Source organism: Thioclava sediminum, assembly GCF_002020355.1.
Classification (GTDB): Bacteria; Pseudomonadota; Alphaproteobacteria; order Rhodobacterales; family Rhodobacteraceae; genus Thioclava; species Thioclava sediminum.
On record NZ_MPZV01000002.1, the window covers coordinates 561,592 to 614,332 of the forward strand.

The following is a 52,741-nucleotide window of genomic DNA, read 5'->3' on the forward strand; positions in this document are numbered from 1 at the left end:
CGCGCCGTCGCAGACCAGCTCCTCCATCCGCACTTTGTCGTTGATCGAGATTTTCAGCTTCGCCGCCTGCGGGCCCGCGCGCAACAGCGAGACCTCGTTGATGGCAAGCGCCTCATGCAGCATCCCGTCCTGGGTCTCGGCCTTCATCGACAGCGGATTGATCACCGCCTGCTCCGCCGCTTCGAGCCGCGCGGGCAAATCGTCAGCGACATAGTCGTTCATCAGGAAGCCGACCGAGCCGCGGTTCATCCCGTAAACCGGCAGCCCCGTGCCCTCGTGCAGGCATTGCAGCATGAACCCGTCCCCGCCAAGCGCCACGATCACATCGGCCGCATAGCGCGGCACCTGCCCGTAGCGCGCGACCAGATCGGCCTGCGCCGCCTGCGCCGTCTCGGCGTGGGAGGCCGCGAAATGGATATGGGTATACTGGTTCGCCACCGCGCGGTCCTCCTGCTTGTCCAAGGTGTTGCAAGGGCTTGGACGAAAGACAAGCGTCAATCCGGCGCGGAAATGACCGATTTGGTCGTTTGTCTGCTTTCAGCCCTGTGAAATCTGCGCTAAACGGTCGGCGACCGGATCTTTGCGAGGAATGGCCATGAAAGACCAACGCGATGCGGGCTTCTTCACCGAAAGCCTCTCCAGCCGTGACCCCGAACTCTTCAAGTCGATCACCGATGAACTCGGTCGCCAGCGCGACGAGATCGAACTGATCGCCTCGGAAAACATCGTCTCGAAGGCGGTGATGGAGGCGCAGGGTTCGGTGATGACGAACAAATACGCCGAAGGGTACCCGGGCAAGCGCTACTATGGCGGCTGCCAATATGTCGACGTCGCGGAGAACCTCGCGATCGATCGCGCCAAGGAGCTGTTCGGCTGCGAATTCGCCAACGTCCAACCGAACTCGGGCTCGCAGGCGAACCAGGGCGTGTTCACCGCGCTGCTGAAGCCGGGCGACACCATCCTCGGCATGAGCCTCGATGCGGGCGGCCACCTGACCCACGGCGCCAAGCCGAACCAGTCGGGCAAGTGGTTCAACGCGATCCAATACGGCGTGCGCAAGCAAGACAGCCTGCTGGACTACGAGCAGGTCCGCGAACTGGCGCTCGAGCACAAGCCGAAGCTGATCATCGCCGGTGGCTCGGCCATCCCGCGCCAGATCGACTTCGCCAAGTTCCGCGAGATCGCGGATGAGGTCGGCGCTTGGCTGATGGTCGACATGGCCCACTTCGCCGGTCTCGTGGCCGGTGGTCAGCACCCCTCGCCCTTCCCCTATGCGGATGTCGCGACCACCACGACGCACAAGACGCTGCGCGGTCCGCGTGGCGGCATGATCCTCACCAACAACGAGGAGATTGCGAAGAAGGTGAACTCGGCGATCTTCCCGGGCATTCAGGGCGGTCCGCTGATGCATGTCATCGCTGGCAAGGCCGTGGCCTTCGGCGAGGCGCTGCGCCCCGAGTTCAAGGGCTATGCCAAGCAGGTCGTGAAGAATGCTCAGGCGCTGGCCGACGAGCTGATGAAAGGTGGCCTCGACATCGTCACCGGTGGCACCGACACCCACGTGATGCTGGTCGACCTGCGCCCGAAAGGCGTGAAGGGCAACGCGACCGAGAAGGCTCTGGGCCGCGCGCATATCACCTGCAACAAGAACGGCATCCCGTTCGACCCGGAAAAGCCGATGGTCACCTCGGGCATCCGTCTGGGCACCCCGGCGGGCACCACCCGCGGCTTCGGCGAGGAAGAGTTCCGCGAGATCGCGCGCCTGATCGTCGAAGTGGTCGACGGGCTCGCCGCGAATGGCGAAGAGGGCAATGGCGAGGTCGAAGAGGCCGTGAAAGCCAAGGTCGCGACGCTGCTCAGCGGCTTCCCGATCTACCCCGAGCTGTGATCCGGTTCCGAGATTGAGTTGAAGGCCCCCGCGATCCGGGGGCCTTTTTCATGTCTGGGGGCGTGGCCCGATCAGATCGCTCCGGTCCAGACCATCGCGGCCAGCAAGGCGCCGCCCACAATCACCACAATCACGGCGATCGAACTGGCAAGGCCAAGCGCCGCGGCGCGCAGCCGCTCCGCCGCGCCCAGCGGTTCGAGGTAATCGCGACAGGTCGCGAAGGCGCCCTCCACCCTGCGGGCATCCAATTGCCGGGCGATTTTGGGCGCATGCGCTTTGCGCTCGGCATCTACCAGCACCAGCGCCGCCTTGCGCACCTTGCGCGGCAGCGCCCGGGCCCGCGAGGCGACCCGCGCCTCGAGTGTCGGCCCCTTCGCCCCCAGCCGCTGCGCCAGAAGCCTCGAGACCTGCCCCACCATCTGATTGATCTTCTCCGGCCCCATCCGGCCCTCTCCCTTACGCAGCGTTCAGCAATTCCGCACCGGACGCTACCCGCCGCGCGAGATCAGCGCAACTGCGCGCATGGACGCAGATTTTTTCGCATCCGCTCTGGAAGCGCCCCGGGAGGCGATCTAGCTTAGGCGCCATGTTGAACACGACCTCCTACCCCGCTGACAGCAATCCCGGCGCGCGACCACTGATCATCGCCCCCGGTCTTTTCGGATCGGCCCGGAACTGGAACGCGATCGCCAAGCGGCTGAGCGCGGACCGCCCCGTCATCGCACTCGATATGCGCAATCACGGCGACAGCTTCTGGGACGACGATCACAGCTATCAGGCGATGGCAGGCGATATCGCCGAGGTGATCGAGGCGAATGGCGGGGTCGCGGATGTGCTGGGCCATTCGATGGGCGGCAAGGCGGCGATGACCCTCGCCCTGACGCAGCCGCAACTCGTGGCGCATCTCATCGTCGCGGATATCGCGCCTGAGAACTACGATCATGGCGACAACCACAGCGCGCTGATCGAGGCGATGCAGGGGATGGATATCGCCGACCTCACCTCGCGCTCCGCCGCGGACGAGCGGCTGGGAGAGCAGGTCTTCGATCCGGGCACCCGTGCCTTCCTGCTGCAATCGCTGGTGCTGCGCGACGGCCCGCCGCGCTGGAAGTTCAACCTTGCCGCATTGAAGGCGAATATGGACGACATCCTCGGCTGGCCCGAAGCGCTGGAGGGCAAGCAGTTCGACGGCCCGACGCTGTTCCTGTCGGGCGCGGACTCGCATTACGTGCGGCCCGAAATGCACGACCGTATCCGCGGTTTCTTCCCGCAGGCGCGTTTCGAGGAAATCGACAATGCGGGGCACTGGCTGCACGCCGAGAAGCCCCGCGAGTTCGAAGCCGACGTGGCGCGTTTCCTCAACTCCGCGAGCTGAGGAAACCGCGCTGCTTCGCTTACGCCCCCGGCTTCATCATCCGCCGGAGCAGGTGATCGCGCTTGACGTATTGGTGATAGAGCGCGGCTGCCACATGCAGCCCGGCCAGCCACAGCAACACCGTGGTCAGGATCGAGTGGGTCTCGGCCGCCCATCCAAGCTGCCCGTAATAGGCCACGAGGCCCGCAATCGGGATCAGGAACAGCAGCGCGTAGAGTAACCAGTGGATCGTGGCCGCACCGAAGCGCAGGATGACAGGATCGTTCTCCGGCGGCTCGGGCGTGCCGTGGCTCGCGCGTAGCGCCAAGCGCCAGATAGCGAGCGCGAGCACAGCGACACCGAGGACGATGTGACCATAGGTCAGGAACCCGGCGCTCGCCGATCCGCTCTCCATCAGATCGCGGAAGGTATGGCCCATCGCGTCATTGAACAGATACTGGACGATGAGCAGCAGGACGACGGCCCAGTGGAGCCAAATCTGGGTTTTCGAATAACCGGGAGCGTAGGACATATTACCTCTTTGAATTGACGAAACGCTGCCGCGCCTCGCCGGACTAGCGCGGCGAAGGCGCAGAGGTTCCGCCCTTCACGAAGTTGGGATTTTCCCGACGCCTGTGCCGCGCCGCGCCGTCAGGCGTTTTCGCGGATCATTTTGGCGATATACCATGCAACGGGCACGGCGACGAGGAACCCGATTACCGCGGAGACGATCATCGCGTTGGTCGTGAACATGTTCATCGTCAGCGCGGCAGTGATGAGGATACCCGCGAGGGTCGGTCCGACGAGGGCGTAGATGATACCGAAGAGGCGCATGTCTGATCTCCATTGAGCGGCGCATTTCGGTCGTCAGACTGACTCCGATCACGCGGATGTGACCTTGATCCGCATCAAGTCCGCGCGGTCGCCGCTGCGGCAGGGCGTCGCATTAGCAATCGAGCTGGAAGCGCGCCTCTCCCGTATCGCCGGGCAGCGAGGGTGATCGATAGAGCCCGCCCGCCGGTCCCGCCACTGTGCAACCCGACACCTGCTCTGCCACGCGGATCATCAGGGGCGGCACGCGCGCCCGCTCTGCCCGGCGCAGATAGCCCATGCGCACCACCTCCGCCCGGTCGTCCTTGAGGAAGACGACGAAGTCGATGCCGTCGAGCGTGATGTCATGCCGCGATGCGCCGAGAAACTGCGGTGCAGGGGAGGCGCAGGCTGCGAGGAGGCAAAGGATAAGGAAAAACGGGGCTTTAGACATTGAAAGGCTCCGGGGAGGGACAACCCGGAGCCTTTCAGAGCTTAATTAACAAGAAGTTAACCAGCTCGGGCGGAGTGTGCGGCCCCCGCGAGGGACAAAGCAGGGGCCGCAAGACCGTTCTGACAGGGATCATGCCTGGCGGGGCGGCCAGAACGGGTCATTCCTTTTTATGCGCCGCTCGGTCCAGAGACCTGCGGGAATTCCTAAGACAATCCCGACGATCACGGCGAACGCGAATTCCTGCCATCCGACAAAGCCGAAAGTCAGAGCTGCGATCACCACGACCCCGGTCACGACGAGGGCCGAGAGGGCGGCGAGGAATAAGCGCAGAGGCTTCTTCATTCGGGCTCTCCCTTATGTGTTCGAGGGCAAAACGCCGCTCCTTGCCTCCAGTTCCACGGAACCGTAAATTTTTTCGTACGTTGGCCGGTGATGGCTTAATAGGAGAGCGTAAGAGATGACGAAATCGGTTCAAATGGCGGCAATGACCGTAATCCTTCTGGGCCTCGCGGCTTGCAACACCGTGCAAGGCGCAGGTCAGGATCTGTCCGTTGCAGGCAGCACGATCGCGGGCGAAGCGCGTCAGGCGCGCTAAATTCCAAGCCTGACAGCCAAGCGAAAAGTCAAAGGCCCCGGAGATTTCCGGGGCCTTTTTCTTGCCTCTAATGTGCGGAACGCGCCCGGCTCAGTAATTTACATGAGCGACACGGTCCTTCATCGACTCGCCCGGGTCCGACGAGAGCAGGATCTTCGCGCCCGCGACCAACGCGTTGCCGCTGTCCCAGATTTCGGCCTGATCCGGATCGAAGCGCAGCAGCACCAGTTTGGGGTCGTCCTTGCCCTCATACCAGGCGCCGATGAAGGGGTTCCAAAGCCGCTCCACGGTCTCGGGATCGGTATGTTCGGTCAGACGCCCCGTGACGGTCGCGAAAACCTTGTGGCCCTTGTCCGAGAAGGTGAACATCGCCCCTGCTCCGGGGGCCAGCCCGTCCATCAATTCCGTGTCGCGCGCGGTGAAGAACCACACAGGACCGGGCTTTTCCTCGACGATCGCGGTCATCGGGCGCGGCGCTGCCGTCTCGACGCCCGCGCGCGCCAGCATCACGGTGCGATCCGAGTCGAGCGCGTCCCAGAAATCTTTTTCGATCTTGGCTTGGTCGGTCATCTCGTTTCCTCCTGAAATAGGTCTGGGAGGAGAACGTGAGGGTGCCGCCCCATGTTCCTCAGAAAGGCCGTGACTGACCTGCCCGAAATGAAAAGGCCCGGCGCAATCACCGGGCCTCTATTCGTCGAATTCGAAGAGGATCACTCGTCCATCTTCAGCGCCGCGATAAACGCGCTTTGCGGGATTTCGACCTTCCCGAACTGGCGCATCTTCTTTTTACCGGCCTTCTGCTTTTCCAGCAGCTTCTTCTTCCGGCTCGCGTCGCCGCCGTAGCATTTCGCGGTCACGTCCTTGCGCATCGCCGACAGCGTCTCGCGCGCGATCACGCGGCCACCGATGGCGGCCTGGATCGGGATCTTGAACATGTGACGCGGGATCAGGTCTTTCAGCTTCTCGCACATCGCGCGGCCTCGGGCTTCGGCGCGGTCGCGGTGAACCATGATCGAGAGCGCGTCGACCGGCTCGTCATTGACCAGGATCGACATCTTCACGAGGTAGTCCTCGCGATATTCGGTGATCTGGTAGTCGAAGCTGGCATAGCCCTTGGTGACCGATTTCAGGCGGTCATAGAAGTCGAACACGACCTCGGCGAGCGGCAGGTCATAGACCACCATCGCGCGGCCACCGACATAGGTCAGGTCCTGCTGGATGCCGCGGCGGTCCTGACAGAGCTTGAGCACATCGCCCAGATATTCGTCCGGCACGAGGATCGTCGCCTTGATGCGCGGTTCCTCGATATGGTCGACATAGGTCAGGTCGGGCATGTCGGCGGGGTTGTGAAGCTCGATCACCTCCCCGTCCTTCATGTGGATCTTGAACACAACCGAGGGCGCGGTGGTGATCAGGTCCAGATCGTATTCCCGCTCCAGACGGTCGCGCACCACTTCGAGGTGCAACAGCCCGAGGAAGCCGCAGCGGAAGCCGAAGCCGAGCGCCGCCGAGGTTTCCATCTCCGCCGAGAAGCTCGCATCGTTCAGCTGCAGTTTCTCGATCGCGTCGCGCAGCGCCTCGAAATCGTTCGCATCGACCGGGAAGAGACCGCAGAACACCACCGGGATCGAAGGCTTGAAGCCCGGCAGCGCCTTGGCGCAGGGCTTCTTCTCATGGGTGATCGTGTCGCCGACCTTGGTGTCGCGCACCTGCTTGATCGAGGCGGTGAAAACGCCGATTTCGCCGGGGCCCAGCTCGTCGATATTGACCATTGCGGGTTTCAGAACGGCGAGACGGTCGAGCTTGTAGGTCGCCCCCGTCTTCATCATCTTGATCTGGTCGCCCTTCTTGATCACGCCATCCATGACACGGATCAGAACGACGACGCCCAGATAGGGGTCATACCACGAATCCACCAGCATCGCTTTCAGCGGCGCGTCACGGTCGCCCTGCGGCGCTGGCAGACGCTGCACGATGGCTTCCAGAACGTCCGGGATGCCCAGACCGGTCTTCGCGGAAATCTCGACGGCGTCCGAGGCGTCGATCCCGATCACGTCCTCGATCTGCTCCTTCACGCGCTCGGGCTCTGCCGCGGGCAGGTCGATCTTGTTCAGAACCGGGACGATCTCGTGATCCGCGTCGATCGCCTGATAGACGTTGGCGAGCGTCTGCGCCTCGACGCCTTGCGAGGCATCGACGACCAGCAGCGAGCCTTCGACCGCCTGCATCGAGCGCGAGACTTCATAGGCGAAGTCGACGTGGCCGGGGGTGTCGATCAGGTTCAGCACATAGGTTTTGCCGTCCTTGGCGGGATAATCGATCCGCACCGAGTTGGCCTTGATCGTGATGCCGCGCTCACGCTCGATATCCATCGCGTCGAGGAGCTGGTCCTTCATATCGCGTTCGGCCACGGTACCGGTCAGCTGAATCAGCCGGTCGGCGAGCGTGGATTTACCGTGGTCGATATGCGCCACGATGGAGAAATTGCGGATGCGATCAAGATCAGTCATGGGCGCGCGTATACAGGGGAAAAAGCGGGCCGGGAAGAGGGATTGAACGCCATCTGCCATTGACCTCGGCCCGGTCGCGTCCGACATATCCCTGAGACACGAAACACGGGAGACGCAAGATGATCTATTCCGTTCCGAACATGACCTGCGGGCACTGCAAAGCCTCGGTCGAGGCTGCGATCGAAGAGGTCGGCGGCAAGGCCGATGTCTATCTGGAAGATCGCGAGGTCGAAGTGGAAGGGCTGCCCGAATCCACCGTGATCAGCGCTCTGAAAGGCGCAGGCTATGAGGCCACCCCGGTCGAAGAGTGATCTGGAGGGCGAACGCCATCCCAGATGTAGTGGGCCCGTTTGCGCGCAACGCGACGGATAGAAAACGGGTTCCCTCCCCTGCCCCGAACCGGCGGAATCCTGCCTGTTTTATTGCCCGCTTTTTGAATTTGAGTTAGAATCGCGGACAAATGAGCAGGCAGGATCGGCAAACACATGCCGGCCGCAACGACAAAGGGGCAGTAGATGATTTTCAAGACCACACTCGGACTCTGTGCATTCTCGGGCGCCATGGCGCTTGCTTCGATGGCTTCGGCCGGGCCGATCGACAACGCGTGTCAGAAAGCGGGCCGCGCCAGCAATCCCGGCACCTGCGGCTGCATCCAGCAAGTCGCGGACATGACGCTGAGCCATCGCGACCAGCGCCGCGCCGCAAGCTTCTTCCACGATCCCGACCGCGCGCAGGAAGTGCGCATGTCCGACCGCCAGTCGGATTCGGACTTCTGGGACCGCTACAAGAATTTCGCCGCGACGGCGGAAGGCTTCTGCAAGTAAGCGCTTGATCGGCGGCGCGCGGTCTACTGCCCGCGCCGCTTTTCTTCTTCGTCGGCCAGCAGGTCGGCGATCAGTTGATCCGCGCCCGCCTCGATCAGATCGAGGGCTCCGTCGAAATTGCGGGTGAAATAGGGATCGGGCACATCGCGCGGCCCCTCCGGCCCGTCGATGAACATCTGCACCTGAGCGCGCATCTCGCGCGGCGCCCCGTCAAGCGCATCGCGCAGGTTATTCTCATCCATCGCGAGGATCACATCGAACCCGTCGTAATCGGCGGGCTGGATCTGCCGTGCGCGCAGGCTGCGCATGTCGTAGCCGCGCGCTTCCGCCGCCGCGATCATCGGATCGTAGGGCGGCTCTCCGAGATGCCAGGTGCCGGTGCCTGCACTGTCGAACTCGATATCGAGCCCGGCTGCAGCGGCCTTGTGACGGGTCACCGCTTCGGCGGCGGGCGAGCGGCAGATATTGCCAAGGCAGAGAAAGAGGATACGCATAGGGTGAAGTGATAACGGAGGGCGCAGCGATGGCCAAGGTCGTGATTCTGACGGGCGCGGGAATTTCTGCCGAAAGCGGCATCCGCACGTTTCGCGCAAGCGACGGCCTGTGGGAAGAACACCGCATCATGGACGTGGCAACGCCCGAGGGCTTCGCGCGCGACCCCGCGCTGGTGCATCGCTTCTACAACGCGCGCCGGGCAGCAGCGCGGACGGCCCAGCCGAACCCGGCCCATATCGCGCTGGCCGAACTGGAGGCCGACCCGGGCCACGAGGTTCTGGTAGTGACGCAGAATGTCGATGATCTGCACGAGCGCGCCGGCTCTCAGAACGTGATCCACATGCACGGCTCGCTCTTCGGCGCGCTGTGTCACGCGTGCGACCATCGCTGGCCCGCGCCCGAGTCGATGCAGCCGCAAGACACCTGCCCCGAGTGCGGGCGCAAAGCCACGCGACCCGACATCGTGTGGTTCAACGAGATGCCCTATCAGATGGATCGGATCATCCGTGAGCTGGAAGCCGCGGACCTCTTCGTTTCGATCGGCACCAGCGGCAATGTCTACCCGGCGGCAGGCTTCGTGCAGGACGCCGCGATGTGCGGGGTGGAGACGCTGGAACTGAACCTCGACCGCTCGGCAGGCAGCGAGATGTTCGACACATCGCGCCAGGGCCCGGCGAGCGTGCTGGTCCCTCAATGGGTGCGCGAGCGGCTGGGGTCGCGGTGAGAGGAACGGCGGGGCGGCAGACCGCCCTGCCCTCTGCTCAGTAGCTGTATTCGTCGTAGATCTTGCTCAGATCGCCATTCCACTCGCCGTGATACTTCTCGAGAAGCTCGTCGGCAGGCACCCGGCCTGTCTCGACGCTCTCTTCCAGCGCATTGAGGAAATGGGTCTCGTCGGGGATCATCCCGCCCGCGCCGGGCTTCGCCCGCGCCGCCAGACCGGATTTCGCGATCGCCACCGTCTCGCGTGCGAGGTCATGCAGCTTCACACCATTGAACTCGCCCTGCAGCGCATCGACCGCCGCCGCGCGGCGCAGACCTTCGCGGGTCTCGTGATCGAAGCCTTTCACCAGATCCCATGCCGCATCCAGCGCTGTCTGGTCGTAAAGCAGACCGACCCAGAGCGCGGGCAGCGCACACAGACGCCGCCACGGCCCGCCATCGGCACCGCGCATCTCGATGAATTTCTTCGCGCGCGCTTCGGGGAAGACGGTGGTCAGGTGATCGGCCCAGTCGCTCAGCGTCGGCTTCTCGCCGGGCAGCGCGGGCAGCTCGCCCTTCAGGAAGTCGCGGAAGGACTGGCCCAGCGCGTCGATATATTTCCCGTCGCGATAGACGAAATACATCGGCACATCGAGGACGTAGTTCGCGTAAGCCTCGTAGCCTGCGCCTTCGTCGAACATGAAGGGCAGCATGCCGGTGCGCGCATCGTCGAGGTTCTGCCAGATATGGCTGCGCCACGATTTCATGCCGTTGGGCTTGCCATCGAGGAAAGGCGAATTGGCGAATAGCGCCGTCGCCACCGGCTGCAGCGCCAGCGCCACGCGCATCTTCTGCACCATGTCGGCTTCCGAACCGAAGTCGAGATTCACCTGCACGGTGCAGGTGCGATACATCATCTGCGTGCCCAGCTCGCCGACGCGACCCATGTAATCGGTCATCAGCCGGTAACGCCCCTTGGGCATCATGTGCATCTGGTCCTGCGTCCAGATCGGGGCCGCGCCCAGACCGATGAACTTCACACCGATATCGTCGGCGACCGACTGCACTTCGCGCAGATGCTCGTTCACCTCGTCGCAGGTCTGGTGGATCGTCTCGAGCGGCGCGCCCGACAGTTCCAACTGACCGCCCGGCTCGAGGCTCACATTCGCGCCGTTCAGTTCCAGCCCGATGATCTTGCCCTGCTCTTCCACCGGCTTCCAGCCAAAGCGGTCGCGCAGACCTTCCAACATCGCCTTGATCGACCGCGGGCCGTCATAGGGCAGCGGCAATTGCTTGTCCGCGCAATAGCCGAATTTTTCATGCTCGGTGCCGATGCGCCAGTCGTCGCGCGGCTTCTCACCTTCGGCCAGATATTCGGCCAGTTGCTCGAAGCGCTCGATCGGGCCACCGCCCTGCTGCGGAATGGACATGTCTTTTCTCGCGTCGCTTTATGGAGCGCCACAGGTGGCGCGGGGGTTGGCTCAAGTCAAGCGTGAAACCTGTTTGCGGGTCCAGAGGCTCTGTGCGGCAGTCTTTTGGTCAAGCGCGCTGGAAATCTTCCCCATATCGATCCCCGGCAGGCTCGCGAAAGCGTCGTAGAGCGCATCCGCCCCCGCCGCGTCGAGCGGGATCAACAGCGCCTCGCCCGAGAGGCTGCGCAGCCGCCAATATTGCTGGCCCTGCAGCGTCAGCAGTCGGATTTCCGCCAGTTCGCGCAGCGGCAATTCGCCGCCCATCCCGAGGGCCGAGACATTGCTGCCCGGCCCTGCAATGGCGCGCGCCCGGCTGGCCGCGAAATAGGAGATACGGCCCTCGTCGATCTCGACCAGACCCGGCGCATTTGTTTCACGCGCGAAGCGCAACCGCCGCCAGCCGATCAGCGCCCAGCCAAGCCCGAGCGCCACCGCGACCAGTCCCAGCGGCATAAGGATCAATCCGCCGAGCCAGATCAACCACGCACCGAACGCTACCACGACGCCCGCCGCGATCACCTCGCCCCAGCGTTTGAAACCTTCTGCGACCTCGGGACGGATCACCGCCAGTCTCCCAGCGCCGATTGCCACAATGTGATTGCTGCGCAGACTGCCGTATCGGCGCGCAGGATGCGCGGACCAAGGCTGACCGGAGTGACGAAATCGCGAGCACGGAGCATCTCGCGCTCGGTGTCCGAGAACCCGCCTTCGGGTCCGATCAGGATCGCCCAAGGGCCGGGTTCGAGACCTGCGAGCGTCTCAGCGGGACCGACCAAAGCCTCGTCGGCCCAGAGGATGCGACGGCTCGGATCCCAGCCATCCAGCAGCTTCTTTAGCCCCTGCAAATCCTCGACCGGGGGCACATAGGTGCCCAGACATTGCTCCGCCGCTTCCTTGGCATGGGCCTGCAAGCGGTCCTGCCGGATGCGCGCGGAATTGGTGAACTCGGTCTGCACCGGCAACACCTTGGCGCAGCCCAGCTCGGTCGCCTTTTCGACGATGAAATCGGTGCGCTCTTTCTTGATCGGCGCGAAGATCAGCCAGAGATCGGGCGGCGCGAGCTGCGGCGCGGCCTGCTCGATACAGGCCAGAATGCCGCGCTTCTTGTGGGCCTCGACGACCTCCGCCGTCCACTCGCCATCGCGCCCGTTGAACAGCGCGACACGGGCGCCCACGGCCAGACGCATCACCGCAAAGAGGTAATGCGCTTCGTCCTGAGTCAGAGGCACGGCTTGCCCCGCGCCCAGCGGGTGCTCTACACAGAGCCTGATCTTGGCACGTTCCATGAGGCGGACTGTATGAGCGGAAAAACCGAAACGCCAGAGGCGGCAAACGCGAGCACGGGCGAGACCCCGAACGACGCGAACGGCACGGTCGCGGATGCCTATCGCGGCAACTGGGTCGACCGGCTGGCCCCGGCATGGACGCGGCCCTACCTGCGGCTGAGCCGCGCCGACCGCCCGATCGGGACATGGCTGCTGTTGCTGCCCTGCTACTGGTCGATCGCGCTGGCAGCATCCTCGACGGGCGGCTTCATCTGGTGGGACCTGTGGCTTGCCATCGGCGCTTCCATCGGGGCTTTCCTGATGCGCGGCGCGGGCTGCACATGGAACGACATCACCGACCGCGACATCGACGCAGGCGTGGCGCGCACCCGCTCGCGGCCGATCCCCTCGGGGCAGGTCACGACGAAACAGGCGCTGGCCTGGGCGGTGATCCAGTCGCTGATCTCCTTCGCGATCCTGCTGACCTTCAACGTGCCCGCAATCATCCTCGGGATCGTGTCGCTCGGTCCGGTCGCGATCTATCCCTTCGCCAAGCGCTTCACCTGGTGGCCTCAGATTTTCCTCGGCATCGCCTTCAACTGGGGCGCGCTGCTTTTGTGGGTCGCGCATACCGGCAGCCTCAGCTGGCCGCCCGTCGTACTCTATTTCGCGGGCATGGCCTGGACGCTGTTCTACGACACGATCTATGCGCATCAGGACAAGGAAGACGATGCGCTCATCGGGGTGAAATCCACCGCGCGGCTCTTTGGGGACGATAGCGCGAAATGGCTCGGCGGCTTCCTGATGACTTCTGTTGCGCTGATGACCATCGCGGTGATGGGTGCGCTGCTGCCCGGCGCGCCGCCGCTGCGCCTCGCGATCTCGCTGCTCGCGCCCTGGGCGATGGGGTGGCACATGCTCTGGCAGATGCGCCAGCTCGATATCGACGAGCCGGACACCTGCCTGAAACTGTTCCGCGCGAACCGCGACACGGGCCTCATCGCTGCGCTGTTTCTCGCCGTTGGCGCAATCGTGTAACGGCGTTTCGATTGATCCCCGCGCCCCTGCGCCTTAAGGAAACGGGATAAAGATTCCCCGGGGGAGGGCCTGAGACCGATGCGCAGCCGCGCCACCTTGTTGACGATCGCCGCCTTTGTCCTCGCACTCGTCGTGTCCGCAGTCATTGCGGGCGGCGCTGCGACCGTTGTCGAGAAATCCACGAAACAAGAAGTACGCGTCGCGATGGAGGCGCAAGGCTACGGCTGGATGCGGATCCATACCGACGGACTGCAAGTCCTCCTTTCCGGAACCGCCCCGACCGAGGCCGAACGCTTTCGCGCGGTCTCCGAGGTCGACAAATACGTCGACAGCTCGCGGGTCGTCGACAATACCGACACGCAGATCACCAAGCCGATCACTCCCCCCGCCTTCTCGCTGGAAATGCTGCGCAACGAGAACGGCATCTCGCTGATCGGGCTGGTGCCCTCTTCGGTCGACCGCGATGCGATCGTCGAGAAACTCTCGAAAGTCGCGGGCGAGGATGGCGTTACCGACATGCTGGAGAGCGCCGATTACCCGGTGCCCGGCGGCTGGGACCAGGCGATGCAGTTCGCGATGACCACGATCGAGACGCTGCCGCGCTCGAAAGTGTCCGTCACCGCCGGCAAGGTCTCGGTTCAGGCGATCACCGACAGCCCCTCCGAGAAAGGCCGGGTGGAGACGTCGCTCGCACGCCGCCGCCCGACCGATCTCAAGCTCAGCTTCGACATCTCCGCGCCGCGCCCCGTGATCACCCCCTTCACCCTGCGCTTCCTCATCGACGAGGAGGAAGGCCCGCATTTCGACGCCTGCTCCGCCGATAACGAGCGCGCACGCGACCGCATCCTGACCGCCGCCCGCGCGACAGGCGCGAAAGGCACGCTGACCTGCACCATCGGCATGGGCACCCCGTCGCCTGATTGGTCCAAGGCCGCGCAGATGGCGATCAAGGCGGTCGGCGATCTCGGCGCGGGTTCGGTGACCTTCTCCGATGCCGATATCGCACTCGATGCCCCCTCGACCGTCGATCAGCAGAAGTTCGACGATGTCGTAGGCGAGTTGGAATCGAACCTGCCCGGAGTGTTCTCGCTCAAGGCCAAGCGCGAACCGGCCCCCGATGCGAAAGCCGCCGAGGCCAGCTTCACCGCGACCCGCGACGGCGACGGCCATGTCGAGCTCAAGGGCCGCGTGACCGACGCGCGCGAACGTCAGACCATCGAAAGCTACGCCCGCGCCAAGCTCGGCCATGACAATGTCCACGGCGCGACCCGCGTCGACAAGGAGCTTCCCGCCGGTTGGCCGGTGCGCACGCTGGCCGCGCTCGACGCGCTGTCGGTGCTCCATGACGGCAAGGTCACGGTCACCCGCGACGGCATCTCGGTCAACGGCATCTCGGGCGATCCGCAGGCCTCCGACACGATCTCGCGCATCCTGACGAGCCAGCTCGGCGAAGACGCGCAGATCGACCTGAGCGTGAAATACGACAAGCGCCTCGATGAGCAGCTGGCCCTGCCGACCGGCAAGGAATGCGTCGCGCGCCTCAATGAGACGCTGCAGAAGAAGAAGGTCGATTTCGATCCGGGCTCGGCGCAGGTCGCCTCGGAAAGCCTGGACGCGCTCGACGCTTTGGCGAAATCGATGAAGAACTGCACGGACTTCAAGATGGAAGTCGCCGGCTACACCGACAATCAGGGCCGCGAGGAAATGAACCTGCAGCTCTCGCAGCAGCGTGCGCAGGCGGTGATCCGCGGGCTCCTGGACCGTGGCGTGCTGATCGGAAATCTCGAAGCGAAAGGCTACGGCGAAGCGCAGCCGATCGCCTCGAACGACACCGAGGCAGGCCGCGAGAAGAACCGTCGGATCGAATTCGTCCTGCTGGATGAGGCACCGGTGGGCGACGATGCACTGCCCGATGCTACCGCAGATGCGACAGGCGCCGCAGAAGACGGCGAGCCGCATTGGAACGGCGCAGTGACCGACGACGGCGCGCCCGCCACCGAAGACGGCGCGCAAAGCGAAAACGGCGATGGGGACACCGCCGCTGAACCGGGGGAAAACACCCCGCAAGAAGAAGAAATTCCGGTCGAGACGCCCGGCGATGAAACGCCGCGCCCGCAATCCCGGCCGGAGGACCTGTCGAAGGGCTGAAGGGACGTCAAATGAACAGAACCGAATTCATCATCGCCACAGCGATCATCCTTTTCGTGGCTTTCGCTCTCGGCTGGTTCGCGAGCTGGTTGATCCACCGCCTCACCCGCGTGAGCCAGGCCGATATGGGCGAACTGGAGCAGATGGCGCAGGCGTTGCATGAAGCCGAGGAGACCCGCGATCAGGCGCTCGTCTATGTCGAGCAGCGCGAGGCGGAACTGGCCAATCAGCTCAGCCAGACCGAGGCGGAACTGCGCGCGGCGATGGATGGTCTGCGCGACGCCCGCCACGAGGCCGAGGAGCTGCGCGCCTATATCGAGCGCTCGAAAGAGGCCTGAGCCGTCGCAGCCCCGCGCTCACCGAGGGCGCGGCATCGTGGCCACGCCCGGCGAAACTCGGACATCTCGCGCTTTGGCCCGCCTGTCGAAAGTGGTATCGCCCTCTCTGTCCGCCATGCGCGGCAGCCCCGCCAGCCAATAGGTGCGCCATGCTCCAGACCCTTCCCGTGATGCGCGTCCCCACAGGCACGCCCGCATGAGCGCCGACCCGATGCCCCGCGCTGCGGGCCGCGCCATACCCGATGCGATCTGGCCCCTGAGCATCGTCGCCTATTTCGTCTTCCAAACCTTCTACCGCACCGCCTTGGGCGGCGCGCTCGGGCTCGACGATGCGCAGATGATCTTCGATGCGCGCAGCTTCGCGTGGGGCTACGGCCCGCAACTGCCGCTCTTCGCATGGCTGCAACATCTGGTCTTCATGGTGACCGGGCCGACGATGTTCGGCCTCGCGCTTTTGAAAAATACCCTGCTCTGCGGCACGGTCCTGACCTGCTACGGGCTGATGCGCACGCGGCTCGATCCGCGCCGGGCATGGGTCGCGACGCTGGGCCTCGTGCTGCTGCCGCAAATCGCTTGGGAAAGCCAGCGCGCCCTGACACATTCCGTCCTCGCGACCTTCTCGGCGGCGCTGTGCTTTGCCACGATCTGGTGGATCGCGCGCCGCCCCAGCCTTGCGGGCTTCGTGACGCTCGGGCTGGTGCTGGGCATGGGGCTGCTGTCGAAATACAACTTCGTTCTGCTGCCGATTTCGACGACTCTCGCGCTGATCGGCTTTCCGGAGCTCCGCGCGTCCTTCCGCGACCGTCGCCTGTTCCTGTCCCTGCTGATCGCCGCCGCGATTGCGCTGCCGCCCTATGTCTGGATCCTGAACCACCCCGAGATCGCCTTCGCCTCGGCAAAGAAATTCGACGCCGCCGAAGACGTCTCACTGGGCGCGCGGCTTGTCGGTCCGGTTCTCGCAACCGGCCAAGGCATCTTGAATTTCCTCGCCTTGCCGCTGCTGGTCGGCGGGCTGCTCTACTGGCGCTACCGGGAGAGCAAACCCGACGCCCCGCAACCGCTCTTGCGGCTGATGCTGCGCGTGATGGTGATCGGCCTCGTGCTGCTGCTGCTCGGTGCGCTCGCGGTCGGAGCGGGGCAGATCAAGGATCGCTGGCTGCAACCGCTGCTGTTCCTCGCGGGCCCCGCGCTTGGCCTTTGGCTCCTGCCCCGGCTCAGTGCGACCGGGCTGCGGCGGCTGCAGCAGGTCTATGCAGTGCTGCTCGTGCTGGTGACGATCGCGCTGCCGATCCATTTCTTCCAGGGCAAGAGCCGCAATGCCGCCCCCTTCGAGACGCTGGTGCCGCAGCTGGTGGCCGCCGTTGGCGCGGATGCGACCCTGATCGCGCCGCAATGGGAAGGCGCGAATATCCTCTATCGCGCGCCCCGGATGACGGTTCTGAATGCCAGCTCGGACTTTACGAAACCTCTGCCCGACGGCCCGGCCTTCGTGATCTGGGACGGCACGAATGCGGCAACCGGCGCGGGCCTTCTGCGCGCGACTTACCCGGATCATCCCGACTGGACCACCGGAGAGGTGCAGCAGCTCGCGGCCCCCTACCCCTTCGCGGACGGGAAAAACTTCACCCTCTCCTTCGCGCCGGTCGTGAAGCCCGGCGATCAGCCCCGCTGAGGGGCGCGGATCTCCGGCAAGGCCGCTTTCACCAGCGGGTGCAGGTCCAGCTTGTCAGCCGCCGCGAGGAACGTGTCGCGCATCGTGGGCGCCCAGTTGGCATTGATGTGATCGGCGACGGCATGCGACTGATCGCCGGGCTGGCTCTCGAAGAACTGTGCGATCTGATTGGCCATCCCGGCGAGTTTCTCAGGCTTCATGCGGTGGCCTCCTGCGGCGCGGTGTAAAGCGCGAGGCCCCGGCCTGCGCGCGCGATAACGGTAAGGCCCGCGTCCCGTGCCTCGCTCACCGCAAGCACGGTCGGGGCGGAGGGTCCGACGATCACCGGGATACGTAGCGTCACGACCTTCTGGATCAGATCGACCGAGAGCCGCGAGGTCATCACGAGCGCGCCGCTCGCCGGGTCTATCCCGCCCCGGATCAGCGCCCCGATCAGCTTGTCGAGCGCGTTGTGCCGCCCGACATCCTCGCGCGTCAGCACGATCCCCTTGCCCGGCTGCCAGAAGCTCGACGCATGGGCGGCGCGGGTCTCGTCCTGCAGCGGCTGGTGGTCGCGCAGGGTCTCGAGCGCCTCCGTGGCCTGCTCCGGCGTCATGGTGAAACGCGGCGGTGCGACCGGCGGAAGCTTGCGCCGCGCCTCTTCCAACTGCTCGATCCCGCAGAGCCCGCAGCCCACCGGGCCCATAGTGGCGCGGCGGCGTTCGGCAAAGCGCGCGCCCGCAGGCGCTGCCAGCCAGTTGCGCGCTTCGATCCCGGCCTCGGTCACCTCGAGCTCTTGCCGGGTGATCTCGGACGCGTCCGCGATCAGCCCTTCGGAGAGCGCGAAGCCTAGAGCGAAATCCTCCAGATCGGCGGGGCTTGCCATCATCACCGCCTGCGTCACCCCGTCGAAAGACAGCGCCACCGGCACTTCCTCGGCGAGCCGCTGCACCGCGCCGCTGGGCATGTCCCAATCGGTTGCCGTCATTCAGCCGCCTCGACGCGGCGGGTCAGCTTGGTCTGCGCCGTGTAAAGCTCCTGCCAGTCCGAGGGTCCGTTCGACAGCCCCACCTGCACCGCCGTCACCTTGTATTCCGGGCAGTTCGTCGCCCAGTCGGAATTGTCGGTGGTGACCACGTTGGCCTGCGTGTCGGGGTGGTGGAAGGTCGTGTAAACGACGCCGGGCGAGACCCGATCCGTGATCGTCGCACGCAAGGACGTCTCGCCCGCACGGCTCGCCAGACGCACCCAATCGCCGTCGCGAATACCGCGCGTCTCCGCGTCATGGGGGTGGATTTCGAGCCGGTCCTCGGCGTGCCAGACAGAGTTCTCGGTCCGTCGCGTCTGCGCACCCACGTTATATTGCGACAGGATGCGCCCGGTCGTCAGCAGCAGCGGGAAACGCGGCCCGGTGCGTTCCTCGGTCGCGACATAGGCGGTGCGGATGAAACGCCCCGCGCCACGCACGAAGCCATCCTCATGCATCACCGGCGAGCCTTGCGGATGCGCATCGTTGCAGGGCCACTGCACCGAGCCCATCTGGTCAATCAGATCGTAGGTGACGCCCGCGAAGGCCGGGGTCGTACGCGCGATCTCGTCCATGATCTCGGAGGGGTGGGTGTAGCTCCACCCCGCGCCCAGCGCGTTGGCCAGCGCCTGCGTCGCCTCCCAATCGGCCAGCCCCGCTTTCGGCGCCATGACCTTGCGCACCGGATTGATGCGGCGCTCGGCATTGGTGAAGGTCCCGTCCTTCTCGAGGAAGGTCGAGCCCGGCAGGAAGACATGGGCGTAGCGCGCGGTCTCGTTCAGGAACAGGTCATGCACGATCACACACTCCATCGCCGCCAGACCAGCGGCCACGTGATGGGTATCGGGATCGGATTGCAGGATGTCTTCGCCCTGAATGTAGATCGCCTTGAAATCCCCCGCGACGGCCGCGTCGAGCATGTTCGGAATGCGCAGCCCCGGCTCGGGGTCGAGCGTGACGCCCCATTCCACCTCGAACCCGTGGCGCGCGGTATCGTCCGACACATGGCGGTAGCCCGGCAATTCATGCGGGAACGAGCCCATATCGCAGGAGCCCTGCACGTTGTTCTGCCCGCGCAGCGGGTTCACGCCCACACCGGGCCGCCCGATATTGCCGGTCATCATCGCGAGGTTGGCAATCGCAATCACGGTGGTCGAGCCCTGGCTATGCTCGGTCACGCCCAGCCCGTAATAGATCGCCCCGTTGGGCGCGGCGGCATAGGTGCGCGCGGCTTGGCGCAGCGCCTCGGCCGGCACGCCGGTCAGCTCTTCGACGGCTTCCGGCGAATGGGCCGGATCGGCGGCGAATTCGGCATAATCCGACCACTCGTCCCAATCGCAGCGCTCGCGGATGAAGGCCTCGTCGAACAGCCCTTCCGTCACGATCACATGGGCCATCGCGGTCAGCACCGCGACATTGGTGCCCGGACGCAGCGGCAGGTGATGCCCCTCGCCCATATGAGGGGTCTCCAGCAGGTCGATCCGGCGCGGGTCGACCACGATCAGCTTCGCCCCCTGCCGCAGCCGCTTGCGCAGCCGCGAGCCGAAGACCGGGTGCCCGTCGGTCGGGTTCGCCCCGATCACGACGGCGCAATCCACCTGCTCCACAGAGTCGAAATCCTGCGTGCCAGCCGAGGTCCCAAAAGTCTGCTTCAGCCCGTAGCCGGTCGGCGAATGGCAGACGCGGGCACAGGTGTCGGTGTTGTTCGTCCCCATCACCGCGCGGGCGAGTTTCTGCACGAGGAAGGTTTCCTCGTTCGTGCAGCGCGAGGAGGTGATGACGCCGACGGAATCCTTGCCGTGTTTGGCCTGCGCACGCTTGATGCCGTTCGCGGCAAACTCCAGCGCCTCTTCCCACGACACTTCGCGCCACGCATCGGTGATGCTGTCGCGGATCATCGGGTTCAGGATGCGGTCGCCGTGGTTTGCATAGCCCCAGGCGAAGCGGCCCTTCACGCAGCTATGGCCGCGGTTCGCCTTGCCCTCTTTCCACGGCACCATGCGCACCAGTTGATCGCCGCGCATCTGCGCCTCGAAAGAGCAGCCCACGCCGCAATAGGCGCAGGTCGTGACCACCGAATGCTCCGGCACGCCGATCTCGTCGACGGTCTTCTCCTGCAGGGTCGCGGTCGGGCAGGCCTGCACGCAGGCACCGCAGCTGACGCAATCCGAGTTCAGGAAATCCTCCGTCCCGGTCGAGATGCGGGCGTCGAAGCCGCGCCCGTCCACGGTCAGCGCGAAGGTGCCCTGCACCTCTTCGCAGGCGCGCACGCAGCGCATGCATACGATGCATTTCGAGGGATCATAGAAGAAATACGGATTGGAATCGTCGCGCGGGATATAGAGCGGATTGGCCCCCTCCGCCGCGCGCGTCTCGACATGGTTCTCGCCCGGCGCATAGCGCACGTCGCGCAGGCCCACGGCCCCCGCCATGTCCTGCAATTCGCAATCGCCATTGGCCGCGCAGGTCAGACAGTCCAACGGGTGATCGGAGATATAGAGCTCCATCACCCCGCGCCGCAGCCGCGTCAGCTGATCGGTCTGGGTCTTCACGACCATGCCTTCGCGCACGGGGGTCGTGCAGGACGCAGGCGTGCCGCGCATCCCTTCGATCTCGACCACACAGAGGCGGCACGAGCCGTAAGCATCCAGCATATCGGTCGCACACAGCTTCGGCACGGTGATCCCGGCCTCGGCGGCGGCGCGCATCACGGAGGTGCCCTCGGGCACGCTCACATCCATGCCGTCGATCACCAGCGTCACAGGCGGGCCCGATTTTTCAGGCGTGCCCATATCGGAGAGTTTCGGCCCGTGCACTCCGTCGGGGATGATGAAATCCTTCATTCCGCAGCCTCCTGTGAGAGCGAGAATTCTTGCGGGAAGAGCCGGATCGCCGAGCGCACCGGGTAAGGCGTGAAGCCCCCCATCGCGCAGAGCGAGCCCTTCTCCATCACTTCGCATAGCTCGTGCAGCAACTCGATCGCCGCCGGATCGCCCGCCGCCACGCGGTCGAGCGTCTCGATGCCGCGCACCGCGCCGATCCGACAGGGCGTGCATTTCCCGCAGCTCTCGATGGCGCAGAACTCCATCGCGTAGCGGGCGAGCGCGAGCATGTCGGCGCTGTCGTCATGCACCACGAAACCGGCATGGCCCACGAGCCCGCCCTGATCGGCAAAGGCTTCGTAGCAGACCGGCAGATCGAAATCGTCCGGCCCGTGATAGGCGCCCAGCGGTCCGCCGACCTGCACCGCCTTGAACGGACGGCCCGAAGCCGTGCCGCCGCCGATCTCATTGACCAGCGTGCCGAGGCTCATCCCGAAGCCGGTCTCGAACAGCCCGCCATGTTTGACATTGCCTGCGATCTGGATCGGGATCGTCCCGCGCGAGCGACCCAGCCCGAACTCGGCATAGGCTGCGCCACCGTGGACCAGAATCCACGGCACGGCGGCCAGCGAAAGCACGTTGTTCACCACGGTCGGCTTGCCGAACGCCCCTTCGAGCGCGGGCAACGGCGGCTTGGCGCGGACCATGCCGCGCTTGCCTTCGAGCGAATTCAGGAGCGAGGTCTCCTCGCCGCAGATATAGGCACCCGCGCCGACGCGGACTTCGAGATCGAAGGCCGGTCCCTGCCCCATCAGACTGTCGCCGATGATCCCGGCTGCGCGCGCCGCCTTGATCGCCGCGTTCAGCGTGCGGATCGCGTGCGGATATTCCGAGCGCACATAGATGAAGCCCTTGGTCGCGCCGACTGCGAGCCCGGCAATCGCCATGCCCTCGATCAGGCAGTAGGGATCGCCCTCCATCAACATCCGGTCGGCGAAGGAGCCGCTATCGCCCTCATCCGCGTTGCACACGATGTATTTCTGCGGCGCCTCGGCCCCGGCGACGGTCTTCCACTTGATACCCGTCGGGAAGCCCGCGCCGCCACGACCACGCAGACCCGAGGTGGTGACCTCTTCGATGGTCTGCGCACCGCCCAGTTCCAGCGCGCGTTTGAGACCCTGCCAGCCCTCATCCGCCTCGTAATCGGCCAGCGAGAGCGGATCGGTGCGCCCGCAGCGCGCGAAGGTCAGACGGGTCTGTTTTGCGAAGAAGGGGATTTCCTCGATGGGGCCGAGCGCCTTCGGGTGATCGCCACCTTCGAACAGCGCAGGCACGTCCTCGGGCTCCATCGGGCCGAAGCCGTGGCGCACACCGTCGCGCTCGATCTCGACCAGCGGCTCCAGCCAGATCATTCCGCGCGTGCCGTTGCGGACGATCTCGACCTCTTCGCCACGCAGTCCCGCCGCCGACGCGAGAGCGGCGGCGACCTCATCGGCCCCACAGGCTACGGCGGCGGCATCGCAGGGAACCCAGATCTTCATGCCGAGACCTCCGCAACCAGAGCCTCGATCCGCTCGGGCGTCGCCCGCCCGACCAGTTGATCGCCCACCATCGCGGCGGGCGCGCAGGCACACAGCCCGAGGCAATAGACCGCCTCGAGGGTCACATCGCCCTTCGTTTCTCCGACTTTCATGCCCAGCGCACGCTCCAGCCGCGCGATCATCTCGGTCCCGCCCATCGACTGGCAGGCCTCGGCGCGGCACAGCTTGACCACATGCTTGCCCGCGGGCGCGTCGCGGAAGTCGTGATAGAAGGAGACGACGCCCGCCACCTCGGCCCGGCTCAGTCGCAGCGCATCGGCGATCGGCTGGTAGCAATCGGCGGGCACGCAGCCGTAAGCGGCCTGCACATCATGAAGAATGGGCAGCAGCGCACCTTCGCGCCCCGCATGATCCGCCAGAATCGCGGCGAGCCTGTCGTCTTCGGTCATATCCATCCTCCCGGCCCCGATGATGGGGCGAGCATGCCCCGGCCAGCAAGTCACGACTGGTTCAATCGCGAACAGGCGCGGACAGGAACCGTCATCGCCGTGCTTGCGCGGGCAGGGGTGAGCCTCTACATCCCTCACATGAGCCTGATCCAACGCCTCCCCTTCGTCAAGAAATCGCCCTTCGTCGCGGTTATCCGTTTGCACGGTGCCATCGGCATGTCGCGCCCCGGAGCGCCCGGCCTGTCGGATGCCGCAATGGCCCCGATCATCGAGCGTGCCTTCGCACGCGGCAAACCGGCTGCGGTCGCTTTGCTGATCAATTCGCCCGGCGGATCGCCCGTGCAATCGGCGCTGATCGCGGGGCGCATCCGCAGGCTTGCGGATGAAAAAGACATTCCCGTCCATGCTTTCGTCGAAGACGTCGCGGCCTCGGGCGGCTATTGGCTGGCCTGCGCCGCCGACCAGATCTGGGCCGATCCGACCTCGGTCGTGGGCTCGATCGGGGTGATCTCGGCAGGCTTCGGCCTCGACGAGTTCATCAACCGCCACGGCATCCAGCGCCGCGTTCATACCGCAGGCGGCTCGAAAAGTTTCATGGACCCGTTCCGCCCCGAGAAGGACGAAGACGTCGCGCGGCTCAACAAGCTGCTCGACGACATGCATGTCTCGTTCAAGGAGCATGTGCAGTCGCGGCGCGGCGCGAAGCTGCCGGAGGATCGCGACCTCTTCACCGGCGACATCTGGACCGGGCGGCAGGCGCTGGCCGAAAACACCGGGCTGATCGACGGGCTCGGCCATGCGGTGCCGAAGCTGAAAGAGATCTACGGCGAGAAGACCCGCATCGTGCCTTACGCGCCCAAACGCTCGATCTTCCGGCGCTTCGGCGCGCAGATCGGGGGCGAGATGGCTGCGGCCACCGCAGGCGCTCTGATCGATACCGCCGAGGAACGCGCGCTCTGGGCGCGCTACGGGCTGTAACCGGATGCTCATCAAGGGCATGACACTCTTCCTCGTCGTCATGGCGGTGCTCGCCATGTTCGGCAAGCTGCGGATGCCGAAGATCAAGGGCCCGCGCGGACCCGGCAGGCTGTCGGCGCGTTGCCCCGACTGCGGACGTCCGAAAATCGGTCGGGGCCCCTGCCCCTGCAAGACGACCTCCAATAGCAAAACTGCGAAGAAGACGGAGCGCCGTAAATGATCTGGGATTTCGGCGAGATCATTGCCGGGCTGGTACTGCTGGTCGTGGCGGGTGACCTGCTGGTGAAAGGCGCAGTGGCAATGTCGCTGCGCCTTGGCATTCCTGCACTGATCGTCGGGCTCACCGTGGTGGCCTTCGGCACCTCCGCACCCGAGCTGATGGTCTCAGTCGCCGCCGTGCTCGACAAGGCGCCCAGCATGGCGCTCGGCAATGTCGTGGGCTCGAACATCGCCAATATCCTTCTGGTGCTGGGCTTGCCCGCGATGATCTCCGCGATCCGCACCGATCTGCACGACACGCGCGAGAGCTTCGTGTTGATGATGGGGGCGACGGTCCTCTTCATCCTCGTCTGCTTCATGGGCCCGATCGGCTGGGCGCAGGCGCTGCTCCTGCTCTTCGCGCTCGGCATCATCCTGTTCCGGCAAATCCGCGAGGCGCGCGCCCATCGTGCCAATCGCGGCGCGGGCTCCGGTCCCGAGACCGAAGCCGATGAAGAGGTCGAGAGCGTCGATCCGAATATGCCGCTCTGGCGCATCGGGCTCTACGTTCTCGCAGGCCTCGTGGGGCTGCCTCTGGGGGCGAGCTGGCTGGTCAGCGGCGCTTCCGAGATCGCAAGCGCGATGGGCGTCTCGGATGCGGTGATCGGCCTGACGCTGGTCGCGCTCGGCACCTCGCTGCCCGAACTGGCGACCTCGATCACCGCGGCGATGAAGGGCCGGTCGGACCTCGCGCTCGGCAATGTCGTGGGCTCCAACATCTTCAACCTGCTCTGCATCATCGGCGTCGCGGGCCTGTTCGGCGACATTCCGGTGCCGAGCCAGATGCTGCATGTCGACCTTTGGGTGATGGCGGCGGCCTCGATCGCGCTGGCCCCGTTCATCTTCGGCAACCGCGTGATCACCCGAGGCATCGGCATCGCTTTCACCGCCGCGTACCTGGCCTATATGGTGGCCCTCTTCATTGGAGGCAGCGCATGAAACGAGCATTGGTGACAGGCGGCGCGAAACGGCTGGGACGCGCGATGGCGCTTTATCTGGCCGAGCGCGGCGTAGACGTCGTAATCCATTATCACGGCTCCGCAGAGGACGCGGAGGCAACGGCAGCAGAGGCCCGTGCGAAAGGCGTGCGCGCCGAGATCGTGCAGGCCGATCTGCTGGACGAGGCCGCGACGGCGGAACTGGTGCCCCGCGCGGCGCAACTGCTCGACGGGCCGCTCGATCTGCTGATCAACAACGCCTCGATTTTCGAATACGACACGATCCGCTCGGCCACGCGCGAAAGCTGGGACCGGCATATCGGGTCGAACCTGCGCGCGCCCTTCGTGCTGATCCAGCATTTCGCGGCGCAGGCTCCGCAAGCCGACCGCTCGGGTGCGGAACCCAAGGCCCGCGCGCTGGTGATCAACATGGTTGACCAGCGAATGCGCAAGTTGACGCCGGAGTTCATGACCTACACGCTCGCGAAGATGGGGCTGTGGACACTCACGCAGACGAGTGCGCAGGCGCTGGCTCCCGCTATACGTGTGAACGCGATCGGCCCGGGCCCGACCCTGCAAGGCGCGCGCCAGTCTGAAGACCACTTCAACCGGCAGCGCGCAGCGACGATCCTAGAACGCGGCGCAGACCCCGCAGATATCGTCGCGGCGCTGGGATATTTCATGGACGCACCCGCCGTCACAGGTCAGTTGCTCTGCGTCGATGGAGGCCAACATTTGGGCTGGCGGACCCCCGATGTATTAGGTCCGGAATGAGCCTGAAAACGAATCGCAGGCCAAAGTTGTGCACTGCGCGGCGGCTTGTAACAGTACCGTCACAAAAGTAGTAATCCTTTCAATAGCTTGGCGAGTGTGCGAAAAATTTCTCAATGAAATCAAAGCACTCGTAACTTGCTCAAAAAATGAGCAAACACTCTATCAACCCTTATATTAAGGTCGGAACCCACGGTCCCACATGTTTGCCAACAGAGTTATCCCCAAATTTCGTGGACATGTTTTTCCTTGAAAACGTCTTCGCGAGGTTGCAGCCACAGGGGAGAATCGAAGCCTGCTCATGAATGACGACGTAAACAGCAACGACGCCCTCGATCCCCCGGCGGCCACGCGCCCGCAACACGGGATGACGGGCCATGCGCTGATCGCGGATTATCTCAAGCGTCTCGACGGCTCACCGGGCGTCTATCGGATGCTGAACGCGAAGGGCGAGGTGCTCTATGTCGGCAAGGCGCGCAACCTGAAGGCGCGCGTTTCGAACTATGCACGCCCCTCGGGGCACTCGGCGCGGATCGCCCGGATGATCCATGAGACCGCCTCGATGATGTTCCTCACGACGCGGACCGAGACCGAGGCGCTGCTGCTCGAGCAGAACCTGATCAAGCAGCTCAAGCCGCGCTACAACGTGCTCGCGCGGGACGACAAAAGCTTCCCCAATATCCTGATCGCGACGGACCACCCCTATCCAATGATCAAGAAGCATCGCGGCGCGCGCAAAGAGAAAGGGCATTACTTCGGCCCCTTCGCGAGCGCGAGCGCGGTGAACCGCACGCTCAACCAGCTGGAGCGGGTCTTCCTGCTGCGCAACTGCTCGGACTCGATGTTCGAGACCCGCACGCGGCCCTGTCTGCAATATCAGATCAAGCGCTGCTCCGGGCCTTGCGTGGGCAAAATCTCCGAGGAGGATTACGCAGCGCTGGTCGACGACGCGAAGCGCTTCCTGCAAGGCAAGTCCACCACGATCCAGCGCGAACTGGCGGAGCAGATGCAGCAGGCCTCCGACGATATGGAATTCGAGCGCGCCGCTGCGCTCCGCGACCGGATCAAGGCGCTGACCAACGTGCAGCAAAGCCAGGGGATCAACCCGCGCAGCACCGCCGAGGCCGATGTGATCGCTCTCCATCAGGAGGGCGGGCAGGCCTGCGTGCAGGTCTTCTTCATCCGCGCGAACCAGAGCTGGGGCAACCACGACTTCTACCCCAAGACCGGCTCCGGCGCCGAGGCGCCCGAAATCCTGCAGGCTTTCATCGCGCAGTTCTACACGAACCGCCCGCCGCCGAAGCTGATCCTGCTGTCGCACCCGGTCGAGGATGAGGAACTGGTGAGCGAATTCCTCTCCGAGCGCGCCGAGCGCAAGGTCGAGATCACCGTCCCGCAGCGCGGCGAAAAGGCCGAGCTGGTCGAGAATGCCGCGCGCAATGCCCGCGAGAGCCTCGGTCGGAAGATGTCCGAAAGTGCTGCGCAGGCGAAACTGCTGGCGGGCGTCGCCGAGGCCTTCGGGCTGGAGAAGCCGCCACAGCGGATCGAGGTCTACGACAACTCGCACATTCAGGGCGCGCATGCCGTGGGCGGGATGATCGTCGCGGGGCCGGAAGGCTTCATCAAGAGCCAGTATCGCAAGTTCAACATCAAGAACGCGGACCTGACGCCGGGCGACGACTTCGGGATGATGAAAGAGGTGCTGACGCGCCGCTTCACCCGGTTGCTGAAGGAAGACCCGGAGCGGAAATCCGAGGCCTGGCCCGATCTTCTGCTGATCGACGGTGGCGCCGGGCAGGTCTCGGCGGTGCGTGAGATCATGGATGAGATGGGCGTGAGCGATGTCGCGATGGTCGGTGTCGCGAAAGGTGTGGACCGCGACCACGGCAAGGAAGAATTCCACCGCACAGGCCAGCGCCCCATCGCCCTGCCCCGGCAATCGCCGGTTCTTTATTACATCCAACGCCTGCGCGACGAGGCGCACCGCTGGGCCATCGGTACGCACCGCGCGAAACGCGCCAAGGCGCAGATGGCGAACCCGCTGGACGAGGTTCCGGGCATCGGGGCGGCCCGCAAGCGCGCGCTGCTCGCGCATTTCGGCTCGGCCAAGGCGGTCAGCCGCGCCGCTCCCATCGACCTGATGGAGGTCGACGGCATCTCCGAGGCGATGGCCGAGACGATCCACAATTTCTTCAACGAGAAGGGCTGAGATGACCGATCACAGCCGCCACCCCCGCGCGCTGACCCGCGTGGCCGATCTCGAACGCGACGGGCTGACCGCCTCGGATAAGCGCGCCGATCTGGAGCGCGTAGCCGGAGAGTTCCGCATCCGCGTGACACCCGAGATGCGCGGGGCGATTGCCGATCCGAGCGATCCGGTGGCCGCGCAATTCGTGCCCGCCGCGGCGGAACTGGTGACACGCCCCGAAGAGCTGGAAGACCCGATCGGCGACGACGCCCATTCCCCCGCACCCGGGCTGACGCATCGCTATCCCGACCGGGTGATCCTCCACATCACCAAGACCTGCGACGTCTATTGCCGCTTCTGCTTCCGCCGCGAGACGGTGGGCGAAACCGGGCCGCTGCCGGAAGACCAATTGACGCAGGCGCTCGATTATATCGCGGCGACCCCGGCCATTCGCGAGGTGATCCTGACCGGGGGCGACCCGCTCACGTTGTCGACGCGCAGGCTTGGCGCGGTGCTCGACCGCCTCTCCGCAATCGCGCATCTCGACCAGATCCGGCTGCATACGCGCGTGCCGGTCGTCGCCCCCGAACGGATCACCGAACAGCTTTGCGCCATCCTGCGCGCCGCGCCGACCGCGTGGATCGTGCTGCACACCAACCACGCGCAGGAACTCACACCCGCCGCCCGCGATGCCATCGCGCGGCTAGTGGATCGCGGCATCCCGATGCTATCGCAAACGGTGCTGCTGCGGGGCGTCAACGCGAGTGCCGACGCGCTGGAGGCACTGTTCCGCGCCCTCACCAAGCTGCGCGTCAAACCCTATTACCTGCACCACTGCGACCTCGCCCGCGGCACCTCGCATTTCCGCACCACCATCGCGGAAGGGCGCGCACTGATGGCCGAGCTGCGCCGTCGCTGCTCGGGGACGATGCTGCCCAGCTACGTGCTCGATATCCCCGGCGGCCACGGCAAGGTGCCGATCACCTCGGACCATTTCACACCGGGCGACAGCCCCGGAGATTGGTGCGTTACCGACCGCAATGGGACGGTGCATGCATATCGCGATCCCGCGACCCGTTAACGCGCCCTCTTCCGCTTTGCGAACCACGCAGCTAGGTTGCCTCCCATGAAATGGACCCTTCCCAATATCCTGACTGTGCTCAGGCTCTTGGCTGCCCCGGGTGTGGCGGTCTTGTTCCTTTACTTTTCTCGTCCCTGGGCCGACTGGCTGGCGCTTGCGCTGTTCATCAGCGCGGCGGTCACCGACTGGTTCGATGGCTACCTCGCCCGGGCGTGGAAACAGGAGAGCCGCTTCGGCGCGATGCTCGACCCCATCGCCGACAAGGCGATGGTGGTGATCGCGCTGGTGGTGCTGACCGGCTATTCGGGCATGAACCCGTGGCTGATCCTGCCCGCCACCGTGATCCTGTTCCGCGAGGTCTTCGTCTCGGGGCTGCGTGAATTCCTCGGCGCAGATGCCGGGCGCCTGCGGGTGACCAAGCTCGCAAAGTGGAAGACGACCGCGCAGATGGTGGCGATCGCCGTGCTGTTCCTCGGCACCGGGCTCGCCTATCTCGAGCAGGGTCAGGCCCCGCGCGCAGGCGAGGGCGATATCCGCTTGGGCGCCACACCCGCCGATTTCGCGACTCATGTCGGCCTCGCGCTGATCTGGATCGCCGCTGTGCTGACCGCGATCACCGGCTGGGACTATTTCCGCAAGGCCCTGCCCTATCTGAAGGAGCCGAGCCATGATTGACGTGCTCTATTTCGCTTGGGTCCGCGAGCGGATCGGCCTGCCGCGCGAGAAGATGGAGACGCAGGCTAAGACCGTGGCCGATCTCGTCGAAGAGCTGAAGGCACGCGAGCCGCGCTACGAGGCGGCTTTTGCCGACATTTCCGCCCTGCGCGTGGCGCTCGATCAGGATCTGGCGGAGTTCGATGCGCCGCTCGAAGGCGTGCGCGAAGTGGCCTTCTTCCCGCCGATGACGGGTGGTTGAGATGAAAGTCTCCGTTCAGGCCGAGCCCTTCGATCTGGGCGCAGAGCTTGCCGATTTCGGCACGGGCCGCGCGGATGTCGGCGCCGTCGTCAGCTTCACCGGCATCGTGCGCGACGACACCGGCGCGATGGAGGCGCTGGAGCTGGAGCATTACCCCGGCATGACCGAGCGTGCGATCGCTGGCATCGTGGATCAGGCGGTCGAGCGCTGGAACCTGTCGGACGTGACCGTCATCCACCGCCACGGACGGCTGGGCGTGGGCGAGCAGATCATGATGGTCGCCACAGCCGCGCGCCACCGCGTCGCGGCGTTTGAAGCCGCCGAGTTTCTGATGGATTATCTCAAATCCCGCGCCCCCTTCTGGAAGAAGGAACATGGGCCCGAGGGCACTTCCTGGGTCGCCGCGAAGGATGAAGACGAGGACGCGCTGAAGCGCTGGTGATCAGTCGCCCAGCTTGGCGTGCACCTCGTCCAGATCGACCTCTCCAATCGGCAGCTTGTTGTCCGGATCGTCGAAATCGTATTGGAACAGCTGGAAATCCTTCTTGTAGATTTCCCAGATCAGGTGGCGTGAGAGATCGTCAAAATAGTCGCTCACCTTATGCGCGCGCTTCGGCCCATGCCCTTCGGATTCGTTGAACCGCGGCACCTTGGCCAGATCGACCTTCACCGGCGTTTCGACAGCGTCGAGCACCGACTGCATGCCTTCGTTGAACTTCTCGGTGAAGAAGATGTTGTCGTAGCGCCCGCCATTGACGATGAAGGTCGAGATATGACCCGACATGGCCGACCAGTGAATGTCCGGCTCCATCGGGCGGCGCCAACGGATCGTGTCGCGCGCAAACAGCAGGAAGCGGCGGAACGAGGCGACCTGATCGAAATCGAAATCGTCCTCGGGAGAGCCGACCTCGATCCCGTATTTCTGGATCAGCTGCGGCACCAGCTTGCCGCGATAACGTTTGCCGTTGCGCTGAATGCCCGCGATCTTGTCGAAGAAGGACGACAGGATGCGCTGATAGGGATTGCGCACGCAGGTGAAGGCGTAGCTTTTGTGCGCCAGCACGTTTTCGGTGATCGGCGTCTGGCTTTCGTCCTGCGACCACTTATGCAGCCCGGCCTTGGAATCGTGGATGTCGCCGTCGAAGAATTTCCCGTGATCGGAATAGAACATGATCTGCCCGATGGAGGAGCAGGCGCATTTCGGCACGACGCGATACACCATGCTTTCGCTCTCGGTCATCCAGGTTCCGGGAAATCCCATTCAAAGCCCTCCAGAAGGTCGCATACCCGTGACCGGGTAACGCAGACATAATAAATATCGAGTAAAGAGCAAAGAAGTCCTGTCTTTTCAACGCTCATTCCGGCTAACAAGTCGGATAATACCAGCAAGTGACATCGCATCGTTTCCCGTATGGCCCGAATCGCCTTTATTCTTCTGACCCATAAGGATCCTGACGGGATCATCGCGCAGGCGGAACGGCTGACGCAGACGGGCGATTATGTGGCGATCCATTTCGACGCGCGCGCCAAGCCCGAACATTACCGCAAGCTGCGCAGCGCGCTCGATGCCAATCCCAATGTCACCTTCGCGAAAAAGCGCGTCAAATGCGGCTGGGGCGAATGGAGCCTCGTCGCCGCGACTCTGGAAGCAGTAAAAGCCGCGGTCGCCGATTTCCCGCGCGCCACCCATTTCTACATGCTCTCGGGCGATTGCATGCAGATCAAATCGGCCGAGTACGCGCATAACTTCCTCGATGCGGAAGAGGTCGATTACATCGAAAGCTTCGACTTCTTATCGTCGGGCTGGATCAAGACGGGGATGAAGGAAGACCGGCTGGTCTATCGCCACTGGTTCAACGAGCGCAATCAACCCAAGCGGTTCTACCTCGCTTATAACCTGCAAAAGCAACTCAAGCTGTCGCGCGAGGTGCCGAGCGATCTGCAGATGATGATCGGCTCGCAATGGTGGTGTCTGCGGCGGCGGACGATGGAGCAGGTGCTCGATTTCATCAAGGCGCGGCCCGATGTGATGCGGTTCTTCCGCACGACATGGATCCCGGACGAGACCTTCTTCCAGACCATCGTCCATCACCTGATCCCCGAGACCGAGATCCGCACCCGGACGCTGACCTTCCTGATGTTCACCGATTACGGGATGCCGGCGAATTTCTACAACGACCATTACGATCTGCTGCTGGCGCAGGATTACCTCTTCGCGCGCAAGATCAGCCCCGAGGCGCGCGACCTGAAGCAGCGTCTGGGCGAGCTGTGGACGCGCGAGGGCGTGGAGTTCGCCGTCTCGAACGAGGGCCGCGCGCTGCATCGCTTCCTCACCGGGCGGGGGCGCATTGGCCGTCGCTTCGCGCCCCGCTTCTGGGAGGCGGAGGCGACCTTGGGCCGCGAGCGCACGCTGACCCTGATCCTGTGCAAGAAATGGCATGTCGCGAAACGGCTGGTGACCGAGTTCCGCAAACGCTCCTCCATTCCGGCCCTCGATTACGTCTTCAACGAGATGGGCCCCCTGCCCGATCTCGGCGGCATCGAGACCAGCCCGGAAAAGCGCAACCGTCACCGCCGTGCGCTGATGCGGATGGTCTTCGACCACGAGAACGCCGACCGCATGGTGGTCTGCGTCGATCCCGCCGAGCTGGACGTGATCGAGGATTTCACCCGCGACAAATGCCAGACCCGCATTCTCGAGATCGAGTGCCAGTTCTCCGACGACTATCTCAAGGGTCACGCGCAGCGCGTCGGCCTTGCAGGGCAGCATACGCCGCCGCAGGTGGTGGAGCAGATGCTGCCGACGATCCGCGCCGATCTGCACCATGAATCCGAACGTCTCCGCGATGCCGAGTTCGAGAATTACGCCCTCATGCGCGAGGGCGGCGAGATCGAGGACAACGCCCGCGCGCTGGCCCATGCGCTCGACATCCCCTCCGATATGGCGCAGGAATTGGCCGAACTCGACTACATCTTCCGCGACTGAGGAGAGAGGCCATGGCCTATACCTATGACGATCAGAACATCTTCGCCAAGATCCTGCGCGGCGAGATCCCGAACGACACCGTGCTGGAGACCGAGCATACGCTGGCCTTCCGCGACATCGCCCCGAAAGCGCCCGAGCATGTGCTGGTGATCCCGAAAGGCGCCTATGTCGCGCTCGATCATTTCTGCGCCGAGGCGAGCGATGCCGAGATCGTCGATTTCCACCGCACCGTGGCCGAGATCTGCAAGATGACCGGCGCGAGCCCGGGCGAAGGCGGCGAGGGCTATCGCGGCATCACCAATGCGGGCGAGAACGGCGTGCAGGAAGTGCCGCATTACCACCTGCACATTCTCGCAGGTCGCCCGCTCGGGCCGATGCTGCTGATGCGCTAAGTCTTGCGGCGCGCCCTGATTCCGGGCGCGCCGGACAGGCTTAGATGAGCCCGCGATCGGCGAAGAGCGCCTTCACATCGATCTCGGGCCGTGCGCCGTAATGGCCGATCACCTCGGCCGCCGCAGCACAACCCATCTTGCCCGCAGTCTCTAGGCTCTGCCCCGTCGCGTAGCCATAGAGGAAGCCTGCCGCGAACTGATCGCCCGCGCCCGTCGCATCGACCGGCACCACGCGCTTGACCGGAACCGTCGCGCGTTCCTCGCCACGGATCAGGATCACGTCGTCGCCCGAGCGCGTGCAGACCACCAGCTCGCATTCCTCGGCCGCCTGTTTCAAAGCCGCATCCAGATCGGTCTGGTAGAGCGATTCCCATTCGTGCTGGTTGCCGATCACGTAATCCATCTGGTCGCGCACCAGACGGCGGAAATCGTCGCGGTGACGGTCGACGCAGAACGGGTCCGACAGCGCGATCCCCGCCTTGCCGCCGCCACGGTGACAGCCCTGCGCGGCCTTCAGGAACGCCGCTTTCCCGTGATCCTTGTCGAAGAGATAGCCTTCGAGGAACAGAAGCTGCGTGTTCTCCACCACCTCGAGGCTGACATCCTCGGTCGAGACCTCCGCCGAAATCCCCAGATAGGTGTTCATCGAGCGCTCACCGTCCGGCGTCACGAAAATCATCGAACGCGAGGTCGGGAGTTCCCCATCCTTCACTGGCGGGTTCGGGAAATCCGTGCCCTCGCCATGCAGAGCCGCCTCGTAGAAGCGCCCCAGCGTGTCGTCGCGCACCCGGCCGATAAAGGCGGTCGTCAGACCCAGATTGCCCAGCCCCGCGATCGTGTTGCCGACCGAACCGCCCGGCGCCTGCGTGCGCTCTTTCATCGCGCCGTACAGCGTCTCGCCGCGCTCGCGCTCGATCAACTGCATGATGCCTTTCTCGATGCCCATATGCTCGAGAAAGCTGTCGTCGCATTGCGCGATCACGTCCACGACGGCATTGCCGATACCGACGACCTGATACTGTTTCAAAGGGGTTTCTCCTCAAACTGGCACAGATCCTTGATCGGACAGGCCTGACATTTGGGTTTGCGCGCCACGCAGATATAGCGACCGTGCAGGATCAGCCAGTGATGGGCGTGGCGCTGGTATTCGACGGGCACGTTGTCTTCGATGGCGCGCTCGACCGCGTCCACATCCTTGCCCGGACAGATGCCGCTGCGGTTTCCGACGCGGAAGATATGCGTGTCGACCGCCTGCGCGGGATGGCCGAACCACATGTTCAGCACGACATTCGCGGTCTTGCGCCCCACGCCCGGCAGCGATTGCAGCGCGGCACGCGAGGACGGCACCTCACCGTTATACTGATCGACGAGGATCTGGCTCAGCTTGATGACGTTCTTCGCCTTCTGCCGGAACAGACCGATCGTCTTGATATGTTCGGTCACGCCTTCCAGACCCAGCTCCAACATCATCTCGGGCGTGTCGGCCACGGCGAAAAGTTTCCGCGTCGCCTTGTTGACCCCCGCATCGGTCGCCTGCGCAGACAGCGCCACGGCCACCACCAGCGTATAGGCGTTGACGTGCTCGAGCTCCCCCTTGGGATGGGGTTCCGAGGCTTCGAACCGCGCGAAGACCTCTTTCATCGTGGCATAATCGAATTGCTTGGCCATGCTTTCCTAATGCCCGCCACGCGCGCGAAGGGCAAGGCCGCGCGCAAACCGCAGCTTTCGGGTCGCGCGCCTGACGCCCGCGCCCTAGGATCGACGAGAACCAAGAGGTGCGTGATGAACGACCACAGCGACATTGCCGAGAGCTACCACTATCAGGTCATCGCCCGCGCGCTGGCCGAGATCGACGCAGCACAAGCGGCGGGTGAATTGCTGACGCTCGAAGCGATCTCGGCGCGGCTGTCGATGAGCCCCGCGCATTTCCAGCGGCTGTTTTCGGCCTGGGTCGGGGTCTCTCCGAAACGCTACCAGCAATATCTGACGCTCGACTTCGTGCGTGAGTTGCTGAGCCAGCGCCTGCCGCTCGACGAGGTGGCCGACCGATCGGGACTGTCCGGCACGGGCCGGTTACACGATCTGGTGCTGCGCTGGGAGGCGATGACGCCCGGGGCGTTTGCCCGCGGCGGCGAAGGCGTCACGATCCGCTGGGGACGGTTCGACAGCCCCTTTGGCCCGGTGATCGCGATGGGCACCGATCAGGGGCTCTGCGGCATGGGCTTCACCGCCGAGATGGGCGAACGCGAAACCTTTGACGATCTCGCCCGCCGCTGGCCCGAGGCTCGCTTTACCGAAGACCCCGAGCCGCTGCGTCCTTGGGTCGACGCCGCCTTCAGCCGCCACGGCGAGGCGAAGCTGACGCTGATCGGCGCGCCGTTCCAGATCAAGGTCTGGGAGGCGCTGCTCTCGATTCCTTCGGGGCAGGTCACCACCTATTCCGACATCGCCGAGGCGATTGGCAACCCCAAGGCCGTGCGCGCCGTGGGCACCGCCGTGGGCCGCAACCCGATCTCCTTCCTGATTCCCTGCCACCGCGCCCTGCGCAAATCGGGCGGATTGGGCGGCTATCACTGGGGTCTGGGCGTCAAACGCGCGATTCTGGGCTGGGAAGGCGCCCGCGCAGAGGCCGATTGAGCGTCCCTCCGCCGCTTCTACCGCCAGATGATGCGCGGATTTCCGCGCTTCACGAAAAGGGCATGGAACCTGCGCGAATTTTACGCGTATCTTCCGGCAAGCCTCGAGACATGGGGCGACCAGAGAAGGCAGAGACAGAACATGACCACCGTTCTCAAGACCAAAACCATTCTTCTGAGCGCCGCCGCTGCGATGGCGCTTACCGCTTGTGTGCCGGGCGGCTACACCGGGGCGAACAACCCCGACCAAAGCCCGAACGCAAACCGCAATGCCGGTGCGATCACCGGTGCGCTGATCGGCGGCGCCCTCGGCGCCAAGAGCAAAGGCGACGAAAAGCTGACCAAAGCCGCAGCCGGCGCGATCGTCGGCGGCGTGATCGGCGGCGCGATCGGTTCGCAGCTCGACCGTCAGGCGCAGGAACTGCGTCGCGACCTGACCACCAACGGCGTCAGCGTCGTGCGTCAGGGCAACCAGCTGATCGTGACGATGCCGCAAGACGTGCTCTTCGCGACCGACAGCGCGGCCGTGCGCCCCGATCTGCAGCGCGACCTGTACACGCTCGCAGGCAGCCTCAACCGCTATCCGGACACCACCGTCGAAGTCGTCGGCCATACCGACAACACCGGCGATGCGGCCTACAACATGCGCCTGTCGCGTCAGCGCGCGCAGTCGGTGGCCAATGTCCTGATTAACGGCGGCGTCCCGAGCTACCGCGTGATCCCGACGGGTCGCGGCGAGGATCAGCCCATCGCGAGCAACCTGACCCCCGAGGGTCGTCAGGCCAACCGCCGGGTCGAATTCATCATTCGTCCGAACAACTAAACCGCTCGTCAGAGTGGGAAAAGGGCCGGGGAAACCCGGCCTTTTTTCATTGCCGACGACCCGATCTGGTCATACATCTTTACCACATGGAGGGGTGCATGCCATTTCAGAAGATCGAATCCGAGAAGCTCGCGAATGCTGTCGTGCGCCAGATCGAGCAGCTCATCCTGCAGGGCATTCTGCGTCCCGGCGAGCGTCTCCCCTCCGAGCGAGAGCTGTCCGAGCGCCTTGGCGTCTCGCGTCCGAGCCTGCGCGAAGCGGTCGCGGAACTGCAGGAATCGGGTCTCCTGACCACCCGCGCCGGGGCCGGGATCTATGTCGCCGAGGTGCTCGATTCCGCCTTCTCGCCTGCCCTGATCCGGCTGTTTGCGCGCAACGATCAGGCGCTGTTCGATTACATCTCGTTCCGCCGCGACATGGAGGGGCTCGCCGCCGAGCGCGCGGCGCAATGCGGCTCGGACACCGATCTCGCGGTGATCCAGACGCTGTTCTCCCAAATGGAAGCGGCCCATTCCAAACGCAATCCCACGCAGGAGGCGCAGCTCGATGCGCAGTTCCACATGGCGATCATCGAGGCGAGCCACAACGTCATCATGATCCACATGATGCGCGCGATGTTCGACCTGCTCGCCGAGGGCGTGTTCTACAACCGCTCGATGATGTTCCGGAACCGCGGCACGCGCAGCAAGCTGCTCGACCAGCACCGGGCGATCAACGAGGCGATCCAGCGCCGCGACGCCTCTGCCGCGCGCAAGGCCATCGCGGCCCATATGGAATTCGTCGAAGTCGAGATGGCGGCGATGCGCCGGGCCGAGCGCAACGAGGCCACCGCGCGCTTACGTCTCGAACATAACCGCTGAGCCCACATCACTTCTGAGCCCAAGACAAAGAAAAACCCCGGCCCATCGGACCGGGGTTTTCAATGTCACCCGTTAGGGGGAGATCAGTTCAGGCGCTGTTCGACTTCCGAAAGCGAGCTGTCGATCATCGCGGCACGGTCCGACGCGCTCAGCTGCTTGGCGAGCACATCACCAGCGGCGGCCACGGCAACCGACACGGCGCGGTCCTTGACCTCTTTCAGAGCCTGCGCCTCGGCCGAGGCGATCTGCTCGTCAGCGGCCTTCAGGCGGCGCTCGATCGAGACCTTCAGGTCTTCCTTGGCCTTCTCGGCAGCGGCTTCGGCGTCGCGCTTGGCGGCGGCGACGATCTGGTCGGCCTGCCCCTGCACTTCGCGCGACTTGCGCTCGTAGCTGGCCAGAACCGCCTGCGCCTCGTCACGCAGCTTGCGCGCTTCGTCGAGATCCGAGCGGATGTTCGTCGCGCGCTTGTCGAGCATCTTGCCCAGCATGCCCGGCACCTTCGCGTAAAGCACGATGCCCACGAAGATGATGAAGGCGATGGTCACGATGAAGTTCGTGTTCCAAAGCGAGAAGAACGGGCCCGTCGCTGCGAAGGCGGGCTGTGCCGCCACGAACGGAAGGAGAAGCGAGAGTTTCTTCATCGTCTTAACCTTTCAGCCGTTGTTCGACAGCCGCGTTGACAGCCGATGCGTCCGAATTGCCACCCAGAGCCGCGACGATCTCGCCGGCGGTGTCCTTGGCGACCTGATCGACCGCTGCAAGCGCGCCGTCACGGATTTCCGCGATGCGGGCTTCCGATTCCGCGGAGCGTGCGGCGATCTCGGCATCTGCCTTGGCGATAGCCGCGTCGAGGTCCTTTTGGATCTCGGCCTTGGTTTCGCCTGCGATCTTCTGCGCCTGAGCGCGTGCTTCGGCCAGAGCCTTCTCGTAAGCGGCTTCGGCCTCTTCGGCCTTGCGCTTGAAGTCTTCGGCCGCGGCGATGTCACCCGCGATCGTGCCCTGACGATCGGCGAGAACTGCCTCGATCCGGGGCAGTGCGATGCGCGTCAGCAGCCAGTAGATCGCGACCAGAGCGACCACGAGCCAGAAGATCTGGTTCGGGTAGCTCGAGAAGTCGAGCTGCGGCATACCGGCCTTTTGCGCGGTATGTGCCGCGCCTTGGGCCGCATCAGCGGCTGCGTGCGCTGTATTTTGCGTTTCGCTTGCCATGTCGTCCCTCGACCCTGATCACAAATCCCCTTGCGGGTCACGGGATGGGCTCCGAATGAGCCCACCCGCCCTCAAGGAAAAGCGTGCTGGATCAGACGGCGAACATCAGCAGCAGCGCGACGAGGAACGAGAAGATCCCGAGCGCTTCTGCGAAGGCGATGCCGATGAAGAGGGTCGCGGTCTGGCCAGCGGCCGCCGAGGGGTTGCGCAGTGCGCCCGACAGGAAGTTGCCGGCAACGTTGCCCACACCGATAGCCGAGCCGCCCATGCCCATGCAGGCCAGACCAGCGCCGATGTAAGCACCCATTTGAACGATATTGCCTTCCATTGTCGTAACTCCTTGAGGTTGGAAGTGGCAGAAATTTGGTGAACTGGTTCGATCCGTTATCCGGTCAGTGTGCCGGGTGAAGCGCGTCGCGCAGATAGACGCAGGTCAGGATCGTGAAGACATAGGCCTGGATAAAGGCCACGAGAACTTCGAGCCCGTACATCGCGGTGATCGCGAGGATCGACAGCGGGGTGACGGCGATGCCGACGCCCGAGAACAGGATCAGCGGCGCGAAGGCGGCGAACACTTTCATAACCGCGTGGCCAGCCATCATGTTGCCCGCAAGACGAATGGAGTGGCTGACGGGCCGCACGAAGTAGGAGATGATCTCGATGATCGCGAGGATCGGGCGCAGCGCCAGCGGTGCCGAGGCCACCCAGAACAGGCTCAGGAAGCCCGCGCCGTTCTTGACGAAACCGATCACGGTCACCGCAACGAACACGGCGATCGCCAGCAGACCGGTCACAGCGATATGCGAGGTCGTGGTGAAGCCGCGCGGCAGCAGACCGAGGAAGTTCGAGAAGACGATGAACAGGAAGACCGTGAAGATATAGGGGAAGAACTTCAGCGCGTCCTTGCCCGCCACGTCTTCGACCATCTTGTGAATGAAGCCGTAGGACAACTCCGCGATCGACTGGGCGCGCGAGGGCACCACGGCGCGGCCGCGGGTGCCGATCACGAGCATGAAGAAGATCGCCAGAACGGCGATCGCCATCCACAGCGTCGCATTGGTCGGCGTGTACCAGTGAACCGGGCCATCGCCGAAGAGGGGCTTAACGATAAACTGATCCATCGGATGGAAGGTCAGTTCACTGCGCATTTCCTGTTCAAGAGTTGCCACGGTCGTCTTCCTCTTCATCGGCCATGTCGGCCGCACGCTCTTCGTTCATTTCCTTGGCCGAGCGAAGCATCACCTTCACCCCGGCCGCGAGCCCGAGAAGCGTGAACAGCACCATCATCCAAGGCATCGTGCCCATAAGCACATCCAGCCCGTATCCGATGCCGAAGCCGATCCCCAGCCCCGAAACCATTTCGATCACCATACGCCAGGCCATATTCGCCTGGGACAGATGATGATCGGCACGTTGCGGAGGCGGTTCTTGCGTCTTTCTCACTGCCGCAAGCTTCTTCTCAAGCGCTGCGAGGCGCTCGGGATCGGGCTCGTCGGAGCGGTGATCAGGCATGGTTCGGCCCCCACTCAGGTCTCAGCCGTGATAGCCGTGCCCCCCGCCTGAGTCAATTCCGGATAGGCCCCTTAAAGCACCTCGCAACCCATTGATCCGTAACGATTTTGAAAATAGGCCTCAAATTCGCGCCGCGCCAAGCTCACGCAAATGCGAGCAATCGCATATTCAACCGATCGGTTGACGTTTATCGCGGGGCGCCCCATCAAGGAGCGATGCTACCGCCGCCCACCCCATCTCTCGATGCGATCTTCGCCGCGCTCGCCGATCCGACCCGGCGGACGATCCTGACGATGCTGCTCGAAGACGACATGGCGGTGACCGACGTGGCCGAGCCCTTCGAGATGTCGCTCGCGGCCGTCTCCAAGCACCTCGCGATCCTGACCAATGCCGGGCTGATCTCTCAGGAGAAACGCGGCCGGGTGAAATGGTGCAAGCTGGAGCCGCTCGCGATGTCCGCCGCCACGACATGGATCCAGGGGTTCGGTCAGTTCGAGCCGCTGGATTTCGACGCGTTCGAGAAATTCCTCGAAGCTGAACTGGCGCAGATCGAGATCGAACCGGAGGAGACCGGGCCGGTGGAAAATGGGCAAAGCGACGCGCCGCCCGGCAGCGCGCCGCAACACGATTAGATCGAGCCCGCCTCGACCATGTAGTTGTTCGCCGTGCACATCGCCGCATCGTCCGAGGCGAGGAACAGCACCATCCGCGCGACATATTCCGGCTGGATCAGATCGGGCAGGCATTGGTTGCGACGATGATCCTCCAGCGCCTCGGGCGTGGCCCAGAGCGTTTTCTGCCGATCCGTCATGATCCAGCCCGGCACGACCGTGTTGACCCGGATCCGATGCCCGCCCAATTCGCGTGCCATCGTGCGGGTCAGCCCGTGCACCGCCGCTTTCGCCGTCGCATAGGCCGGAAAGCCGCTGCCGGCCTCCCACCACGAATTCGAGCCCATATTGATAATCGATCCCGCCCCTTTCGAGATCATGTCCGGCGCAACCGTCTGGATCGCGAAGAACATGTGGCGCAGGTTCGTGTGCTGGCGCTCGTCCCAGTACTCGGCATCGATCTCGCGCCAGTCGTGACGGTCGTCGCGCGCGGCATTGTTCACCAGCACATCCGCCGGGCCAATTTTCTCGCGTAGCCGACCCAGCGCCTCTTTCATGGCGGCGATGTCGCGCAGGTCGCACAGCTCATACTCGACGCCGAACCGTTTCGCGATCGCCGCGCTCCCCTCGGTATCGCGGTCGAGAAACCCGACCTTCGCCCCTTGCGCGGCGAAGCCTTCGACGATCAGCGCCCCGATCCCCGAGGCGCCCCCGGTCACGATCACGGATTTGCCCTTCAGGCTTGGATAGTTCGCGAATTCCGGCATCTGCTCCTCCTCTTTTCGCGGAGAGCATCGCGCCCGACGTCACGACTGTCCAGACGGCGGCGACAGGGCCTGCGTCACAAATCCTTCGCCCCGGCGTCAGCGGGCTGTCACAGCCCGAGGTATTATGACGCCCGAAGCCCCGAGCCGACAGCCTGCCGTCCGACGCGGCACCTCGCCCTCAGGGCCTTCGTCACATCAAGTCACTTTTGGGGGTATAAATGCCACGCCTTTCCCGTTCGTTCACGCTGTCCGCAGCGCTCACCGCTGCCCTTCTCTCGACCGCGCTGGTGGCTCCGGCCCATGCGCAATCCGCCTCCGATGCGGGCGTTCTGAAGGTCGCGCTCTGGGGCGACGAATTCTACAGCAAGGATCCCGAGGAGAAGGCGAACTGGATCGACCAGACCGTCGCCTCGATGAACGATCACAACCTCGACTTCACGATCTTCGCCGGCGACACCAAGAGCGGCAGCAGCGAATGCACCGATCAGGCGATCGGGGCGGACGTGAAGGCGATCTTCAACCGCCTCGACATGCCGACGCTCTACGCCCTCGGCGACAATGAATGGGTCGACTGCCACCGAACCAACAACGGCAGCTACGACCCGGTCGAGCGGCTCTCTTACCTGCGCAAGACCTTCTTCGATGCCGCGAAGTCGCAGGGTTCGAACCCGATCGACGTCGAACGTCAGGGCGCCCCGGGCGAAGCCTACAGCGAGAACAGCCGTTTCGAGCGCAACAACGTGATGTTCGTCGCCCTCAACGTGCCGGGCAGCAACAACAACCTCGTCGTGACCGACAAGCAATGCACCAAGAAGTCCGACCGCACGCAGGCCGACTGCGATGCCGCGACCGCGGAATACGACGCCCGCAACCCGAAGAACGTGGAATGGCTCAAGGAGTCCTTCGCGAAGGCGCGCGAGAATAACGACGCGGGCATCCTGATCGACATCCAGGCCGACATCTTCTTCCCGTTCGAGCTGAGCGACGGCGGCTACGAAGACGATTTCCTGCCGACCCTCGACGACAAGAACGGTTTCACCGATTTCTACAAGACCCTCGTCGAGGAGACCCACAACTTCGACGGTCAGGTCCTGCTGGTCCACGGTGACTCGCATTACTTCAAGGTCGACAAACCGATGCTCCAGTCCGATGGCCGCAGCACCGCGAATTTCACCCGCGTCGAGGTCTTCGGCAGCAGCGACAACAGCTGGGTCGAGATGACGGTCGATCCGAAATCCGATGGCGTGTTCTCGTTCCAACCCGTGGTGCTGAAGCAGTAAGCCGCGCCTGTCGTGGGAGATCGTCGGGTCTCCGGCAGCTCACACCAACCTTTAAGATACGGGCGGCGGTTCATCCGTCGCCCGTGTTCCCATTAAAGCCTCAACGACGCGAAGCGTCGCACCGCAACGAAAAAGGCCGCCCCCTATGGAGCGGCCCTGAACTTTCGCGATGGCGACAACTTACTTGCGGTTGTCGTCCTCATCCTCGTCGTCATCATCCTCGGGCAGGTTGAAGAAGCTGTCGGCGTCCGAGTAATCGGCGTTATCCGCGGCGTCGTCCTCTTCCTCGGTCTCCTGCTTGAGATCGGAAGAGGAGAAGTTCTCCAGACCGGCGATGCCGGAGGGCAGGCGCGGCTCGTCGGGCATGCCCAGCGACTGCTCGGTCGAGACCAGCTTGCGACGCTCGTCATCGCTCATCACGCCTTCGGCAGCGGCTTTCTTCGCGGCCTTCTGCACTTCGATATCCAGTTCCGACTGGCGGCACAGACCCAGCGCGACCGGATCGATCGGGGTCATGTTCTGGATGTTCCAGTGCGTGCGCTCGCGGATCGACTGGATCGTGGGCTTGGTGGTGCCGACGAGACGCGCGATCTGCGCATCGGCCAGCTCCGGGTGGAATTTCACCAGCCACAGGATCGCGTTCGGACGGTCCTGACGCTTCGACAGCGGCGTGTAGCGCGGGCCGCGACGCTTGTCCTCGCCGACGGCAGCTTTGTTGAACTTCAGCTTGAGCTTGTGCATCGGGTCTTTCTCGGCCTTATCGATCTCTTCTTGATCGAGCTGGCTCGAGGCGACCGGATCGAAGCCCTTCACGCCGGTTGCGACGTCACCATCGGCGATGCCCTGCACTTCCAACTCGTGCAGGCCACAGAAATCCGCGATCTGCTTGAAGCTGAGCGTCGTATTGTCCACCAGCCACACGGCGGTGGCCTTTGCCATCAGGGGCTTGTTCGTCATTGCAGCCATCCTTTACATATCTCTCCCGGGCCGAGAAATCGGCTGCGGCGCGGGAATTCCCTGCCGCGGTCCATTTCTGGAAGGGGAATTGCCGCCTCATATAGTCAATCGCGCGTCGGGAGAAAAGAGAAAATGACTCGTTTGGGCCTTCTGGCCGCAGCCCTGCTTGCGCTTTCGACCGCCGCCCCGCCCGCCCATGCCGGAGGTGAGCGCGCGGGCGATTTCGACTATTACGTCCTCTCGCTCAGTTGGTCGCCCACCTGGTGCGCGCTGACGGGCGATGCGCGCAACTCGCCGCAATGCGATCCGAAGCACGATCATTCTTTCGTGCTGCACGGGCTTTGGCCGCAATACGAGCGCGGCTGGCCCAGCTTTTGCCGCACGCCGCATCGCGACCCCTCGCGCCAGCAGACCGCCGCGATGGAGGATCTGACCGGCGCGCCGGGGCTGGCTTGGTACGAATGGAAGAAGCACGGGCGCTGCTCGGGCCTGTCAGCGACGGATTATTTCGCGCTGGAACGCGAAGCCTATGCGAGCATCGAAATCCCGGACGTGCTGGCGAACCTCGACCGCGACGTGAAACTGCCCGCGAAGGTGGTCGAGCAGGCGTTTCTGGAGGCCAATCCCGGCCTCGATGCCGACGAGATCACCATCACCTGCAAGTCGGGCCGCATTCAGGAGGCTCGGATCTGCCTGACCAAGGACCTCGAGCCGCGCAAATGCGGCTCCGATACGATCCGCGATTGCAGCCTGTCGGATGCGCTGATGGAAAAGGTTCGCTGAGGGATCAGTCCTCGAGCGGCGGCTGGCGATCTTCCAGCGTCGGCAGCTTGTGGCTCGCCGCGACGTCGTGACTATGGTCTTCCTCGGCCTTGCCCGCCGCGCAAATCCACGCCTTGGCCTGATCCAATTCACTCAAGCGGAACAGCTTGACCGTGCCGGGGATCATCGGCGCGAAGGCCTGCACGCCCCAGCGGATCCAGTCGACATCGCTGACCAGCGCCACCGCAGCGAAATCGCCCAGATGGGACAGGCCCAGCTTGGTGTCGTCCCATGCCGCTTTCGCGGTGTAGCCGTCGAATGCGTCGCCGATGATGTAGAGCAGCTTCACCTTGCCCTCGGCGGCGATCTTGGCCTCCACCGCCGGGATCAGATGCTGCTCGTAAGCCTCCGCGCCGATCGTGCCCTTGGCCTCGAATGCCAGCACATCGGCCGGATACCCATCCAGAAATTCAAAGCGTCCTTCGCTCATGACCGCCTCCCCTCGTTGGTTCGCGCGCGCCGCAATGATACACCCGGCGCACGCGTGACGAAAGTTCAGCCGCCCGCAACTTCCAACACGATCTTGCCAATATGCTGGCTCGTCTCCATCCGCTCATGGGCTTTTGCGGCCTCGGCCAGCGAGAAGCTGCTGTCATGGATCACGCGCAGCTTGCCCGAATTGATCATCGGCCAGACATTGGCGCGCAACTGCCGCGCAATCTCGGCCTTGGCCGCATCCGATTGCGGGCGCAGCGTGGCCCCGGTGATCGTGAGACGCTTCACCATGACCTGCGCGAAGTTGATCTCGGCCTTGGGCCCGCCAAGGAAGGCGATGAAAACGAGGCGCGCATCATTGGCCATCGCCTTGATATTGCGCGCGATATAGTCGCCGCCCACCATGTCGAGCACGAGGTTCGCGCCGCCTTCGGCCTTCAGCACATCGACGAAATCGCCCGTCTTGTAGTTGATCGCCGTCGCGCCAAGCTCTTCGCAGACCGCGCATTTCTCGGGGCTGCCCGCAGTGGTGAAGACCCGCGCGCCCAGCGCCGTCGCGATCTGGATCGCGGTCGTGCCGATCCCGGAAGAACCGCCATGCACTAGGAACCGCTCGCCCGCCTGCAAGCCGCCGCGCATCACCATGGTCGACCAGACGGTGAAGCAGGTCTCGGGCAGACAGGCCGCCGATTTCAGATCGAGCCCCGCAGGCACGGGCAGCGCATGTTCGGCCGGACAGGTCACATACTCGGCGTAACCGCCACCGGGCAGCAGCGCGCAGACCGCGTCGCCCACGTCCCAATCGGTGACGCCCGGCCCGATCGCCGCGACCCGGCCCGAGCATTCCAGCCCCGGCAGGTCCGACGCGCCCGGCGGCGGGTTGTAGGCGCCCGCGCGTTGCAGCGCATCGGGGCGGTTCACCCCGGCATAGGCCACCTCGATCAAAATCTCCCCATGACCCGCGACCGGCACGGCACGGGTGACTTCCTTCAGAACCTCCGGCGCGCCATGTTCGGAAATCTCGACGCAGCGCATCTCGGTCGGCATCTCGACAGGTTTCATCAATGCGCCTCCCGGCCCGGCATGTCGTCAGTGCCTTTCGGCGCACGGATGCCGCCGAGAAGCTTCGGCAGGAAAGGCAGCTTCATCGCAGCGCCCTTTACCTTTTCGAACTGCATCACATCCTCGATGCGACGATCTAGGAAGGCCCAGGTGTCGCCCTTGCCCTCGCTCTCATCGCCCATCCAGTAGAGCACGGTCGAGCTGTAGACCCCCGAAAGCGTCATCCGCTTGGTGTACCAGTTGTAATCCTCGCTGACGTCGCCCAGCGCGCGCCAGATCTTGTCCGAGGTCTCCCAGATCAGCTTCGAGCCGGTCGTGGCATTCTGCGGCAGCGCGAAGATCGCAGCCCCACGGCGCACCAGCTCCGGATCGGCCTCTTCCAGGCGGAAGCGCACGGCGGTCGCGATCCGGTCGCGGAACTTCATCCCCGACAGATCGGCCTCCTCCAGACGCTTGAGCATTTCGGCATCGCCCTCGCGGTGATAGGCCACCGCCAGATCGACGGCGCCGCGCGGACACACGACCCGCGCCAGCCCCGGATCGAGCCCCAGATCGGAGACCGCGAGCTTGAAGGCAGGCTCGGACCAACCGTCGAAAGGCACATGCAGCTTGATCGCCGCCAACAGCTCGGATCGCGTGCGGTCCATATCGAGATGGTCGTTTTTCATCGCGTTTCCTCTCTCAGCTTTGGCGGTAGACAAACCGCCTTTTGGTGACTATATGGAGCGCTCCTGCAAGCAACTGCAACTCTAACTTAGGAAGGTGGTGACACCACATGCAGGTCAGCGTTCGCGACAACAACGTCGAACAGGCGCTCCGTGCTCTGAAGAAAAAGCTTCAGCGCGAGGGTGTGTTCCGCGAAATGAAGCTCAAGCAGCATTTCGAGAAACCCTCGGTCAAAAAAGCGCGCGAGAAAGCCGAAGCCGTCCGCCGTGCCCGTAAACTGGCACGTAAGAAGGCTCAGCGCGAAGGCGCGCTCTAAGCGCACCGCTCCGCGTCTGAAAAGGCGCCTGAAAATGCTGGCGGGCTTGCCCGCACCGATGACCCCCGAGGCTTGGCCGCGGGGGTTTTTGGTTTCTGGAAGACACCTTCGCAAGAAAGCACGACCGCCGCCGCTTTGATCTTGCCTAAAGCGCCGCGCCCCCTACCCTAGCGCCAGCACTTCGTTCTGGCGGGAACCGCTTTCACATGTCCGATATCCGGCCAGTCCTGCATCTCTTCGGCCTGATCCTCACAGTCCTCGGGACGACCATGTTGGTCCCGGCAGCCATGGACTTCAGCGATCTCAATCCGAACTGGCAGGAATTCTTCGAGGCGGCGGTCGAGACCGCGCTGATCGGGATGGTTCTCTCGCTCGCGACCCGAACCAAAAGCGCGAACGGGCTCAACACGCGGCAAGCTTATCTGCTCACGGCGGCGATCTGGCTCGGCCTGCCGATCTTCGCAGCCCTGCCGTTCATCGAGGGCGCGCCGCACGCGACATGGACCAACGCCTATTTCGAGGCCGCCTCGGGCATCACCACCACCGGCTACACCGTCTTCGAACATCTCGACACGTTGCCGCGCGGCGTGGTGCTGTGGCGCGGGATGCTGAACTGGTTCGGAGGGCTCGGGATCGCCTTCGTCGCGATGATCTTCCTGCCGGTGCTGCGCATCGGCGGCATGCGCTATTTCCAGGCCGAGGGCTTCGACACGCTGGGCAAGGTCATGCCCCGCGCCCATAACATCGCGCGCTCGCTGCTTTGGGTCTATGTCTCGCTGACGCTGGCCTGCGCGATCAGCTATGCCGCCGCGGGCATGAGCTCCTTCGACGCGATCTGCTACGCGATGGCGACGATCGCAACGGGCGGCTTCGGCACGCATGACAACTCCTTCGCGAGCTTCTCGCCGGGTGCGCAATATGCCGGTGTCATCTTCATGCTGGGCTCGGCCCTGCCCTTCATCCGCTATGTCCAGCTTGGCCGCGGCGACCTGCGCCCGTTCTGGGACGACCCGCAAATCCACGCCTTCCTGCGCTGGTTCGCGCTCGCGCTCGCGGCGCTCCTGATCTGGCTCTACACCCACGCGCCCGACGGGATCGAACCCACCTTCCGCTCCGCCGCCTTCAACCTGTCCTCGATCATGACCGGCACCGGCTTCGGCACCGCCAATGTCGCGAATTGGGGGAGCTTCGCGATGGTGCTGGCCTATTGGGTCGGGCTGATCGGCGGCTGCACCGGGTCCAGTTCAGGGGCTCTCTCGGTCTTTCGCTGGCAGGCGCTCGGCGCGGTGATCCGCGCCGCCGTGCGCCGGTTGCAAATGCCGCACCGCGTCCTGCAACCGCGCCTTGGCGACAAGCTGCTGGAGGAGGACGTGCTCTCCTCCCTGATCCTCTATTTCACCGGCTATATGCTGACGCTCGGCCTGATCTCGGTCGGGATCTCGATGACCGGGGCGGATTTCGTCTCGGCGCTCTTCGCGACATGGGGCGCACTCGGCAATATCGGCTATGGGGTCGGCCCACTGACCGATCGCACCGGCACGATGATCGATTTCAGCGACGCCGCGACCTGGCTGCTGACGCTCGCAATGCTGCTGGGCCGGATCGGGATGCTCGCGATCCTCGTCGTGTTCCTGCCGCGCTTCTGGCGCGCTTAAACCGGCATCGCCGTGGTCGAGACCACGCATTTGAGCGAAAAGCTCGACTGGATCTGCGCCACGCCCGGAATGTTGGCAAGTTTCGCCCGGTGCAGCCGCGCGAAATCCTCGGCATCGGCGGCCACCACTTTCAGCAGGTAATCCGCAGCCCCCGCCATCAGGTGACATTCGAGCACTTCCGGCACCTGCTTCACGCCCTTCTCGAACGCGTCCAGAACCTCGTCCGCCTGACTCGACAGCTTGATCTCGACATAGACCGTCGTGGTCCGCCCCAGCTTGCGCGGGTTCAGCAGGGCGACGTACTCGCGGATATAGCCCTCCTCCTCCAGCCGCTGCACCCGACGGTGGCAGGCCGAGGCCGACAGGTTCACCCGCTCGCTCAGCTCGGCATTGGAGATTCGCCCCTGCCGCTGCAAAACCTCCAGCAGCCGACGATCCGTCGCGTCCAGCTTGTCGCTCATGCAATATCCTGCCGATCTTTGCGCATTTCATCGAAGATACGAGCGACCCACCCCATCCACAACCGGCAAATTGGCAAAGCACTTGCTTGTGACGGAGCGCATACTGGGAGCAGGACGTTTCCATTTTTTGGAGGAGGACACGCGATGAAGATCGGTACGGTGCGCGAGATCAAGGCGCAGGAATTCCGCGTCGGGCTGACCCCGGCTGCGGCACAAGAAGCGGTCGCCCATGGCCACGAGGTGCTGGTCGAGACCGGGGCAGGTCAGGGCGCGGGCTTCGCAGACAGCGATTACGAGGCGGCTGGCGCGAAAATCCTCGGCGATGCGGCGGATGTGTTCGCCCAGACCGAGATGATCGTGAAAGTGAAAGAGCCGCAGGCCTCCGAGCGCGCGATGCTGCGCGAGGGCCAGCTTCTCTTCACGTATCTGCATCTGGCCGCCGACCCGGCGCAGACCCATGATCTGATGAAATCGGGCGCGACCTGCATCGCCTACGAGACGGTCACCGCGAAGGACGGCACCCTGCCGCTGCTCGCGCCGATGTCCGAAGTGGCCGGTCGCCTCGCGCCGCAGATGGGCGCCTGGACCCTGCAGAAAGCCAATGGCGGTCGCGGCGTACTGATGGGCGGCGTGCCGGGCGTGTCGCCCGCGAAGGTCGTCGTGATCGGCGGCGGCGTCGTGGGCACCAACGCCGCGCGCGTAGCTGCCGGGATGGGCGCGGACGTGACCGTGCTCGACAAGTCGCTGCCGCGTCTGCGCTATCTCGATGACACGTTCGGCGGCACCTTCCGCACCGCCTATGCCTCGAAAGCCGAGACCGAGGCGCTGGTCGCAGCTTCCGATCTGGTGATTGGCGCGGTGCTGATCCCCGGGGCCGCCGCCCCGAAGCTGGTCACCCGCGAGATGCTGAAGACGATGAAGCCCGGCGCGGCGATCGTCGATGTCGCGATCGATCAGGGCGGCTGCGTCGAGACCTCGCACCCCACGACCCATGACGACCCGATCTACGAGGTCGAGGGCGTGATGCATTACTGCGTGGCCAACATGCCCGGCGCGGTCGCGCGCACTGCGACCCTCGCCCTGTCGAACGCGACCCAGCCCTTCCTGCTGGCGCTGGCCGGAAAGGGATGGGAACGCGCCTGCGCCGAGGATCCCCACCTGGCCGCGGGCCTCAATGTCCATGCAGGCAAGGTGACCTACAAGGCTGTGGCCGAAGCGCTCGACCTGCCGCTCGATGCGCCGGATGCGGTGAAGCACGCAGCCGAATAAGGGCCGCCCTGCCCCACGAACGAAACGGCCCGGAGCTTTGCCCCGGGCCGTTCTCATATCTGCCGGCGACGTCTGCCTGAGACGCCCCGCGCCGTCACTTCCGAAGCGCGTCGCGGATCTCGAGCAGCACGTCGAGCTGGCTCGGCCCGGTTTCCACCGCGGGCGCGACATCGTCGGGCTTCTCCGCCGCGGCCTTCACGCGGTTGACCATCTTCACCAGCATGAAGACGACGAAGGCGATGATGAGGAAGTTGATCACTGCCATCACGAAGGCGCCATAGGCGAAGATCGACGCGCCCGATTTGCGCGCCTCGTCAAGGCTGGCCCCCGCGGGAACCTCGCCGGAGAGCACGGCATAATTATTGGTGAAGTCGACCCCGCCCGTGAACAGGCCGATGATCGGGTTGATGATGTCGCCGACCAGCGACGTGACGATCGCGGTGAAGGCCGCGCCGATGATGATGCCCACCGCCATGTCCATGACATTGCCCTTGGCGATGAAATCCTTGAATTCCTGAATCATTTCAGACCCTCTTTCCGATGCGCCTTTTGCGCCGCAACAGGCTAGCACGATCTTCGGGTCTGCATAGCCTCCAACACAGGACATAGCGGGCCGTATCAAGACGGGCTCGCGGCTCAGCAAAGTCTCCGGCGCGCATCCTCGACAAGGCGGCGGGCGACCTGCGCCGCCGTGGTCCCCGTATCACCGCCGCGGCGAGGCGAGAGAGGCGATGCGACCGGCAAGGACGCGAAGCCGTCGCTGAGACGTGCGCGGGCCTCCTGCCGGGCGATATTGGCGATGGCTTCCGTATCGAAACGCAGCGCCTGCTGGATTTGCTCTGCCGCGTCATCGCACGGCCCTGCCCCGGCGCGGCTACACGCCCAGGCACAGCCGAAATGATCGGGCATCTGGGAAATGTTGCGCAGGCGACGCTGTGCGGCGCGGATGCGATCGCAGGCCGCATCGCGCTGATCGGCGCGCAGGGAAAGCTCGAGCGGCAAGGTCTCTGCCAGAGTCGCCCGCTCCTCCTGCAGCCCTTCGGCCGCTGCGCGCAGGGCCGCTGCCGTGTCCGGCTCGGCCGTTTCCGCATCCTCAAAGCAACCCGAAATCATCTCGTCCAGAAACGCGACCCGGTGACGTGCGATCAGGTCGGCCGCCTCGGCGAAGGCGAGATCGGAGACCGCCTGCCGCAACTCTTCCAACGCGCGGTCGACGGCGCAATCGCCCGGCCCGTGCAGCGCAGTCAACGCACGCTGTTCAAGCGCGATCGACGTAGCTCCGTATTCCTGTCCAACCATGGCGGCATCCCTTTCTGGTAACCGCATCAGGCTGGCACAACGGAATGAACGAAAGGTGAACCTTCGTCCGCCTTTCGCCGCCACATCTAAATTTCAGTGATTTCTCAGTCGTTTGACCGAAGCGCTTTCGTGAGAGCCGGGAACATTTCGGCATTCGACGCGATCACCGAGCCCGATTCGAGAACGCCGCGACCTTCGCGCACGGCTTCC

General features: G+C 64.4%; 64 protein-coding genes (2 of these 64 running past the window's edge). 30 read left to right on the forward strand and 34 right to left on the reverse strand.

All coding sequences use genetic code 11. The features are described from left to right. Positions 1-438, reverse strand: the 5' portion of a protein-coding gene (locus BMI91_RS09915) for an NAD kinase (protein WP_244176601.1). The gene continues 327 nt to the left of window position 1, outside the view; 438 of the gene's 765 nt are visible here — the first part of the coding sequence; it begins with the start codon at positions 436-438; its stop codon lies beyond the left edge, outside the window. Positions 439-595: 157 nt separating this feature from the next. On the opposite strand from BMI91_RS09915, the gene glyA reads away from it, so the two are divergent. Further along, positions 596-1,888 carry a serine hydroxymethyltransferase gene (gene glyA / locus BMI91_RS09920; protein WP_078549024.1) on the forward strand — a complete coding sequence of 431 codons (1,293 nt, stop codon included), beginning with the start codon at positions 596-598 and terminating at the stop codon, positions 1,886-1,888. A gap of 71 nt (positions 1,889-1,959) precedes the next feature. On the opposite strand, the gene BMI91_RS09925 is transcribed toward glyA, so the two are convergent. Next, positions 1,960-2,331 carry a hypothetical protein gene (locus BMI91_RS09925; RefSeq protein ID WP_078522501.1) on the reverse strand — a complete coding sequence of 124 codons (372 nt, stop codon included), beginning with the start codon at positions 2,329-2,331 and terminating at the stop codon, positions 1,960-1,962. Between the two features lie 143 nt (positions 2,332-2,474). On the opposite strand from BMI91_RS09925, the gene BMI91_RS09930 reads away from it, so the two are divergent. Continuing rightward, positions 2,475-3,263: an alpha/beta fold hydrolase gene (locus BMI91_RS09930; protein ID WP_078604836.1), complete on the forward strand. Its 789-nt coding sequence runs from the start codon at positions 2,475-2,477 to the stop codon at positions 3,261-3,263. Between the two features lie 19 nt (positions 3,264-3,282). Here the strand turns inward: BMI91_RS09930 and BMI91_RS09935 are convergent, their stop codons facing one another. The 4 genes from BMI91_RS09935 to BMI91_RS09950 all read right to left on the reverse strand — a co-directional run bounded on the left by BMI91_RS09935 (position 3,283) and on the right by BMI91_RS09950 (position 4,848). Beyond that, positions 3,283-3,774, reverse strand: coding sequence for a cytochrome b (locus BMI91_RS09935; protein WP_078604837.1), 492 nt, complete (start codon positions 3,772-3,774; stop codon positions 3,283-3,285). 119 nt (positions 3,775-3,893) lie between these two features. Beyond that, positions 3,894-4,076 (reverse strand): hypothetical protein, encoded by a 183-nt coding sequence (locus BMI91_RS09940; protein ID WP_078522498.1) that lies wholly within the window; start codon positions 4,074-4,076, stop codon positions 3,894-3,896. Positions 4,077-4,188: 112 nt separating this feature from the next. Then, on the reverse strand, positions 4,189-4,506 hold the full coding sequence (locus BMI91_RS09945) for a hypothetical protein (RefSeq protein ID WP_078604838.1): 318 nt from the start codon (positions 4,504-4,506) through the stop codon (positions 4,189-4,191). A 129-nt stretch (positions 4,507-4,635) separates the two neighbouring features. Further along, positions 4,636-4,848 carry a hypothetical protein gene (locus BMI91_RS09950; RefSeq protein WP_078549035.1) on the reverse strand — a complete coding sequence of 71 codons (213 nt, stop codon included), beginning with the start codon at positions 4,846-4,848 and terminating at the stop codon, positions 4,636-4,638. A gap of 115 nt (positions 4,849-4,963) precedes the next feature. Between BMI91_RS09950 and BMI91_RS20145 the strand changes: the two genes are divergently transcribed. Beyond that, positions 4,964-5,101: an entericidin A/B family lipoprotein gene (locus BMI91_RS20145; protein ID WP_109171601.1), complete on the forward strand. Its 138-nt coding sequence runs from the start codon at positions 4,964-4,966 to the stop codon at positions 5,099-5,101. A gap of 90 nt (positions 5,102-5,191) precedes the next feature. Here the strand turns inward: BMI91_RS20145 and BMI91_RS09955 are convergent, their stop codons facing one another. Both BMI91_RS09955 and lepA read right to left on the reverse strand, forming a co-directional pair. After that, entirely contained in the window at positions 5,192-5,671 is a 480-nt protein-coding gene (locus BMI91_RS09955) for a pyridoxamine 5'-phosphate oxidase family protein (RefSeq protein WP_078604839.1), read from the reverse strand. A gap of 140 nt (positions 5,672-5,811) precedes the next feature. Further along, positions 5,812-7,611: a translation elongation factor 4 gene (gene lepA / locus BMI91_RS09960; protein WP_078522493.1), complete on the reverse strand. Its 1,800-nt coding sequence runs from the start codon at positions 7,609-7,611 to the stop codon at positions 5,812-5,814. Between the two features lie 119 nt (positions 7,612-7,730). Here lepA and BMI91_RS09965 point away from each other — a divergent pair, with 119 nt between their 5' ends. After that, positions 7,731-7,922, forward strand: a complete 192-nt coding sequence (locus BMI91_RS09965; RefSeq protein WP_075773932.1) for a heavy-metal-associated domain-containing protein — start codon at positions 7,731-7,733, stop codon at positions 7,920-7,922. 204 nt (positions 7,923-8,126) lie between these two features. Next, the gene (locus tag BMI91_RS09970) at positions 8,127-8,435 is read left to right on the forward strand and encodes a hypothetical protein (RefSeq protein WP_078522492.1); all 309 of its coding nucleotides are present in this window, start codon (positions 8,127-8,129) and stop codon (positions 8,433-8,435) included. Between the two features lie 23 nt (positions 8,436-8,458). On the opposite strand, the gene BMI91_RS09975 is transcribed toward BMI91_RS09970, so the two are convergent. Then, positions 8,459-8,929 (reverse strand): low molecular weight protein-tyrosine-phosphatase, encoded by a 471-nt coding sequence (locus BMI91_RS09975; protein WP_078542237.1) that lies wholly within the window; start codon positions 8,927-8,929, stop codon positions 8,459-8,461. Between the two features lie 29 nt (positions 8,930-8,958). Here BMI91_RS09975 and BMI91_RS09980 point away from each other — a divergent pair, with 29 nt between their 5' ends. Next, a complete protein-coding gene (locus BMI91_RS09980; protein ID WP_078604840.1) occupies positions 8,959-9,654 on the forward strand; it encodes an NAD-dependent deacylase in 696 nt (231 codons plus the stop codon). A gap of 37 nt (positions 9,655-9,691) precedes the next feature. Here BMI91_RS09980 and BMI91_RS09985 read toward each other — a convergent pair whose 3' ends face one another. The 3 genes from BMI91_RS09985 to BMI91_RS09995 are packed head-to-tail and all read right to left on the reverse strand — an operon-like array spanning position 9,692 to position 12,390. Then, positions 9,692-11,062, reverse strand: coding sequence for a glutamate--cysteine ligase (locus tag BMI91_RS09985; protein ID WP_078604841.1), 1,371 nt, complete (start codon positions 11,060-11,062; stop codon positions 9,692-9,694). Positions 11,063-11,113: 51 nt separating this feature from the next. After that, entirely contained in the window at positions 11,114-11,668 is a 555-nt protein-coding gene (locus tag BMI91_RS09990; RefSeq protein ID WP_078569802.1) for a hypothetical protein, read from the reverse strand. Next, on the reverse strand, positions 11,665-12,390 hold the full coding sequence (locus tag BMI91_RS09995) for a 16S rRNA (uracil(1498)-N(3))-methyltransferase (RefSeq protein WP_078604842.1): 726 nt from the start codon (positions 12,388-12,390) through the stop codon (positions 11,665-11,667). The genes BMI91_RS09990 and BMI91_RS09995 overlap by 4 nt, the downstream gene beginning before the upstream one ends. Positions 12,391-12,402: 12 nt before the next feature. On the opposite strand from BMI91_RS09995, the gene ubiA reads away from it, so the two are divergent. The 4 genes from ubiA to BMI91_RS10015 all read left to right on the forward strand — a co-directional run bounded on the left by ubiA (position 12,403) and on the right by BMI91_RS10015 (position 17,565). Further along, positions 12,403-13,407 carry a 4-hydroxybenzoate octaprenyltransferase gene (gene ubiA / locus BMI91_RS10000; RefSeq protein ID WP_078604843.1) on the forward strand — a complete coding sequence of 335 codons (1,005 nt, stop codon included), beginning with the start codon at positions 12,403-12,405 and terminating at the stop codon, positions 13,405-13,407. Positions 13,408-13,485: 78 nt separating this feature from the next. Next, on the forward strand, positions 13,486-15,555 hold the full coding sequence (locus tag BMI91_RS10005) for an OmpA family protein (protein ID WP_078604844.1): 2,070 nt from the start codon (positions 13,486-13,488) through the stop codon (positions 15,553-15,555). Between the two features lie 11 nt (positions 15,556-15,566). Then, complete coding sequence (locus BMI91_RS10010) at positions 15,567-15,893, forward strand: hypothetical protein (RefSeq protein ID WP_078522484.1); 327 nt, start codon at positions 15,567-15,569, stop codon at positions 15,891-15,893. Positions 15,894-16,089: 196 nt separating this feature from the next. After that, a complete protein-coding gene (locus BMI91_RS10015) occupies positions 16,090-17,565 on the forward strand; it encodes an ArnT family glycosyltransferase (protein WP_078604845.1) in 1,476 nt (491 codons plus the stop codon). Here the strand turns inward: BMI91_RS10015 and BMI91_RS10020 are convergent. From BMI91_RS10020 to BMI91_RS10040, 5 genes are read right to left on the reverse strand one after another with little or no spacing between them, the layout of a single operon-like run. After that, a complete protein-coding gene (locus BMI91_RS10020; protein ID WP_078604846.1) occupies positions 17,553-17,765 on the reverse strand; it encodes a formate dehydrogenase subunit delta in 213 nt (70 codons plus the stop codon). The genes BMI91_RS10015 and BMI91_RS10020 overlap by 13 nt on opposite strands. Next, positions 17,762-18,532 (reverse strand): formate dehydrogenase accessory sulfurtransferase FdhD, encoded by a 771-nt coding sequence (gene fdhD / locus BMI91_RS10025; RefSeq protein ID WP_078604847.1) that lies wholly within the window; start codon positions 18,530-18,532, stop codon positions 17,762-17,764. The genes BMI91_RS10020 and fdhD overlap by 4 nt, the downstream gene beginning before the upstream one ends. Then, positions 18,529-21,414 (reverse strand): formate dehydrogenase subunit alpha, encoded by a 2,886-nt coding sequence (gene fdhF / locus BMI91_RS10030; RefSeq protein ID WP_078604848.1) that lies wholly within the window; start codon positions 21,412-21,414, stop codon positions 18,529-18,531. The genes fdhD and fdhF overlap by 4 nt, the downstream gene beginning before the upstream one ends. After that, positions 21,411-22,934, reverse strand: coding sequence for a formate dehydrogenase beta subunit (locus BMI91_RS10035; protein WP_078604849.1), 1,524 nt, complete (start codon positions 22,932-22,934; stop codon positions 21,411-21,413). Before BMI91_RS10035 ends, fdhF begins: the two co-directional genes overlap by 4 nt. Beyond that, a complete protein-coding gene (locus tag BMI91_RS10040) occupies positions 22,931-23,383 on the reverse strand; it encodes a formate dehydrogenase subunit gamma (protein WP_078604850.1) in 453 nt (150 codons plus the stop codon). Before BMI91_RS10040 ends, BMI91_RS10035 begins: the two co-directional genes overlap by 4 nt. Before the next feature lie 138 nt (positions 23,384-23,521). Between BMI91_RS10040 and BMI91_RS10045 the strand changes: the two genes are divergently transcribed. The 9 genes from BMI91_RS10045 (at position 23,522) to BMI91_RS10085 (ending at position 30,955) form a co-directional block, all read left to right on the forward strand. Continuing rightward, positions 23,522-24,361 (forward strand): S49 family peptidase, encoded by an 840-nt coding sequence (locus BMI91_RS10045; protein WP_078605111.1) that lies wholly within the window; start codon positions 23,522-23,524, stop codon positions 24,359-24,361. Positions 24,362-24,380: 19 nt separating this feature from the next. Further along, positions 24,381-24,581, forward strand: a complete 201-nt coding sequence (locus tag BMI91_RS10050; protein ID WP_425274935.1) for a hypothetical protein — start codon at positions 24,381-24,383, stop codon at positions 24,579-24,581. After that, positions 24,578-25,558, forward strand: coding sequence for a calcium/sodium antiporter (locus BMI91_RS10055; protein WP_078604852.1), 981 nt, complete (start codon positions 24,578-24,580; stop codon positions 25,556-25,558). Before BMI91_RS10050 ends, BMI91_RS10055 begins: the two co-directional genes overlap by 4 nt. Further along, a complete protein-coding gene (locus BMI91_RS10060; protein ID WP_078604853.1) occupies positions 25,555-26,331 on the forward strand; it encodes an SDR family oxidoreductase in 777 nt (258 codons plus the stop codon). Before BMI91_RS10055 ends, BMI91_RS10060 begins: the two co-directional genes overlap by 4 nt. A 364-nt stretch (positions 26,332-26,695) precedes the next feature. Continuing rightward, a complete protein-coding gene (gene uvrC, locus BMI91_RS10065) occupies positions 26,696-28,537 on the forward strand; it encodes an excinuclease ABC subunit UvrC (protein ID WP_093477087.1) in 1,842 nt (613 codons plus the stop codon). Between the two features lies 1 nt (position 28,538). Beyond that, positions 28,539-29,597, forward strand: coding sequence for a lysine-2,3-aminomutase-like protein (locus tag BMI91_RS10070; protein ID WP_078604854.1), 1,059 nt, complete (start codon positions 28,539-28,541; stop codon positions 29,595-29,597). A gap of 45 nt (positions 29,598-29,642) precedes the next feature. Then, entirely contained in the window at positions 29,643-30,272 is a 630-nt protein-coding gene (gene pgsA / locus BMI91_RS10075) for a CDP-diacylglycerol--glycerol-3-phosphate 3-phosphatidyltransferase (protein WP_078542255.1), read from the forward strand. Beyond that, a complete protein-coding gene (gene moaD, locus BMI91_RS10080) occupies positions 30,265-30,513 on the forward strand; it encodes a molybdopterin converting factor subunit 1 (protein WP_078604855.1) in 249 nt (82 codons plus the stop codon). The genes pgsA and moaD overlap by 8 nt, the downstream gene beginning before the upstream one ends. A 1-nt stretch (position 30,514) precedes the next feature. Beyond that, the gene (locus tag BMI91_RS10085) at positions 30,515-30,955 is read left to right on the forward strand and encodes a molybdenum cofactor biosynthesis protein MoaE (protein WP_078604856.1); all 441 of its coding nucleotides are present in this window, start codon (positions 30,515-30,517) and stop codon (positions 30,953-30,955) included. Here the strand turns inward: BMI91_RS10085 and BMI91_RS10090 are convergent, their stop codons facing one another. Next, the gene (locus BMI91_RS10090) at positions 30,956-31,774 is read right to left on the reverse strand and encodes a sulfotransferase family protein (protein ID WP_078604857.1); all 819 of its coding nucleotides are present in this window, start codon (positions 31,772-31,774) and stop codon (positions 30,956-30,958) included. Positions 31,775-31,924: 150 nt separating this feature from the next. Between BMI91_RS10090 and BMI91_RS10095 the strand changes: the two genes are divergently transcribed. Both BMI91_RS10095 and BMI91_RS10100 read left to right on the forward strand, forming a co-directional pair. Beyond that, positions 31,925-33,499, forward strand: a complete 1,575-nt coding sequence (locus tag BMI91_RS10095) for a DUF5928 domain-containing protein (RefSeq protein ID WP_078604858.1) — start codon at positions 31,925-31,927, stop codon at positions 33,497-33,499. A gap of 11 nt (positions 33,500-33,510) precedes the next feature. Continuing rightward, positions 33,511-33,891, forward strand: a complete 381-nt coding sequence (locus BMI91_RS10100) for an HIT domain-containing protein (RefSeq protein ID WP_078604859.1) — start codon at positions 33,511-33,513, stop codon at positions 33,889-33,891. Between the two features lie 40 nt (positions 33,892-33,931). Here BMI91_RS10100 and BMI91_RS10105 read toward each other — a convergent pair whose 3' ends face one another. Both BMI91_RS10105 and nth read right to left on the reverse strand, forming a co-directional pair. Continuing rightward, positions 33,932-34,918 carry an adenosine kinase gene (locus BMI91_RS10105; protein WP_078604860.1) on the reverse strand — a complete coding sequence of 329 codons (987 nt, stop codon included), beginning with the start codon at positions 34,916-34,918 and terminating at the stop codon, positions 33,932-33,934. Further along, on the reverse strand, positions 34,915-35,559 hold the full coding sequence (gene nth, locus BMI91_RS10110) for an endonuclease III (RefSeq protein WP_078604861.1): 645 nt from the start codon (positions 35,557-35,559) through the stop codon (positions 34,915-34,917). Before nth ends, BMI91_RS10105 begins: the two co-directional genes overlap by 4 nt. Positions 35,560-35,673: 114 nt before the next feature. On the opposite strand from nth, the gene BMI91_RS10115 reads away from it, so the two are divergent. The 3 genes from BMI91_RS10115 (at position 35,674) to BMI91_RS10125 (ending at position 38,210) form a co-directional block, all read left to right on the forward strand. Beyond that, positions 35,674-36,528, forward strand: coding sequence for a bifunctional helix-turn-helix domain-containing protein/methylated-DNA--[protein]-cysteine S-methyltransferase (locus BMI91_RS10115; RefSeq protein WP_078549083.1), 855 nt, complete (start codon positions 35,674-35,676; stop codon positions 36,526-36,528). Between the two features lie 141 nt (positions 36,529-36,669). Then, positions 36,670-37,350: a YiaD family glycine zipper/OmpA-like lipoprotein gene (locus tag BMI91_RS10120; protein ID WP_075773903.1), complete on the forward strand. Its 681-nt coding sequence runs from the start codon at positions 36,670-36,672 to the stop codon at positions 37,348-37,350. A gap of 98 nt (positions 37,351-37,448) precedes the next feature. Further along, the gene (locus tag BMI91_RS10125; RefSeq protein WP_078522464.1) at positions 37,449-38,210 is read left to right on the forward strand and encodes a FadR/GntR family transcriptional regulator; all 762 of its coding nucleotides are present in this window, start codon (positions 37,449-37,451) and stop codon (positions 38,208-38,210) included. An 83-nt stretch (positions 38,211-38,293) separates the two neighbouring features. On the opposite strand, the gene BMI91_RS10130 is transcribed toward BMI91_RS10125, so the two are convergent. The 5 genes from BMI91_RS10130 to BMI91_RS10150 form a co-directional block, all read right to left on the reverse strand. Further along, on the reverse strand, positions 38,294-38,851 hold the full coding sequence (locus BMI91_RS10130) for a F0F1 ATP synthase subunit B (RefSeq protein ID WP_078522463.1): 558 nt from the start codon (positions 38,849-38,851) through the stop codon (positions 38,294-38,296). A 4-nt stretch (positions 38,852-38,855) separates the two neighbouring features. Beyond that, positions 38,856-39,419: a F0F1 ATP synthase subunit B' gene (locus BMI91_RS10135; RefSeq protein ID WP_078522462.1), complete on the reverse strand. Its 564-nt coding sequence runs from the start codon at positions 39,417-39,419 to the stop codon at positions 38,856-38,858. Between the two features lie 91 nt (positions 39,420-39,510). Further along, entirely contained in the window at positions 39,511-39,747 is a 237-nt protein-coding gene (locus BMI91_RS10140; protein ID WP_038144344.1) for a F0F1 ATP synthase subunit C, read from the reverse strand. Between the two features lie 64 nt (positions 39,748-39,811). Next, a complete protein-coding gene (locus BMI91_RS10145) occupies positions 39,812-40,567 on the reverse strand; it encodes a F0F1 ATP synthase subunit A (RefSeq protein ID WP_093476999.1) in 756 nt (251 codons plus the stop codon). 7 nt (positions 40,568-40,574) lie between these two features. Further along, complete coding sequence (locus BMI91_RS10150; protein ID WP_078522460.1) at positions 40,575-40,931, reverse strand: AtpZ/AtpI family protein; 357 nt, start codon at positions 40,929-40,931, stop codon at positions 40,575-40,577. 215 nt (positions 40,932-41,146) lie between these two features. Here BMI91_RS10150 and BMI91_RS10155 point away from each other — a divergent pair, with 215 nt between their 5' ends. Further along, a complete protein-coding gene (locus tag BMI91_RS10155; protein WP_078569781.1) occupies positions 41,147-41,563 on the forward strand; it encodes an ArsR/SmtB family transcription factor in 417 nt (138 codons plus the stop codon). Here BMI91_RS10155 and BMI91_RS10160 read toward each other — a convergent pair. Beyond that, positions 41,560-42,309, reverse strand: coding sequence for an SDR family NAD(P)-dependent oxidoreductase (locus BMI91_RS10160; RefSeq protein ID WP_078604862.1), 750 nt, complete (start codon positions 42,307-42,309; stop codon positions 41,560-41,562). The genes BMI91_RS10155 and BMI91_RS10160 overlap by 4 nt on opposite strands. Before the next feature lie 218 nt (positions 42,310-42,527). Between BMI91_RS10160 and BMI91_RS10165 the strand changes: the two genes are divergently transcribed. Further along, a complete protein-coding gene (locus BMI91_RS10165) occupies positions 42,528-43,589 on the forward strand; it encodes a hypothetical protein (RefSeq protein ID WP_078604863.1) in 1,062 nt (353 codons plus the stop codon). A gap of 180 nt (positions 43,590-43,769) precedes the next feature. On the opposite strand, the gene BMI91_RS10170 is transcribed toward BMI91_RS10165, so the two are convergent. Then, the gene (locus tag BMI91_RS10170) at positions 43,770-44,546 is read right to left on the reverse strand and encodes a DUF1013 domain-containing protein (RefSeq protein ID WP_078522456.1); all 777 of its coding nucleotides are present in this window, start codon (positions 44,544-44,546) and stop codon (positions 43,770-43,772) included. Positions 44,547-44,678: 132 nt separating this feature from the next. Between BMI91_RS10170 and BMI91_RS10175 the strand changes: the two genes are divergently transcribed. Next, positions 44,679-45,329, forward strand: coding sequence for a ribonuclease T2 family protein (locus tag BMI91_RS10175; RefSeq protein ID WP_078604864.1), 651 nt, complete (start codon positions 44,679-44,681; stop codon positions 45,327-45,329). 4 nt (positions 45,330-45,333) lie between these two features. Here BMI91_RS10175 and BMI91_RS10180 read toward each other — a convergent pair whose 3' ends face one another. From BMI91_RS10180 to BMI91_RS10190, 3 genes are all read right to left on the reverse strand, one after another. Continuing rightward, complete coding sequence (locus BMI91_RS10180) at positions 45,334-45,798, reverse strand: SpoIIAA family protein (protein ID WP_078542270.1); 465 nt, start codon at positions 45,796-45,798, stop codon at positions 45,334-45,336. Positions 45,799-45,863: 65 nt separating this feature from the next. Then, positions 45,864-46,850 carry an NAD(P)H-quinone oxidoreductase gene (locus tag BMI91_RS10185; RefSeq protein WP_078605112.1) on the reverse strand — a complete coding sequence of 329 codons (987 nt, stop codon included), beginning with the start codon at positions 46,848-46,850 and terminating at the stop codon, positions 45,864-45,866. A 14-nt stretch (positions 46,851-46,864) separates the two neighbouring features. Next, a complete protein-coding gene (locus BMI91_RS10190; protein ID WP_093477002.1) occupies positions 46,865-47,533 on the reverse strand; it encodes a COQ9 family protein in 669 nt (222 codons plus the stop codon). 107 nt (positions 47,534-47,640) lie between these two features. On the opposite strand from BMI91_RS10190, the gene rpsU reads away from it, so the two are divergent. Together rpsU and BMI91_RS10200 are read left to right on the forward strand one after the other, a co-directional pair. Next, complete coding sequence (gene rpsU, locus BMI91_RS10195) at positions 47,641-47,847, forward strand: 30S ribosomal protein S21 (RefSeq protein ID WP_011748553.1); 207 nt, start codon at positions 47,641-47,643, stop codon at positions 47,845-47,847. A 206-nt stretch (positions 47,848-48,053) separates the two neighbouring features. Continuing rightward, positions 48,054-49,502, forward strand: a complete 1,449-nt coding sequence (locus BMI91_RS10200; RefSeq protein WP_078604865.1) for a TrkH family potassium uptake protein — start codon at positions 48,054-48,056, stop codon at positions 49,500-49,502. On the opposite strand, the gene BMI91_RS10205 is transcribed toward BMI91_RS10200, so the two are convergent. Continuing rightward, positions 49,499-49,963: an Lrp/AsnC family transcriptional regulator gene (locus tag BMI91_RS10205; protein ID WP_078604866.1), complete on the reverse strand. Its 465-nt coding sequence runs from the start codon at positions 49,961-49,963 to the stop codon at positions 49,499-49,501. The two genes, BMI91_RS10200 and BMI91_RS10205, sit on opposite strands and share 4 nt — an antisense overlap. 144 nt (positions 49,964-50,107) lie before the next feature. Between BMI91_RS10205 and ald the strand changes: the two genes are divergently transcribed. Beyond that, positions 50,108-51,232, forward strand: a complete 1,125-nt coding sequence (ald, locus tag BMI91_RS10210) for an alanine dehydrogenase (RefSeq protein WP_078604867.1) — start codon at positions 50,108-50,110, stop codon at positions 51,230-51,232. A 94-nt stretch (positions 51,233-51,326) separates the two neighbouring features. Here ald and mscL read toward each other — a convergent pair whose 3' ends face one another. From mscL to BMI91_RS10225, 3 genes are all read right to left on the reverse strand, one after another. Beyond that, positions 51,327-51,755: a large conductance mechanosensitive channel protein MscL gene (gene mscL, locus BMI91_RS10215; RefSeq protein ID WP_078542275.1), complete on the reverse strand. Its 429-nt coding sequence runs from the start codon at positions 51,753-51,755 to the stop codon at positions 51,327-51,329. 113 nt (positions 51,756-51,868) lie between these two features. Further along, entirely contained in the window at positions 51,869-52,531 is a 663-nt protein-coding gene (locus tag BMI91_RS10220) for a hypothetical protein (RefSeq protein WP_078604868.1), read from the reverse strand. A 104-nt stretch (positions 52,532-52,635) separates the two neighbouring features. After that, positions 52,636-52,741: the 3' portion of an inositol monophosphatase family protein gene (locus BMI91_RS10225; RefSeq protein ID WP_078522447.1), read on the reverse strand. Its footprint extends 686 nt past the window's final position; 106 of the gene's 792 nt are visible here — the last part of the coding sequence; its start codon lies beyond the right edge, outside the window; its stop codon occupies positions 52,636-52,638.

Bases quoted from the DNA above. Each gene is read 5' to 3' on its own strand.
- glyA (WP_078549024.1), top strand. From the start codon at position 596: ATGAAAGACCAACGCGATGCGGGCTTCTTCACCGAAAGCCTCTCCAGC.
- BMI91_RS09925 (WP_078522501.1), bottom strand. From the start codon at position 2,331: ATGGGGCCGGAGAAGATCAATCAGATGGTGGGGCAGGTCTCGAGGCTT.
- BMI91_RS09930 (WP_078604836.1), top strand. From the start codon at position 2,475: ATGTTGAACACGACCTCCTACCCCGCTGACAGCAATCCCGGCGCGCGA.
- BMI91_RS09935 (WP_078604837.1), bottom strand. From the start codon at position 3,774: ATGTCCTACGCTCCCGGTTATTCGAAAACCCAGATTTGGCTCCACTGG.
- BMI91_RS09940 (WP_078522498.1), bottom strand. From the start codon at position 4,076: ATGCGCCTCTTCGGTATCATCTACGCCCTCGTCGGACCGACCCTCGCG.
- BMI91_RS09945 (WP_078604838.1), bottom strand. From the start codon at position 4,506: ATGTCTAAAGCCCCGTTTTTCCTTATCCTTTGCCTCCTCGCAGCCTGC.
- BMI91_RS09950 (WP_078549035.1), bottom strand. From the start codon at position 4,848: ATGAAGAAGCCTCTGCGCTTATTCCTCGCCGCCCTCTCGGCCCTCGTC.
- BMI91_RS20145 (WP_109171601.1), top strand. From the start codon at position 4,964: ATGACGAAATCGGTTCAAATGGCGGCAATGACCGTAATCCTTCTGGGC.
- BMI91_RS09955 (WP_078604839.1), bottom strand. From the start codon at position 5,671: ATGACCGACCAAGCCAAGATCGAAAAAGATTTCTGGGACGCGCTCGAC.
- lepA (WP_078522493.1), bottom strand. From the start codon at position 7,611: ATGACTGATCTTGATCGCATCCGCAATTTCTCCATCGTGGCGCATATC.
- BMI91_RS09965 (WP_075773932.1), top strand. From the start codon at position 7,731: ATGATCTATTCCGTTCCGAACATGACCTGCGGGCACTGCAAAGCCTCG.
- BMI91_RS09970 (WP_078522492.1), top strand. From the start codon at position 8,127: ATGATTTTCAAGACCACACTCGGACTCTGTGCATTCTCGGGCGCCATG.
- BMI91_RS09975 (WP_078542237.1), bottom strand. From the start codon at position 8,929: ATGCGTATCCTCTTTCTCTGCCTTGGCAATATCTGCCGCTCGCCCGCC.
- BMI91_RS09980 (WP_078604840.1), top strand. From the start codon at position 8,959: ATGGCCAAGGTCGTGATTCTGACGGGCGCGGGAATTTCTGCCGAAAGC.
- BMI91_RS09985 (WP_078604841.1), bottom strand. From the start codon at position 11,062: ATGTCCATTCCGCAGCAGGGCGGTGGCCCGATCGAGCGCTTCGAGCAA.
- BMI91_RS09995 (WP_078604842.1), bottom strand. From the start codon at position 12,390: ATGGAACGTGCCAAGATCAGGCTCTGTGTAGAGCACCCGCTGGGCGCG.
- ubiA (WP_078604843.1), top strand. From the start codon at position 12,403: ATGAGCGGAAAAACCGAAACGCCAGAGGCGGCAAACGCGAGCACGGGC.
- BMI91_RS10005 (WP_078604844.1), top strand. From the start codon at position 13,486: ATGCGCAGCCGCGCCACCTTGTTGACGATCGCCGCCTTTGTCCTCGCA.
- BMI91_RS10010 (WP_078522484.1), top strand. From the start codon at position 15,567: ATGAACAGAACCGAATTCATCATCGCCACAGCGATCATCCTTTTCGTG.
- BMI91_RS10015 (WP_078604845.1), top strand. From the start codon at position 16,090: ATGAGCGCCGACCCGATGCCCCGCGCTGCGGGCCGCGCCATACCCGAT.
- BMI91_RS10020 (WP_078604846.1), bottom strand. From the start codon at position 17,765: ATGAAGCCTGAGAAACTCGCCGGGATGGCCAATCAGATCGCACAGTTC.
- fdhD (WP_078604847.1), bottom strand. From the start codon at position 18,532: ATGACGGCAACCGATTGGGACATGCCCAGCGGCGCGGTGCAGCGGCTC.
- fdhF (WP_078604848.1), bottom strand. From the start codon at position 21,414: ATGAAGGATTTCATCATCCCCGACGGAGTGCACGGGCCGAAACTCTCC.
- BMI91_RS10035 (WP_078604849.1), bottom strand. From the start codon at position 22,934: ATGAAGATCTGGGTTCCCTGCGATGCCGCCGCCGTAGCCTGTGGGGCC.
- BMI91_RS10040 (WP_078604850.1), bottom strand. From the start codon at position 23,383: ATGACCGAAGACGACAGGCTCGCCGCGATTCTGGCGGATCATGCGGGG.
- BMI91_RS10045 (WP_078605111.1), top strand. From the start codon at position 23,522: ATGAGCCTGATCCAACGCCTCCCCTTCGTCAAGAAATCGCCCTTCGTC.
- BMI91_RS10050 (WP_425274935.1), top strand. From the start codon at position 24,381: ATGACACTCTTCCTCGTCGTCATGGCGGTGCTCGCCATGTTCGGCAAG.
- BMI91_RS10055 (WP_078604852.1), top strand. From the start codon at position 24,578: ATGATCTGGGATTTCGGCGAGATCATTGCCGGGCTGGTACTGCTGGTC.
- BMI91_RS10060 (WP_078604853.1), top strand. From the start codon at position 25,555: ATGAAACGAGCATTGGTGACAGGCGGCGCGAAACGGCTGGGACGCGCG.
- uvrC (WP_093477087.1), top strand. From the start codon at position 26,696: ATGACGGGCCATGCGCTGATCGCGGATTATCTCAAGCGTCTCGACGGC.
- BMI91_RS10070 (WP_078604854.1), top strand. From the start codon at position 28,539: ATGACCGATCACAGCCGCCACCCCCGCGCGCTGACCCGCGTGGCCGAT.
- pgsA (WP_078542255.1), top strand. From the start codon at position 29,643: ATGAAATGGACCCTTCCCAATATCCTGACTGTGCTCAGGCTCTTGGCT.
- moaD (WP_078604855.1), top strand. From the start codon at position 30,265: ATGATTGACGTGCTCTATTTCGCTTGGGTCCGCGAGCGGATCGGCCTG.
- BMI91_RS10085 (WP_078604856.1), top strand. From the start codon at position 30,515: ATGAAAGTCTCCGTTCAGGCCGAGCCCTTCGATCTGGGCGCAGAGCTT.
- BMI91_RS10090 (WP_078604857.1), bottom strand. From the start codon at position 31,774: ATGGGATTTCCCGGAACCTGGATGACCGAGAGCGAAAGCATGGTGTAT.
- BMI91_RS10095 (WP_078604858.1), top strand. From the start codon at position 31,925: ATGGCCCGAATCGCCTTTATTCTTCTGACCCATAAGGATCCTGACGGG.
- BMI91_RS10100 (WP_078604859.1), top strand. From the start codon at position 33,511: ATGGCCTATACCTATGACGATCAGAACATCTTCGCCAAGATCCTGCGC.
- nth (WP_078604861.1), bottom strand. From the start codon at position 35,559: ATGGCCAAGCAATTCGATTATGCCACGATGAAAGAGGTCTTCGCGCGG.
- BMI91_RS10115 (WP_078549083.1), top strand. From the start codon at position 35,674: ATGAACGACCACAGCGACATTGCCGAGAGCTACCACTATCAGGTCATC.
- BMI91_RS10120 (WP_075773903.1), top strand. From the start codon at position 36,670: ATGACCACCGTTCTCAAGACCAAAACCATTCTTCTGAGCGCCGCCGCT.
- BMI91_RS10125 (WP_078522464.1), top strand. From the start codon at position 37,449: ATGCCATTTCAGAAGATCGAATCCGAGAAGCTCGCGAATGCTGTCGTG.
- BMI91_RS10130 (WP_078522463.1), bottom strand. From the start codon at position 38,851: ATGAAGAAACTCTCGCTTCTCCTTCCGTTCGTGGCGGCACAGCCCGCC.
- BMI91_RS10135 (WP_078522462.1), bottom strand. From the start codon at position 39,419: ATGGCAAGCGAAACGCAAAATACAGCGCACGCAGCCGCTGATGCGGCC.
- BMI91_RS10140 (WP_038144344.1), bottom strand. From the start codon at position 39,747: ATGGAAGGCAATATCGTTCAAATGGGTGCTTACATCGGCGCTGGTCTG.
- BMI91_RS10145 (WP_093476999.1), bottom strand. From the start codon at position 40,567: ATGCGCAGTGAACTGACCTTCCATCCGATGGATCAGTTTATCGTTAAG.
- BMI91_RS10150 (WP_078522460.1), bottom strand. From the start codon at position 40,931: ATGCCTGATCACCGCTCCGACGAGCCCGATCCCGAGCGCCTCGCAGCG.
- BMI91_RS10155 (WP_078569781.1), top strand. From the start codon at position 41,147: ATGCTACCGCCGCCCACCCCATCTCTCGATGCGATCTTCGCCGCGCTC.
- BMI91_RS10160 (WP_078604862.1), bottom strand. From the start codon at position 42,309: ATGCCGGAATTCGCGAACTATCCAAGCCTGAAGGGCAAATCCGTGATC.
- BMI91_RS10165 (WP_078604863.1), top strand. From the start codon at position 42,528: ATGCCACGCCTTTCCCGTTCGTTCACGCTGTCCGCAGCGCTCACCGCT.
- BMI91_RS10170 (WP_078522456.1), bottom strand. From the start codon at position 44,546: ATGACGAACAAGCCCCTGATGGCAAAGGCCACCGCCGTGTGGCTGGTG.
- BMI91_RS10175 (WP_078604864.1), top strand. From the start codon at position 44,679: ATGACTCGTTTGGGCCTTCTGGCCGCAGCCCTGCTTGCGCTTTCGACC.
- BMI91_RS10180 (WP_078542270.1), bottom strand. From the start codon at position 45,798: ATGAGCGAAGGACGCTTTGAATTTCTGGATGGGTATCCGGCCGATGTG.
- BMI91_RS10185 (WP_078605112.1), bottom strand. From the start codon at position 46,850: ATGCCGACCGAGATGCGCTGCGTCGAGATTTCCGAACATGGCGCGCCG.
- BMI91_RS10190 (WP_093477002.1), bottom strand. From the start codon at position 47,533: ATGAAAAACGACCATCTCGATATGGACCGCACGCGATCCGAGCTGTTG.
- rpsU (WP_011748553.1), top strand. From the start codon at position 47,641: ATGCAGGTCAGCGTTCGCGACAACAACGTCGAACAGGCGCTCCGTGCT.
- BMI91_RS10200 (WP_078604865.1), top strand. From the start codon at position 48,054: ATGTCCGATATCCGGCCAGTCCTGCATCTCTTCGGCCTGATCCTCACA.
- BMI91_RS10205 (WP_078604866.1), bottom strand. From the start codon at position 49,963: ATGAGCGACAAGCTGGACGCGACGGATCGTCGGCTGCTGGAGGTTTTG.
- ald (WP_078604867.1), top strand. From the start codon at position 50,108: ATGAAGATCGGTACGGTGCGCGAGATCAAGGCGCAGGAATTCCGCGTC.
- mscL (WP_078542275.1), bottom strand. From the start codon at position 51,755: ATGATTCAGGAATTCAAGGATTTCATCGCCAAGGGCAATGTCATGGAC.
- BMI91_RS10220 (WP_078604868.1), bottom strand. From the start codon at position 52,531: ATGGTTGGACAGGAATACGGAGCTACGTCGATCGCGCTTGAACAGCGT.